Here is a 56288-nt window from a genome sequence, read left to right as displayed (position 1 = left end):
CGGCCCGACCGAGGCCGACGTCGCCGCGGAGGCCGCGCACGCCGACGTGCTCAAGGCGGTCGCGGTCAACGACCTGTCCGACGCGCTGGAGCAGGTGCTCGGTCAGCGCGGCGGCGACCACCTGCTGGGCGAGATCGAGCTGCCGCTGACCCGGGTGCTCGCCGCGATGGAGCGGCGCGGCATCGCCGCGGACCTGGACTTCCTGCACGAGCTGCAGAAGGAGTTCGCCGCCGAGGTCACCGAGGCCGCGCAGGAGGCGTACGCGGTCATCGGCAAGGAGATCAACCTCGGCTCGCCGAAGCAGCTGCAGGCGGTGCTCTTCGACGAACTGGGCCTGCCGAAGACCAAGAAGAACAAGACCGGGTACACCACCGATGCCGAGGCGCTCACCTCGCTGCTGGCCTCCACCGGTCACCCGTTCCTGGAGCACCTGCTCCGGCACCGCGACGTCACCCGGCTGCGCACCGTCATCGACGGGCTGATCCCGATGGTCGACGACGTCGGGCGGATCCACACCACGTACCAGCAGACGATCGCCGCCACCGGCCGGCTGTCCTCGACCGACCCCAACCTGCAGAACATCCCGATCCGCAGCGCCGAGGGTCGCCGGATCCGGCAGGCGTTCGTGGTCGGCCCGGGCTACGAGTCGTTGATGACCGCCGACTACAGCCAGATCGAGATGCGGATCATGGCGCACCTGTCCGAGGACGCCGGCCTGATCGAGGCGTTCACCTCGGGGGAGGACCTGCACTCCTTCGTCGCCTCCCGGGCGTTCGGCATCCCGATCGAGCAGGTCGACCCGGAGATGCGCCGCCGGATCAAGGCGATGAGCTACGGCCTGGCCTACGGGCTGAGCGCCTACGGCCTGGCCCAGCAGCTGCGGATCACCCCGGAGGAGGCGCGCGCGCAGATGCACGCCTACTTCGAGCGGTTCGGGGGCATCCGCGACTACCTCGACGGCGTGGTCGACGACGCCCGGCAGACCGGCTACACCGAGACGACGCTGGGCCGCCGGCGCTACCTGCCCGACCTGACCAGCGACAACCGGCAGCGCCGGGAGATGGCCGAGCGGATGGCGCTGAACGCGCCCATCCAGGGGTCCGCCGCCGACGTCATCAAGGTCGCCATGCTCGGCGTGGAGCGGGCGATCGAGGCCGAGGGGCTGCGCTCGCGGATGCTGCTGCAGGTCCACGACGAACTCGTGCTGGAGGTCGCCCCGGGGGAGCGGGAGCAGCTGGAGGCCCTGGTGCGCCGGGAGATGGCCGGCGCCGCGCAGCTCTCGGTGGCGCTGGAGGTCTCCGTGGGCGTGGGCGCCAGCTGGGACGCCGCCGCCCACTAGGGAGAGGCCTCCTTGCCCCACCGCTCGCAGGCTCGCGGTGGGCCCTGCACGGGAGCCTCAGGACGGGGTGCTTCGTCAGGAGGGGGATGCGGCCAGCGGGAACTCGGCGACCAGGTGCCAGGAGCCGGGTTCCCGGGCGCCGGCGAACAGGCTCACCGTGGTGACCCGCGACCGGATCGGCAGGTGCTCCCCGATCGCCTCCGCGACCGTGCGCAGCCCGGCCTCGTCCCCCAGGCGCCGCTCGGCGACCGACAGGTGCGGGCTGGGGTCCTCGCCGTGCGCACCCCGGTAGGGCAGGTGGTCCGGGAAGGCCTCGACCACCGCGGCCGTGAGCCGGCGGAACGGCTCGTCGTCGGCCGGGGCCAGCCACAGCACCTCCTCGCCGAAGCAGCCGGTGTGGTCCAGCACGCAGTCGAAGGCCGGCTGGTCGGCGACGGCCCGAGCCAGCCCGGTCAGCACGCCGTCGTCGACCTGGTTCGGCGGCATGAAGGGGTAGACGACCGTGACGTGCGCCGGCACCCCCCAGGACGCCGACACGTCGAACTGCCGGCGGTGGTCGCCGACCACCGGGTCGGCCTCGGGCACCAGCACCAGCAGGGCCGTCTCGGCGGCGCCGTCCAGGGCCCGGTGCGCGGCGTCGTCCAGCGTCGGTCCCGCGGTGCTGTCCAGGGTCTGCGCCTGGTCGGTCATCTGGTCGGTCATCTGGTCGGTCAGCTCGTCCATGCCGTCTCCTCCGGTCGGTCGGGCAACTCGCAGACCAGCACGAGCGTGCCCGGGACGAGCGCGCCCCGCGCTGGGGACCACTGGCCCCACGTCTGCGTGCGGCCCGGTGCCCACTCTGGTTCCACCAGGTCCCGCAGCACCAGTCCTGCGGCCACGACCGCCCGGACCCAGTCACCCACGGTGCGGTGGTGCTCCACGTACACGGTCCGCCCCGCGTCGTCGGTCTCCACGTAGGGAGTGCGGTCGAAGTAGGAGGAGACGACCCGCAGGTCCGCCGGGTCGGGCGAGTCCGGCATCGCCCAGCGCATCGGGTGGTTCACCGAGGCGACGAACCGCCCGCCCGGGCGGAGCACCCGGGCGACCTCGCCGAGCACGGCCTGCGCGTCGGCGACGAACGGCAGCCCGCCGAACGCCGAGCAGGCCAGGTCGACGCTGTCGTCGGTCAGCGGCAGCGCACCGGCGTCGGCCTGCAGCAGCGGCACCGGCAACCCGGTCGCCCGGTTCAGCTCCGCGGCCCGGGCGAGCATCCCCCCGGAGACGTCCAGCGCGATCGGGGAGGCGCCGGCGCGGTGCAGCCAGCGGGAGCAGGGCGCCGAGCCGCAGCCGATCTCGAGCACCCGGCGGCCGGTGACGTCGCCCAGCAGGTGCGCGTCGGCCTCCCGGAGCCCCTCGGGGCACCACAGGAAGTCCGCGTCGCCCAGGTCGGTGCCGTGCTCGGCGAGGTACGCCGGCGCGGCCGCGTCCCACCACCCCCGGTTGGCCCGGGCGGACTCGGCCTGGCCGACCGGGCGGCGGGTGACGTCACCGGCCGCGGGGTAGCCGTCCGCGGCCAGCGGGAGGGGGGCGGACACTGGGTCCGGGGCGGGGTCCATGGCGCGCCGATCGTGACACGCCGGAGCGCGGCACACCGGCCGGACCCGTGGTGGACCTGCCCAGCCGCCGTCCGTACCATGGGGAATTGCGCCAGAGGTCTGTGGTGTTGTCCTCCTCACCGGGAGGGCGTCCCCGTCGTCCCTCTCTCGTGAACACGCCCGCGACCAGCAGGTCGCGGTTCCCTGTCCCTACGCACCCCCCGTCCGGAGCACTCGACCACATGACCTCCACCCAGGTCCGTCCCGACAGCACCCCCCAGATCGCGGTCAACGACATCGGCACCGCCGAGGACTTCCTCGCCGCGATCGACCAGACCATCAAGTACTTCAACGACGGCGACATCGTCGAAGGCGTGATCGTCAAGGTCGACCGGGACGAGGTGCTGCTGGACATCGGCTACAAGACCGAGGGCGTCATCCCCTCGCGCGAGCTGTCCATCAAGCACGACGTCGACCCGACCGAGGTCGTCAACGTCGGCGACGAGGTGGAAGCCCTCGTCCTCCAGAAGGAGGACAAGGAAGGCCGCCTCATCCTGTCCAAGAAGCGCGCGCAGTACGAGCGCGCCTGGGGCACGATCGAGGCGAAGAAGGAAGCCGACGAGGTCGTCACCGGCACCGTCATCGAGGTCGTCAAGGGCGGCCTGATCCTCGACATCGGCCTGCGCGGGTTCCTCCCCGCCTCGCTGGTCGAGATGCGTCGCGTCCGTGACCTGCAGCCCTACGTGGGCCGCGAGCTCGAGGCCAAGATCATCGAGCTGGACAAGAACCGCAACAACGTGGTCCTGTCCCGCCGCCAGTGGCTGGAGCAGACCCAGTCCGAGGTGCGCAGCGAGTTCCTCAACAAGCTCGCCAAGGGCCAGGTCCGTACCGGCGTCGTCTCCTCGATCGTCAACTTCGGTGCGTTCGTCGACCTGGGCGGCGTGGACGGTCTGGTGCACGTCTCCGAGCTGTCCTGGAAGCACATCGACCACCCGTCCGAGGTCGTCGAGGTCGGCCAGGAGGTCACCGTCGAGGTCCTCGACGTCGACCTGGACCGTGAGCGGGTCTCGCTGTCGCTGAAGGCGACGCAGGAGGACCCGTGGCGTCAGTTCGCCCGGACCCACCAGATCGGCCAGGTCGTGCCCGGCAAGGTCACCAAGCTGGTGCCGTTCGGTGCGTTCGTCCGGGTCGACGAGGGCATCGAGGGCCTGGTCCACATCTCCGAGCTGGCCGAGCGTCACGTGGAGATCCCGGAGCAGGTCGTCCAGGTGGGCGACGAGATCCTGGTCAAGGTCATCGACATCGACCTGGACCGCCGTCGCATCTCGCTGTCGCTGAAGCAGGCCAACGAGGGCGTCGTCGGCGACGAGGACCAGTTCGACCCGGCCGCCTACGGCATGGCCGCGTCCTACGACGAGCAGGGCAACTACATCTACCCGGAGGGCTTCGACCCCGAGACCGGCGAGTGGCTCGAGGGCTACGACGAGGCCCGCGAGACGTGGGAGAAGCAGTACGCCGAGGCCCAGGCCCGCTTCGAGGCGCACCGCAAGCAGATCGCCGCGGCGAAGGAGGCCGACGCCGAGGCCGCTGCCGGCGGCAGCTACTCCAGCGCCGCCGAGCCCGAGGGCGACGCCGTCTCCACCAGTGGTGGTGGTGGTGGCACCCTCGCCTCCGACGAGGCCCTGGCCGCCCTGCGCGCCAAGCTCGCCGGCGGGGAGTGACCTCGCAGCTCTGCTGAGCAGCACCTGAACAGTGCGCCGCCCACCCTCCGGGGTGGGCGGCGCACTGTCGTCTGTGCCCCACGCGATCGTCGCGGTGACGTGTCCTGTGGGAGGAGCGGGGCCGGGAGGTCCAGTGGGGCCGGGGAGGTCCCGCGATCGAGCGACGGAGCGGCTCAGCGGCAGTCGGGTGTGGCACCTGCGGTGGTGCGATCCGGGGTGTCGCGATGACACGACGGCCCCGTCGACCGAGGTGGTCGACGGGGCCGTCATCGGTGGGCGTGCGGGCCGGTGTCCGGTCGTCCCTGACCGGATCAGCGCGAGGTCTGCCGTGACCTGGCTGCCGTGGGCCGCACGCCGTGCGAGCGGGGTGCCGCTCGGACGGGGGAGGGGCTCAGAGGCTGAGGATGATCGCGAACGCGGTGCGGGGGCGGCCGCCGGCGTTGGCCAGGAAGTCCCAGGTGTGGCGGCCGGAGGCGACGGTGGGCAGCAGGGCGCGCAGGAAGGACGACGTCCGTCGCTGCGGCAGCCGCTCGCGGACCCCCGGCAGGTCGGAGCAGCGCACCCCGCCGGGCATGTCCATCCGGTGACGACCGCGGCGGGAGGTGCCGCGGGCCGACTGCGGGCCGTCGAGCGTGCTGCGGGACATGATCACTGCCTTTCTGCTGTGGCGGGGGAAGTCCACCGGGACGAAAGGTAAGTCCTGTGACTGCTGTGACTCGTGCGACGCGCCGGTCGTCCGGTGCCGTGATCTCCCTGTGACCTCACCGGCACCCCGCGGCTGGGCCTAGGGTCGCCGGTGTGCTGAGGATCGGGCTGACCGGTGGCATCGGATCGGGCAAGAGCACGGTGGCCGCCTTGCTGGCCGAGCGTGGGGCGCGCGTGGTCGACGCCGACCGGCTGGCCCGGGAGGCGGTGGCGCCGGGGACGGCGGGGCTGGCCGAGGTGGTCGCCGCCTTCGGCGACGGTGTGCTGGCCGCCGATGGCTCCCTCGACCGGCCGGCGCTGGCGGCGATCGTGTTCAGCGACCCCGCGGCGCGAGCGCGGCTCGACGGGATCGTCCACCCGCGGGTGCGTTCCCGGGCCGCCGAGCTGGTCGCTGCCGCGCCGGCGGACGCCGTGGTGGTCCAGGACGTCCCCCTGCTGGTGGAGACCGGTCAGGCCGGCTCCTACGACCTCGTGCTCGTCGTGGAGGCGCCGCTGGAGACCCGCGTGTCCCGGTTGGTCGGCCGGGGGCTCGGTGAGGACGACGCCCGGGCGCGGGTCGCCAGCCAGGCCACCGACGAGCAGCGGCGCGCGGTGGCGGACGTGGTGCTGGTCAACGACGGGGATCGGGCGGCACTGGCCGACCAGGTCGCGCGCTTCTGGGTGGAGCGGGTGGCGCCGTCGCTGCGGTGAGCGGTCGGGGCCGATGAGTTCCCGGCGCCGACCGGGTCTGTGCTGCGTCCACCCCGTGCGGGCGCCCGGCCCGCCGACCCGAGAGGACGCGACATGGCGCAGAAGATCGTCCCCAACCTCTGGTTCGACACCCAGGCGGTGGAGGCGGCCCACTACTACATCGACGTGCTCGGTGACGGGCACATCGTGAGCACCGCCCGGTACCCGGAGGGCGCACCCGGGCCGGCCGGTGAGGTGATGGCCGTCGAGTTCGAGGTCGTCGGCATGCGGCTGGTGGGGATCAACGGCGGGCCGGAGTTCCCGTTCACCGAGGCGGTCTCCCTGCAGGTGAACTGCGCCGACCAGGCCGAGGTGGACCGGCTGTGGGACCGGTTCGTCCGGGACGGGGGAGCGGAGGGCCAGTGCGGCTGGCTGCGGGACCGCTACGGGCTCAGCTGGCAGATCGTCCCCGAGGGCACGTCCGAGCTGTTCGCCGACCCGGACCCCGTGCGGGCCCAGCGGGCCGTGCAGGCGATGCTCGGCATGGCCAAGCTGGACGTGGCGGTGCTGCGCGCCGCAGCCGACGGGGTGCCGGTCGGCTGATCACGCTCGGTCCCTCTCACCGGGACGCCCGCACCTCGCATCACTGGACACGGCATCGGCATCGAACGCGGGATCGGGGTCGGAACGCGGAGAGGCCCCAGGTCGCTGACCTGGGGCCTCTCCGGCTGGTGGGCGATACTGGGATCGAACCAGTGACCTCTTCCGTGTCAGGGAAGCGCTCTACCGCTGAGCCAATCGCCCGTTCCGGCCCACTGGCCGGATCCGCCTCCCCCGTCGACACACCACAGGGTGGCGCCGAGGTGGAGACGGGATTTGAACCCGTGTAGACGGCTTTGCAGGCCGTTGCCTCGCCTCTCGGCCACTCCACCGCACGCCGGGCGCCGGTCTACGACCAGCGCCCGGGAGTTCCGAGCGGACGACGGGATTCGAACCCGCGACCCTCACCTTGGCAAGGTGATGCTCTACCACTGAGCCACGTCCGCTTGTTCGTTGCGTACTGCGCTGTGCAACGGGAAGAACTCTAACCGATGCCCTCCAGGGCTCCAAACCCGGGGGGTACCCCGGGTGTCGCGGAGGGTGTCCGCCCAGGTCAGCGGCTCGTTGACCGCCGTCGCGGGGTCACAGGGACGTCGGGTTGTCGGTGCCGCCGCGGAGCAGCTCGGACAGCTCCTCGTCGACCGACGTCGCGTCGCTCTCCGTGCCGACGGGCACCAGCAGCTCGCTCTCCCGCAAGAAGTCGCCCACGACGGTGGCCGACAGCTCGAACAGCGCCTCACCCGAGGGAGCCCGCAGCTGCAGGAAGAGCACGTCCAGTCCGCCCCGGGCCGGCCACAGCCGGACGTCGCCGTCGCCGGCGGGGGCGGTGAGGCCGGCGCGCAGCAGCTCGCGGCTCAGCAGCCACTCGACGCCGTCGTCCTCCGGCTCGTCGAGGAACTCGTCCTCGGTCACGCCGCCGGCGGGCAGCTCCTCGGCGAGGGCGTCGGCGAGGGCGTCGGCGAGGTTGTCGGCCGGGTCGTCCCCGCCGTCGCCGAACCGGATCCGCACGGCGAAGGGGTCGGTGGAGTCGTAGACCAGCGCGGCAGGGACGGCCGTCCAGGACTGCGGGCCGACCAGGTGGAGTGTCGTTCGAGCCGTGCAGCCGGACCTCGGAAAGCGCGCCATGTCCTTCACAACGACCAACGGTGGGGGAGGTGACGCCCCTCCGCGGCGTGTCGTGCCCCATCCGTCCCACCAGTCACACGCGCCCCGTCCGCCCGCCCGGACGGGTGGCCGGCGCCGATCGGTGGGCCGATCGGGCAGTGCCGAGCGGACCCCTCGTGTGACCATGGCCTCGTGAGCCGACCGCTGCGCCACCCGGACGACGGCGCGGCCGACCGTCAGCTGGTCGCACGGGTCGCCGCGGGCGACCGGACGGCGGTCGACGACCTCTACGAGCGGTTCCGGCGGCCGGCGTTCGCCCTCGCGCGCCGGGTGGTGGCCGACGACGTGCTCGCCGAGGACGTGCTGCAGGAGGTCTTCCTCGCCGTCTGGCGGGACCCGGGCACCTTCGACGCGAGCCGGGGCACGGTGGCCTCCTGGCTGCTGTCGGCGGTCCATCACAAGGCGGTCGACGCCGTGCGGCGCGAGGAGTCCCACCGGCGCCGGCAGGCCCGGGCCGTGGACGAGCTCGCCCTGGCGGCGCCGGCCGCCGTCCCCGACGAGGCGGCCGACCGGGTCGCCGCGGCGACGGTGCGCACCGCTCTGCAGGCGTTGCCGGAGTCGCAGCGCGAGGTCCTGGCGCTCGTCTACTACGGCGGCTACACGCAGCGCGAGGTGGCCGCGCTCACCGGCGCGCCGCTGGGCACGGTGAAGACCCGCCTGCTCGCGGGCGTGCGCAGGCTCACGGATGCGCTGGGCGCCGGCGTGCCCGGTGCGACCCCCGCGGACGGGACCGCGCGATGACCCTCCACGGTGCGCCGGGCCACGCTCCCGGCGACGACCACCAGGGGTGGGACGAGCTGGCGGTCGGGTGGGCGCTGCACGCCCTGGAGCCGGAGGACGAGAACCGGTTCGACGCCCACCTGCCCGGGTGCAGGCGCTGTGCCCGGACGGTCGCCGGCACGGAGCAGGTGATGGGGGCGCTCGCTGCCGACCTGTCCGCCGCAGAGTCCTCCGCCGCAGAGCCCTCCGCCGTCGAGCCCTCCGCCGCGCTGCGGGACCGGCTGCGGGTCGCTGTGGAGGCGACCGAGCAGGTGCGCCGCCCCGCTCCGGTACCCGACCGACAGCCGGCACCCCCGGGCGGCCGGCCGGGGGTGCCGGCTGCCCGGGCCGGCGACCTGCCCGGCGCCGGTGAGCTGGAGCTGGAGCTGGTGGCACCGCGTCGCGGTGGCGAGCCCGACCTCCGACCGGCGTGGCGGCGGGTGCTCCCCACCGCTCTCGCCGCGGCGGCCGTGGCGGCGGTGCTGGCGCTGGGAGCGTGGAACGTCGTGCTGGCCGAGGACCGGGACGCCGCCCGGGCGCAGGCCACCCAGCGAGCGGAGGTGCTCGACGAGCTGCTGGTGCCGGGCCGGGCGACCATCGCCCCGCTCACCGGGGAGGACGGCCGGCAGGTCGCCACCGTGGTCGTCCGGGAGGGGCAGGTGCAGGTGCTCTCCACCGGGCTCGCGCCCAACGACCGAACCGACAGCACGTACGTCGCCTGGGGGGTGGCGGAGGGTTCCGCGGTGGCCATCGGGGAGTTCGACGTCGTTTCCCCACAGATGGAGCTGCGGACCGTAGGCTCTGCGGCGACCGGGCTGGACGAGTACGGCGCCTACGCCATCAGCTTCGAGCCCGGCCGGCAGGCTCCGTCGGAACCCACGGAGATCGTCGCGAACGGGCAGGTGACGAGCTGAGCGGTCAGGAGACGGTCGCAGCGCTGGGGGGGCACCTCCCGCGCCGTGACGGCACGCCCGGTGACGGGGACGCGGTCGTGGACCAGGAGCAGCGGGAGCGCGTGGCCGAGCGCCGGGACCGGTTCGCCGGCGACGGCGTGCACAGCCTGCGCGAGCGGGTCGCGGACAGCACGTGGCGGCGGCGGATCGCCGCCCGGCGGGCGTTCGACGCGCCCTACCGGGTGGGCGTGGGGATCGTCGGTGGCCTGGTGGTCGCCGTGGGGATCATCACGATCCCGCTGCCGGGGCCCGGCTGGCTGACCGTCATCGCCGGGCTGTTCGTGCTCGCCTCGGAGTTCACCTGGGCCGAGCGGCTGCTGCAGTTCACCCGCCGCCACGTGGGCCGCTGGACCGACTGGCTGGGCCGGCAGTCGCTGTGGGTGCGCCTGGTCGTCGCCGCGCTGACGGCGGCGTTCGTGGTCGCAGTGCTGGTCGTGACCCTGCACGTGATGGGCGTGCCGGACTGGGTCCCGGGGTGGGTGCCACTCTGGCGCTGAGCGTCTGGCAGAATCATCGGTGTCCGGGCGATTGGCTCAGTGGTAGAGCGCTTCGTTCACACCGAAGAGGTCACTGGTTCGAACCCAGTATCGCCCACCGGACACGGCCCCCGACCTGACCAGGTCGGGGGCCGTCGTCGTCCGCGGGCCGGGTGCGACGATGCCCGGGTGGACCTCCAGGACGAGCAGTTCGGGCCGGACGACCTGTTCCTCCCCCCGCCGTGGCCCGGTCCCGACCGCTACACGCTGCGGGCCGTCGCGGAGCTGGACGTGGCGCTGGGGGCTGGCGTGGCCGTCGACGCCGCCCACGCGGTGGTGTCCGACGGGGCGGCGCGGGCGTTCGGCCCCGGCTGGCAGTCCTGGCTTCCCGAGGCGCTGGCCGCCGAGGGCGCCGCGGACCTGCGCGAGCTCGTCGAGGACGAGCAGCTGCTCGGCCGGGTGCTCGGCCAGCTGCACGAGCGCATGCGGTCGGCGGCGGCGGCGGACGACGACGCGCCGCCGGCGCCGGACCCCGACCTCGTCTGGACGGCGCACTCGCCCCGGCACACCCGGCAGCGGTTCCGCCGGGCCGGGCAGGTGCGCCGGAGGGCCGTGGCCATGGTCCAGCCGCGCCGCCGGGACGTCGCGGGGGAGCGGGCCCGCCGCAGCTGACGGCGCCGGCCGCCGATCGCGGGGACCATGGGAGCCGTGCAACCCGATCGCGCGGCCCGGCTGGCCGGGGCGCTGGTGCGCGACGGCGCCACCTGCATCTGGTGCGGGCGCGCCTTCGCCGGCCTGGTCCGCCCGACCACCGAGCACCTGGTGCCCCGGGTGAAGGGCGGCCCGTCGTGGGCCGAGAACGAGGTCGCCGCCTGCGGCCGGTGCAACGGTGCCCGCGGGCACGCCGGGCCGGTCGACTGGCTGGCGGAGTGCCGCCGGCGCGGCTGGGAGCCGGACGAGGAGCGGCTGGTCCGGGTCCTGGGCTCGCTCGCCGGAGCGATCGCCCGACGGGGCGGGCAGCGCCGGGCGCGTCCCTACCTGGACGCCCAGCTGCGCCGGCTGCGCCGGCAGGGGAGTGCCGCGTAGCGTCCCGGGCATGGGGAACGTCGTGGGCAGCGTGGGTCAGGTGTCGGTGTACCCGGTGAAGTCGCTGGCCGGCCGGACGGTCGCCGAGGCGGAGGTCGACGCGGCCGGGCTGCGCGGTGACCGCGCCTGGTCGGTGGTCGACGCGGACACCGGGGAGCGCGTCACGGTGAAGACCACGCCGCAGCTGCGCGAGGTGGTCGCCACCGGGGACGCCGAGGCCGACACGATCACGCTGACCGAGGTGCTGGGCCGCCCCGTCCGCCTGGCGGCCTCGGCGGCCGGCCCGCAGGTCGACGCCGCCGCCGTGCACCTGGTGTCCCGGGAGGCGATCGACCGCGCCGAGGCCGGGGAGGTCCCGGAGGGCTGCTCGGCCGACGACCCGCGGGCCAACCTGCTGCTGCACCTGCCCGCCGCCGACGAGCGGAGCTGGGTGGGCCGGCGCGTGCGCGTCGGGGAGGCGGTGCTGGACGTCGTCCGCACCCCGAAGCACTGCCTGGGCGTGTACGCCGAGGTGGTCGCGCCCGGCCGGGTCGCCGCCGGCGATCCGGTGGAGCTGGTGGACTGACCTGCGCGTCGGCCCCGCGGGCGGGCGGGCCGTCGCTAGGGTCCGACCCGTGCGGAGCGGTCGGGGGGCGGTGATGGCCGTGCTCGTCGTCCTGCTGGCCGGCTGCGGCGCGGACGACGACGGCACCCCGGTCGCCGGGTCCCCGGTGCCCACCTCCCCGGCCCCGGTCAGCTCCTCCCCGGCACCCGAGCCGCCGGAGACGTTCACCCTGGTCGCCACCGGCGACGTGCTGGTGCACCAGGGCCGTGCCCTCACCCGCGGTGCGCAGCAACCGGACGGTTCCTGGGACTTCTCCGCGGTCTTCGCGCCGGTGGCCCCGGTGCTGCAGGCCGCGGACCTGGCGATCTGCCACCTGGAGACCCCGGTCGCGCCGGCCGGTGGGCCGTACTCGGGCTACCCGGCCTTCGTGGTGCAACCGGAGATCGTCGACGCCTTGGCCGGCGCCGGGTACGACCTGTGCTCCACCGCCTCGAACCACTCGCTGGACGCCGGGTTCGCCGGGCTGGTCCGCACCCTGGGCACCCTGGACGCCGCCGGCATCGCGCACACCGGCACACACCGCACGGCGGGGGAGCCGCCGACCATCGTGGACGCCGGGGGTGTCCGGGTCGGGCACGTGGCCACCACCTTCTCGCTGAACGGGGTGCCGCTGCCGTCCGACGCGCCCTTCGCCGTCGACACCTTCGACCTGCCCGACGTCAGCGGGGTGCTCGCCGACGCGGCCGCCGCGCGGGCGGCGGGCGCGGAGGTCGTGGTGGCCAGCGTGCACTGCTGCGCGGAGTACGACTCCGCGCCGCTCCCCGCCCAGGAGGAGGCGGTGCGCACCCTGCTGGCCTCGCCCGACGTCGACCTGGTGCTCGGCCACCACGCGCACGTCGTCCAGCCCTTCGAGCGGATCGACGGCGAGTGGGTGGCCTACGGCCTGGGCAACCACCTCGCCGAGCACGCCACCCGCGGGTACGACACCGAGGACTCGGTGATCGCCCGGTTCACCTTCACCCGCGGCGACGACGGCCGGTTCACCGTCTCGCAGGCCGAGGCGGTGCCGGTGCGCATCGAGCTGGGCGCCGACGCGGTCACCCTGGTGCCGGCCGACCCGGTGAGCACCGCCCGGATCGTCGCGGTCCTCGACGCCCGCGGCGCCGTCGCCGACGGCCTCCGGGTCGTCCCCGGGTGACCCGGCCGGGGCCGGTGGCGCACTAGTCTCAGAGTCCCGGCCGCCCGGCCGGACCGCGCCGACCCCCAGGAGCCAGAGTGTCCGCCCCGCCCTCCCCGACCGCCGCCACCCCGATCCGGGTCCCGGCCGGGACGACGGCGCTGCAGGCCCTCAAGGACGCCGGGGTCGCGCTCAAGGGTGCCGAGGCCGCCGTCGTCGTCCGGGACGTGGCCACCGGTGACCTCAAGGACCTGGCCTGGGCCCCGGCGACCGAGGCCGAGGTGGAGCCGGTGGTCGCCGCCAGCCCCGAGGGGCGGGCGGTGATCCGGCACTCCGCCGCGCACGTGCTCGCCCAGGCGGTGCAGGACCTCTTCCCGGGCACCCGGCTGGGCATCGGCCCGCCGGTGGAGAACGGCTTCTACTACGACTTCGACCCCGAGCGGCCGTTCACGCCCGAGGACCTGCAGGCGCTGGAGAAGCGGATGCAGGCGATCGTCAAGCAGGGCCAGCACTTCAGCCGCCGGGAGATCAGCGACGACGACGCGCGCACCGAGCTGGCGCACGAGCCGTACAAGCTGGAGCTGATCGGCCTCAAGGGGGGCGCCGGCGAGGAGGCCGCGGAGCAGGCCGCGGAGGGCGCCGACGTCGAGGTGGGCGGCGCGCAGCTGACCATGTACGACAACCTCGACCCCCGCACCGGCGACCGGGTCTGGACCGACCTGTGCCGGGGCCCGCACCTGCCGCGCACCAGCAGCATCCCGGCGTTCTCCCTGACCCGCAGCGCCGCCGCCTACTGGCGGGGGAGCGAGCAGAACCCGCAGCTGCAGCGGGTCTACGGCACCGCCTGGGAGAGCAAGGACGCGCAGAAGGCGTACCTGGAGCAGCTGGCCGAGGCCGAGCGCCGCGACCACCGGCGCCTGGGCGTCGAGCTCGACCTGTTCAGCTTCCCCGACGAGATCGGCTCCGGGCTCGTGGTCTTCCACCCCAAGGGCGGGGTGGTGAAGCGGGAGATGGAGGACTACGTCCGCCGTCGGCACATCGAGGAGGGGTTCGACTACGTCGGCACCCCGCACATCAGCAAGGGCGGGCTGTTCGAGACCTCCGGCCACCTGCCGTACTACGAGGACACCATGTTCCCGGCCATGGACCTGGAGAACTCGAAGTACTACCTCAAGGCCATGAACTGCCCGATGCACAACCTGATCTTCCGGTCGCGCGGGCGGTCCTACCGGGAGCTGCCGCTGCGGTTCTTCGAGTTCGGCTCGGTGTACCGCTACGAGAAGTCCGGCGTCGTGCACGGCCTGACCCGGGTGCGCGGGCTCACCCAGGACGACTCGCACAGCTACGTCACCCCCGAGCAGGCGCCGGGCGAGATCCGGCACCTGCTGGCCTTCGTGCTGGGGCTGCTGCGCGACTTCGGCCTGGACGACTACTACCTGGAGCTGTCCACCCGCGGGGAGTCCGACAAGTTCATCGGCTCCGACGAGGAGTGGGCCGTCGCCACCGCGGTGCTCGAGGACGCGGCGCGGGAGACCGGGCTGGAGCTGGTGCCCGACCCGGGCGGCGCGGCGTTCTACGGGCCGAAGATCTCGGTGCAGGCCCGGGACGCCATCGGCCGCACCTGGCAGATGTCGACCATCCAGTACGACTTCAACCAGCCCGCCCGGTTCGGTCTGGAGTTCAGCGCCGCCGACGGCACCCGGCAGCAGCCGGTGATGATCCACTCGGCGAAGTTCGGCTCGATCGAGCGGTTCTTCGGTGTGCTCACCGAGCACTACGCCGGCGCGTTCCCCGCCTGGCTGGCGCCGGTCCAGGTGGTCGGCATCCCGATCACCGACGAGCAGGTGCCCTACCTGACCGACGTGGCGCGGCAGCTGCGCGCCCGGGGCATCCGGGTGGAGGTCGACGACTCCGACGACCGGATGCAGAAGAAGATCCGGACCGCCAGCAAGCAGAAGATCCCGTTCGTCCTCATCGCCGGGGCCACCGACGCCGAGGCGGGCGCGGTCTCCTTCCGCTACCGCGACGGCTCGCAGCGCAACGGGGTGCCGGTCGCCGAGGCCGTCGAGCAGGTCGTGGCCTGGGTCGCCGCCCGGACCAACACCGATCCCACCGCGGCCGAGGCCCGGGCAGCGGATGCCGGGGCCGCCGAGCCGGCGGCTGCCGGATGAGCGACGCGCAGGAGGAGCTGAAGATCCCCGTCGTCAACGACGACGGGGGTCCATCGGCCGGCTTCGAGCACCTCTGGACGCCGTACCGGATGGCCTACATCCGGGGGGAGAACAAGCCGGTCAGCGACGCGGCCGGCGACTGCCCGTTCGACCGGATCCCCGGCCTGGGCGACGAGGAGGGGCTCGTCGTCGCCCGGGGCGAGACCGTCTACGCGGTGCTCAACCTGTACCCGTACAACGCCGGGCACCTGATGGTCGTCCCGTACCGGCACGTGCCCGACTACACCGACCTGACCGAGGCCGAGGTCGCCGAGTTCGGCGCCTTCACCCAGACGGCGATGCGTGTGGTCCGGTCGGTCAGCGGCGCCCACGGGTTCAACGTCGGGATGAACCAGGGGGCGATCGCCGGCGCCGGCATCGCCGACCACCTGCACCAGCACGTCGTCCCGCGGTGGGGCGGGGACACCAACTTCATGCCGGTGATCGGGCTCACCCGGGTGCTGCCGCAGGTGCTCACCGAGACCCGCCGGCTGCTCGCCGAGGCCTGGCCCCCGGCGGGTCGTGCCGGGACGGGGGCCTGAGTGCTCGGCGTCAACCTGCGCCCGGCCGTCGCCCGGTTCTGGGCGCCGGTGGTGCGCGGGCTCCTGCGGGCCGGGGTCACCGCCGACGCGGTCACCGCCACCGGGACGCTGGGCGCGGTCGCCGCCGCGGTCTTCCTCATCGGCAACGGCTGGCTGTTCTGGGGCGCGGCCACGGTCACCGTCTTCGTCCTGCTCGACATGCTCGACGGGGCGCTGGCCCGGGCCCGGGGCGGTGGGTCGGTGTTCGGCGCCGTGCTGGACTCCACCGGTGACCGAGCGGCCGACGCGGCCATCTTCGCCGGCCTGGCCTGGTGGTTCTCCGGCGCCGGGGACAACCGGCTGCTGGTCCTGCTCGCGCTGATCTGCCTGGTGCTCGGCATCCTCACCTCCTACGTCAAGGCCCGGGCCGAGGGGGTGGGCCTCACCTGCGACGTCGGCGTCGTCGAGCGCACCGAGCGGCTGATCCTGGTCCTGGTCGGCACCGGCTTCACCGGCCTGGGCATCCCCTACGCGGTGCACGTGGCGCTCTGGGTCCTGCTGGTCGGCAGCGCCGTCACCGTGGCCCAGCGGTTCGCCGAGGTGTACCGCCAGTCCCGCGGCCGGGCGTTGCCGGCGACCCCCCGACCGGCGCAGGACCCGACGTCGGCCGCCGACCCCGCACCGTGACCCCCGGTCGCCCACCCGGCGCCGTGCGCCCCGATCGGATGGCCACCCTGCGCGACCGGCTGACCGACGGCGGGTACGCGGCGGGCTGGCGCGCCGTCCGGCTGCTGCCCGCGCCGGTGGCCTCGGCGGCGTTCGGCGCCGGCGGGTCCTGGGCCGCCGCCCGGAAGGGGCGGGGCGTGCGCCAGCTGCGCGCCAACCTGCGGGTCGTCACCGGGCTGGACGGGGCGGAGCTGGACGCGCTCACCCGCCGGGCGATGCGCTCGTACGCCCGGTACTGGCAGGAGGCCTTCCGGCTGCCGGTCATGGGCACCGGGCGGGTGCTCGCCGGCGCCACCGTCGTCGGGCGGGAGCACCTGGAGCGGGCCGGCGCTGAGGGCCGGGGCATCGTGGCGGCCCTGCCGCACAGTGGCAACTGGGACGTGGCCGGGGTGTGGCTGATCGACTGGCTGGGCGGCCCCTTCGTCACGGTCGCCGAGCGGCTGCGGCCGGAGTCGCTCTACCGGCGCTTCGTCGACTACCGGGAGGGGCTGGGCATGCGGATCCTGCCGCTGACCGGCGGCGAGCGGCCGGCGACGGCGGTGCTGCGGGAGTGGCTCGCCGAGGGCGGCACCACCTGCCTGCTGGTCGACCGCGACCTGTCCGGCGACGGCGTGCCGGTCGACTTCTTCGGCCGGCCCACCACCATGCCCGGCGGTCCGGCGCTGCTCGCGGCGCAGACCGGTGCGGCCCTGCTCCCGGCCGTCTGCCAGTTCGACGGCGCCGGCTGGCGCTTCGTGGTCCACCCCGAGGTGCCGGTCGACGGACCCGGCCGGCTGCGCGACCGGGTGACCGCCGCGATGCAGCAGGTCGCCACCGCCTTCGCCGGCACCATCGCCGAGCGGCCCGAGGACTGGCACGTGCTCGGACGCATCTGGCCCGACGTCGGGCCCGACCCGGTCGCCCCCGGGGGCCGCTGATGCGCATCGGCCTGGTGTGCCCCTACTCGTGGGACGTCCCCGGGGGCGTCCAGTACCACGTGCGCGACCTCGCCGAGACGCTGCGCCGGCTGGGGCACCACGTCGAGGTGCTCACCCCCGCCGAGCACGAGGAGAACCTGCCGGCCGAGCACGTGACCTGGGCCGGGCGGGCGGTGCCGGTGCCGTACAACGGCTCGATGGCCAGCGTGTCCTTCGGTCTCGTCTCCGCGGCCCGGGCCCGCCGCTGGCTGCGCGAGGGGCACTTCGACGTCGTCCACGTGCACGAGCCGGCCTCGGTCTCGTTGTCGCTGCTCGTGTGCATCATCGCGCAGGGGCCGATCGTGGCGACCTTCCACGCGGCCACCACCCGCTCCAAGGTGCTCGCCGCCCTCGGTCCGTGGGCCCGCCCCTGGCTGGAGAAGATCAGCGGCCGGATCGCCGTCTCCGACTTCGCCCGCCGCGTCCAGGTCGAGCACCTGGGCGGCGATGCCGTGGTCATCCCCAACGGCGTGCACGTGCCGGCCTTCGCCGAGGGGCCCTCGCTGCCCGGTCACCGCCGCGGGGAGGACGGCCCCACGATCGGCTTCCTGGGTCGCTACGACGAGCCCCGCAAGGGGCTGCCGGTGCTGCTGGCGGCGATGCGGACGGTGGTGGCGACCCATCCCGGCGCCCGGCTGCTGATCGCCGGCCGCGGCGACCCCGACGAGCTCACCGAGCTGGTGGGGGACGACCTCCGCCTGCACGTCACGCTGCTCGGGGAGGTCGACGAGCCGGCCAAGGCGGCCTTCCTCCGGTCCATCGACGTCTACTGCGCGCCGAACCTCATGGGGGAGTCCTTCGGCGTCATCCTGCTCGAGGCGATGGCCGCCGGGGCCCCGGTCGTCGCCAGCGACCTGGACGCCTTCTCCCGGGTCCTCGGCGACGGCGCCGCCGGGGTGCTGGTACGCCGCGGCGACGCCGCCGCGCTGGCTGCGGCGCTGGGCGGGCTGCTGGCCGACCCGGTGCGCCGCAGCGCCCTGGTCGACGCCGGCCGACGGGTCGTCGCGGGCTACGACTGGTCGGTCGTCGCCCGCCGGATCCTGGCCGTCTACGAGACGGTCGCGCCCCCCGGCGGGGCCGCGGTCACCGCCTCCACCGAGGACGACGCCGCCCTGCTCGGGCACGTCGCCGGCGACCTGGGTGAGCGCGTCGCGCCGCCATGGCCCTTCCGCCGCCGGGTCCGCCGCTAGCCTGGGGTCCCATGACCACCGCCACCGAGCTCCTGCTCGCCGTCGCCGTGCTGGTGGTGCTCGCGCTGGCCTGGGCGGCCTGGACGCTGACCCGGCTGCGGCGGCTGGCCGGGCGCGTCCGGCGGGCGCGCGAGGTGCTCGACGCCGCGCTGCTGCGGCGGGCGGAGCTGGCCGCGGCGCTGGCCCGCGAGCGGGCCGACGAGCTCGGACCCGAGCTGGCGACCGCGCTGGCCACGGCCGCGGCCGGGGCCCGTGCCCCCACGGCGGGTGACCGCGAGGCCGCGGAGAACCGGCTGGGCGCGCTGCTCCGCCGGGTGCCGCCGGCGCTCCGCCCGCCGGAGCTGCAGGACACCGGGATGCGGGTCGGGCTGGCCCGCCGCTTCTACAACGACGCCGTGCGCGACACCCTGGTGCTGCGCCGCGGCCGGCCGGCCCGGGTGATGCGGCTGCACGCCGGCCGGCCGCTGCCGCGGTACTTCGACATCGACGACGGCCTGGACGCGGTCCTCACCGGCCCCCCCGCCGGGGTGGCCTCCGGTGCCGGGCGGGCCTGCGGCTGACCCGCCGTAAGCTGGCAGGTCCGCGCCCGACCACCAGTGAGGCCACCACCGTGTCCCTGACCGACCCCCAGCACCAGCCCGGCACCGGCACCGACCGGGTCAAGCGCGGCATGGCCGAGCAGCTCAAGGGCGGCGTCATCATGGACGTCGTCACCCCCGAGCAGGCGAAGATCGCCGAGGACGCCGGCGCCGTCGCCGTCATGGCGCTCGAGCGGGTGCCCGCCGACATCCGCGCCCAGGGCGGCATCGCGCGGATGAGCGACCCGGACATGGTCCAGGGCATCATCGACGCGGTCTCCATCCCGGTGATGGCCAAGGCGCGGATCGGGCACTTCGTGGAGGCGCAGGTCCTGCAGAGCCTCGGCGTCGACTACATCGACGAGTCCGAGGTGCTCACGCCCGCCGACGAGGCGCACCACATCGACAAGCACGCGTTCACCGTGCCGTTCGTCTGCGGCGCCACCGACCTCGGCGAGGCGCTGCGCCGCATCGTCGAGGGCGCGGCGATGATCCGCTCGAAGGGCGAGGCCGGCACCGGGAACGTCGTGGAGGCCACCCGGCACATGCGCGCGCTGCGCACCGGGATCAAGCGGCTGGGCACGCTGGACGAGACCGAGCTGTTCGTCGCGGCCAAGGAGCTGCGCGCCCCGCACGACCTCGTCGTCGAGGTCGCCCGCACCGGGAAGCTGCCGGTCGTCCTGTTCACCGCCGGCGGCATCGCCACCCCCGCCGACGCGGCGATGATGATGCAGCTGGGCGCCGAGGGCGTCTTCGTCGGCTCGGGCATCTTCAAGTCCGGCGACCCGGCGCAGCGCGCGGCGGCGATCGTCCAGGCCACCACGTTCGCCGACGACCCCGACGTCATCGCCAAGGTCTCCCGCGGGCTGGGCGAGCCGATGGTCGGCATCAACGTCAGCACGCTGCCGGAGTCCGAGCGGTACTCCACCCGCGGCTGGTGAGCGCGCCGGTCATCGGTGTGCTCGCCCTGCAGGGCGACGTCCGGGAGCACCTGGCGGCGCTGGCCGCCGCGGGCGCCCGGGCGGTGACCGTCCGCCGCCCCGAGGAGCTGGCCGCCGTCGACGGGCTGGTCCTGCCCGGCGGCGAGTCGACCACGATGGCGAACCTCGCCCAGCGGTTCGGGCTGCTCCAGCCGCTGCGGGACGCCGTCCGGGCCGGGCTGCCCACCTACGGCTCCTGCGCCGGGATGATCCTGCTCGCCGACCGGGTGCTGGACGCCCCGGAGGGACAGCAGACCATCGGCGGGCTGGACGTCACGGTGCGCCGCAACGCCTTCGGCCGGCAGGTCGACTCCTTCGAGGACGAGGTGCAGATCGCCGGCGTCGACGGCGGCCCCGTGCACGCCGTCTTCATCCGCGCGCCGTGGGTCGAGCAGGCCGCCGACGGCGTCGAGGTCCTCGGCCGGGTCGTCGGCGGCCCGGCCGACGGTAAGATCGTCGCCGTCCGCCAGGGATCCCTGGTGGCCACCAGCTTCCACCCCGAGCTCACCGGTGACATCCGGGTGCACGCGTCCTTCGTGGAACTGGTGCGGGCAGCCCGTGCCCGGGACCAGCGTTCCGACGGCGCCATCGCAGGCGCCGGCAGTGGAGGGGGTAAGTCGTGAGCGGCCATTCCAAGTGGGCGACGACCAAGCACAAGAAGGCCGGGATCGACGCCAAGCGCGGCAAGCTCTTCGCCAAGCTGATCAAGAACATCGAGGTGGCCGCCCGCACCGGCGGCGGTGACCCGGCGGGCAACCCGACGCTGTTCGACGCCATCCAGAAGGCGAAGAAGAGCTCGGTGCCCAACGACAACATCGACCGCGCGGTCAAGCGCGGTTCGGGTGCCGAGGCCGGCGGCGTCGACTACCAGGGGATCACCTACGAGGGCTACGCGGCGGCCGGGGTCGCCGTCCTGATCGAGTGCCTCACCGACAACAAGAACCGGTCGGCGATGGAGGTGCGCACCGCGATGACCCGCAACGGTGGCACCATGGCCGACCCGGGTTCGGTGTCCTACCTGTTCTCCCGCAAGGGCGTGGTCGTGGTGCCGGCCGCCGGCCACACCGAGGACGACGTGCTGCTGGCCGTGCTGGACGCCGGGGCCGAGGAGGTCCGCGACCTGGGCGACACCTTCGAGGTGGTCAGCGAGCCCGGTGACATGGTCGCCGTCCGCACCGCGTTGCAGGAGGCCGGCATCGAGTACGACTCCGCCGACATGGGCTTCGTGCCCAGCGTGCAGGTGGAGCTCGACGTCGACGGCGCGGCCAAGGTGTTCAAGCTCATCGACGCCCTCGAGGACCTCGACGACGTGCAGAACGTCTACGCGAACTACGCCGTCTCCGACGAGGTCATGGAGCAGGTCACCGCCGACGCCTGAGGAAGGACCCCGCTGCCCCCGCCACTCGCAGGCTCGCGGCGGGGGCAGCGGGGCCGACGGCTGATGGCGTGTCGCCGCCGTCTCCGGCCCGCGGCCCGGTTAGCGTCCCCATCGAACATCTGTTCGTGCGAAGGTGGGAGTGTGGGCATGCGCGTGCTCGGCATCGACCCGGGCCTCACCCGGTGCGGCTGGGGAGTGGTCGAGGGGCGGCCCGGTGGCCGGCCGACCGCGCTGGGGGTCGGCGTCGTGCGCACGTCCCCCGACCTGGACCTGGAACTCCGGCTGCTGGAGGTGCACACCGCCGTGACCGCACTGCTGCGCGAGCACCGGCCCACGGCCGTGGCCATCGAGCGCGTCTTCACCCAGAACAACAAGGGGACGGCGACCGGCACCGCCCAGGCCGCCGGGGTCGCCGCCCTCGCCGCCGCCCAGGCCGACCTCCCCGTCGCCTGGCACACGCCCAGCGAGGTCAAGGCCGCCATCTCCGGCAACGGCCGCGCCGACAAGGAGCAGGTCACCCTCATGGTCACCCGGGTGCTCGGGCTGGCCAGCCCGCCGAAGCCGGCCGACGCCGCCGATGCGCTGGCGCTGGCGATCTGCCACACCTGGCGCGCGCCCGCTCAGCACCGGCTGCGCACCGCGGCGCTCGCCGGGGGCATCGGCGCGCCGCTGCCCGGCGCCCGCACCGTGCCGCGCTGGACGGGGGTGTCGGCCCGATGATCGCCTCGGTCGACGGCCGGGTCGCGGCCGTCTCGCCCGACGGCGCGGTCGTCGAGGTCGGCGGGGTCGGGCTCTCGGTGCAGTGCACCCCGGGCACGATCGCGCGGCTGCAGGTGGGGGAGCAGGCGCGGCTGTCGACCAGCCTCGTCGTCCGGGAGGACTCGCTCACCCTCTACGGCTTCGCCGACGACGACGAGCGCCAGCTGTTCGAGCTGCTGCAGACCGCCAACGGCGTCGGTCCCCGGCTGGCCCAGGCGGTGCTGGCGATCCACCCGCCCCGCGAGGTGCGCCGGGCCGTGTCGATGGGCGACCTCAAGGCGCTGATGCAGGTCCCGGGCATCGGCAAGAAGGGCGCCGAGCGGCTGGTGCTGGAGCTGCGCGACCGCCTGGGTGCGACCACCGTCGACACCCAGCTCGACGGTGGCCCGCTGCCCGCCGGGCTGGCGCCGGTCACCCCGGTCGCGCCGTGGCGCGACCAGCTGACCGCAGCGCTGGTGGGGCTGGGCTGGTCCGGCCGCGAGGCGGAGACGGCGCTGGCCGCGCTGGAGCCGGTCGCCGAGGAGCAGCAGGCCGCCGGCGGGGTGCAGGTGGCGGTGCTGCTGCGGCAGGCGCTGCAGATCCTGGGCCGCTCGTGACCTCCCCGTTCGACCGGTCGCTGACCGGGGAGGCCGCCGAGGGGTACGGCCGGGACTTCTCGGTCGAGGCCCAGTCGCTGCCGGGGTCGCTGTCGGGTGGCGCCGGTGACGAGGAGCGGGTGGTCGAGTCGGCCCTGCGCCCGCACTCGCTGGCCGACTTCATCGGCCAGCCGAAGGTGGCCCGCCAGCTCGACCTGGTGCTGGAGGGCGCCAAGCGCCGCGGCCGCCCGCCGGACCACGTGCTGTTGTCCGGCCCGCCCGGACTGGGCAAGACCAGCCTCGCGCTCATCATCGGCTCCGAGCTCGGCACGGCGGTGAAGATCACCAGCGGCCCGGCGATCGAGCGGTCGGGTGACCTGGCCGCGATGCTGTCCAACCTCGGCTCCGGTGACGTGCTGTTCATCGACGAGATCCACCGCATCGCCCGCCCGGCCGAGGAACTGCTCTACATGGCGATGGAGGACTTCCGGGTCGACGTCGTGGTCGGCAAGGGGCCCGGCGCGACCGCCATCCCGCTGGAGATCAACCCCTTCACCCTGGTGGGCGCCACCACCCGCGCCGGCCTGCTCACCGGCCCGCTGCGCGACCGGTTCGGCTTCGTCGGGCAGATGGAGTTCTACGAGACCGCCGACCTGCAGCGGGTCCTCGCCCGCAGCGCCGACCTGCTCGGGGTCGAGCTCACCGACGACGGCTCGGGAGAGATCGCCGGCCGCTCGCGGGGCACGCCGCGGATCGCCAACCGGCTGCTGCGCCGGGTCCGGGACTTCGCCGAGGTGCGCGCCGACGGCCGGATCACCCGCGACGTCGCCCGGGCGGCCCTGGCCCTCTACGACGTCGACGAGCTCGGCCTGGACCGGCTGGACCGGGCCGTCCTGGATGCGCTGGTGACCAAGTTCGGTGGCGGCCCGGTGGGGGTGGCCACCCTGGCGGTCGCCGTGGGGGAGGAGCCGCACACCGTCGAGGAGGTCTGCGAGCCCTTCCTGGTGCGTGCCGGACTGCTGGCCCGCACGCCCCGCGGACGGGTGGCCACCGAGGCGGCCTTCTCCCACCTGGGGCACCCGGTGCCGCGTGGGGGTGTTGCGCTCAGTGGGAGCACAGGTGACCGGCCGCCCGACGGGGCGTCGTCACAGACCCTCTTCGACGCCTAGACTCCTCGGCGCTGGCGCGCAACCCGGACCAGTCGGGTCGACGTGCCTCGCCCCGGGGCCACTCCGTGCGGGTGGGAGCGCGCCGGCGCCGATGTACCCGAGCGGCCCTCCCGGGCCGCACCGACCGCGCGACCTGCCGCGGTAGAGAGGCTCACCAGTCGTGGAACAGCTCTTCCCGTTCGTCCTGCTCGCCCTGGCGTTCGTCCTGCTGATCGTGCTGCCGGCCCGGCAGCGCAAGAAGATGCAGGCCAACGCGCAGGCCCTGCAGGAGTCGCTGACGGTCGGCACGCCGGTCATGCTGACCAGCGGCATCCACGGCACGGTCGCCGGCCTCGGTGAGGGGACCATCGACCTCGAGGTCGCCCCCGGCGTCGTCGTCACCGTCGCGCGCCCCGCGGTGATGGAGGTCCGCACGCCGGTCGCTCCGGCCGACGGCGCCCCGAACAGCACCGGCGGGACGGTCGACGGCGACGGCGACCCCACCGACCGCGCCCGCTGACCCGGACCTCCCATGGCTGCCCGCCAGCTCCCTGCGCGCCGCTACTTCGCGGCCTTCCTGCTGATCGTCGCGGGGCTGTACGCGCTGGTCTTCCTCACCGGTGACCAGCGCACGCCCCAGCTCGGCCTGGACCTCCAGGGCGGCACCACCGTCACCCTCACCGCGCGCACGCCCGGCGGCGAGGCACCGGCCCGCGAGGACCTCGAGCTCGCCCGCCGCATCATCGAGCAGCGCGTCAACGGCCTGGGCGTCGCCGAGGCCGAGGTGGTGACCGAGGGCGACAGCAACATCGTCATCTCGGTGCCCGGTGACGACGGCGAGCGCGCCCGCGAGCTGGGCACGACCGCGCAGCTGCGCTTCCGCCCGGTGCTGCAGGCCGAGCCGGTCACCCCGCCCGCCGAGGACGCCGCGCCGACGGAGGAACCGGCCGAGGAGCCGGCTCCCGAGGAGGGCGCCGCGCCGGTCACCCAGGAGGAGGCGGCCGCGGAGTACGCGACCCTCGCCTGCGAGGAGCAGACCACCGACGTCGACCGGCCCGACGACCACATCGCCGCGTGCGGCGAGGACGGCGCCGTGAAGTACCTGCTCGGCCCGTCGGTCCTTGAGGGCACCGACGTCACCGACGCCACCGCCGGCACCCGCGCGGGCACCGGGGAGTGGATCGTCGACCTGTCGCTGAACAACTCCGGCGCCGACGCGTGGGCCACGTACACCACCGCGAACGTCGGCAACAGCGTGGCGATCACCCTGGACGGCCGGGTGGTCTCCGCGCCGACGGTCAACAGTGCCATCGTGGGTGGCAGCACCGAGATCAGCGGCAACTTCACCCAGGCCGAGGCGACCGAGCTCGCCAACCAGCTCAAGTACGGCGCCTTGCCTCTCACCTTCGAGCAGGCGACCGCGCAGTCGATCTCCACCGAGCTGGGGGAGGAGCAGCTGCGTGCCGGGCTCATCGCCGGTGGCATCGGCGTCGCCCTGGTGTTCGTGTACGCGCTGCTCTACTACCGCCTGCTCGGGCTGGTGATGATCGCCAGCCTGGTGCTGTCGGCGGTCGTCGTCTACGGCAGCCTGGTGCTGCTCAGCCGCGAACTGGGCCTGGCGCTCAGCCTGGCCGGCATCGCCGGGTTCATCGTCTCGATCGGCATCACCGCCGACTCGTTCGTCGTGTACTTCGAGCGCCTCAAGGACGAGGTCCGGGAGGGGCGCTCCCTGCGCAGCGCCGTGCCCCGCGCCTGGGTGCGCGCCCGGCGGACCATCCTGTCCGCCGACGCGGTGAGCTTCCTGGCCGCGGCGATCCTCTACTGGCTGGCCATCGGTGACGTGAAGGGCTTCGCCTTCACCCTGGGCCTGTCGACCGTCCTCGACCTCGTCGTGGTCTTCCTCTTCACCCACCCGCTGATGGCGGTGCTGAGCCGGGTCAGGTCCTTCGGCTCCAACCGCTTCTCCGGCCTCGGCCAGGTCGACCGCGGACGCCGGACCGCGCCGGCGACGGCGCGCGAGCCCGAGCTGGTCGGCGCCGGCAGCAGCACGAACGGGAGCACGCGATGACCACCCCACGGGACGACGCCGACCAGGCGCCGGTGCCGGTCGGCTCCGCCGCCGACGAGAACGTCGACGAGTCGGCCGTGGCCACCGAGGCCACCGAGGAGAGCGTCGGGGACCAGGCGCTCGCCGACGCCGGCCTGCCCGCGGAGGGCGGCGCCGCGGCCCGTCCGCACCGGGCGTCGCTGGCCCACCGGCTCTACAACGGCGAGGCCGGCCTGGCCGTCGTCGCCAGGCGCCGGTTCTGGTTCCGGGTCACCGCCGTCGTCGTGCTGCTGTGCGCGCTGGCCATGCTGGTCCGCGGCTTCAACTTCAGCATCGAGTTCGCCGGCGGCAGCAGCCTGCGGGTGCCGGCCACCAGCGAGCAGCTCGCGGACGTCCGTGAGGCCGCCGAGGGAGCCGGGGCCGAGGTGGCCAGCGCCCAGGTGGTGGGCGGTGACTCCGTGCTGCTGCGCACCAGCGAACTGGACAACGACACCGAGCGCGCCGTCGTCGACGCCGTCGCCGGGGCTGCCGGCGTCGAACCGTCCGCGGTCAGTCCGCAGTCGGTGAGCGCCGACTGGGGCAGCGACGTCACCAACCAGGCGCTCATCGCGCTCGCGGTGTTCCTGGTCGCCGTCGTCGCCTTCCTCGCGGTGCGGTTCCAGCCCAAGATGGCCGTCGCGGCGATCGTGGCGCTGCTGCACGACATCCTCGTCACCGCGGGCATCTACGCGCTGGTCGGCTTCGAGGTCTCGCCGTCCACGGTGATCGGGCTGCTCACCATCCTCGGGTTCTCCCTCTACGACACCGTCGTCGTCTTCGACAAGGTCGACGAGAACGTCAAGGACCTGAGCAAGAGCACCAGGTCGACCTTCACCGAGGCCTCGGACCTGGCGGTCAACCAGACGCTGATGCGCTCGATCAACACCTCGGTCATCGCGCTGCTGCCGGTCGCCGGGCTGCTCTTCGTCGGCGCCGGGCTGCTGGGTGCCGGCACCCTCAAGGACCTCGCGCTGGTGCTGTTCGTCGGCCTGGCGGCCGGGACCTACAGCTCGATCTTCCTGGCCACCCCGGTGCTCGCCGAGCTCAAGGAGCGGGAGCCCGAGCAGCAGGCGCTGCGCAAGCGGGTGCTCGCCCGCCGGGCGGCCGAGGCGCGCAGCGGTGGCCAGCCGGCCGGCCCGGTCGCCAGCGCCCGCCGTGGCGGGGCGACCCGGCGGTCCTCGGTGGCCGTCGCGGAGCGGCCGGGGACCGAGCGCACGGAGACCCTGCCGGGCCGGCCGGTGGCCGACGTGCAGGTGGAGTCGCCGTCCTCGGTGCAGGCGGCCCCGCGGCAGCCGGGGACCGGCCGCGGTGGCGCGACGGCCCCGCGTCCGGGGCAGCGCCCGGCGGGCAAGAAGCGCCGGTGACCGCCGGACCTGCCGGGACGCCCGCCGCCGGGACGCAGCTGCCGATCGACGAGCTGGTCGCGTCGGTCGCGGTCACCATCCCGGACTTCCCCGAGCCCGGGGTGTTGTTCCGCGACCTGACGCCGGTGTTCGCCGACGCGGAGGCCTTCCGCCGGGTCGTCGACGCGTTGGCCGAACCGGCCGGGGTGGACCCGCGGGCGGCGGCGCTCGGCAGCAGCGACGGCTCCGGAGGCGCCCCGGACCCGGGCTTCGACGTCGTCGCCGGTGTCGAGGCGCGCGGCTTCCTGCTGGCCGCCGCCGTCGCGGTGCGCACGGGTACCGGGGTGGTCCCGATCCGCAAGGCCGGGAAGCTCCCGCGCGAGCGGGTGTCGGCCGACTACGCACTGGAGTACGGCACCGCGACCCTCGAGCTGCACACCGACTCGATCCGCCGCGGCCAGCGCGTGCTGCTGGTCGACGACGTGCTGGCCACCGGCGGCACGCTGGGGGCGGCCGTCAGCCTGCTGGAGCAGCTGGGGGGCGTGGTCACCGCGGTCTCGGTGGTGATCGAGCTGGGGGTCCTGGGCGGGCGCCAGCGCATCGCGCCGCACCCGGTGCACTCGCTCTGGACGACCTGAGCCGCGGGCGCCGGATGACATGATCGGCGGGTGAGCCCAGCAGCTGAGGAGACCGCGACCCGGTTCCGCTCCGTCTACCGGCACGGTTTCGCGCGGGTCGCCGCGGTCACCCTGCCCGTGACGATCGCCGATCCCGCGGCCAACGCCGCGGCCGTGCTGGCGCAGGCCCGGGAGTGCTCGGCCGAGGGCGTCGCCGTCGCGGTGTTCCCGGAGCTGTGCCTGTCCGGCTACTCGATCGAGGACCTGCTGCTGCAGGACCCGCTGCTGGACGCGGTCGAGGCCGCCCTCGCCGACGTCGTCGCCGGTTCGGCCGATCTGACCCCGGTGCTGGTGGTCGGGGCTCCGCTGCGCCACCGCAACCGGGTCTACAACACCGCGGTCGTCGTGCACCGCGGCCGGGTGCTGGGCGTCGTCCCGAAGTCCTACCTCCCCACCTACCGGGAGTTCTACGAGGCCCGGCAGCTGGCCTCCGGGGTCGACGCCGCCGGTGAGGTGCACACCGTCGCCGGGCAGCCGGTGCCCTTCGGCCCGGACCTGCTGTTCGACGCCGTCGACGTGCCCGGCCTGGTGCTGGCGGTGGAGATCTGCGAGGACATGTGGATCCCGGTCCAGCCCGGGGCCGAGGCGGCGCTGGCCGGGGCCACCGTGCTGGCCAACCTCTCGGGCAGCCCGATCACGGTCGGGCGGGCCGACCAGCGGGCCACCCTGGCGCAGGCGACGTCGATCCGCTGCCTGGCCGCCTACGTGTACGCGGCCGCCGGGCAGGGGGAGTCGACCACCGACCTGTCCTGGGACGGGCAGACGATGGTCTGGGAGAACGGTGTCCTGCTCGCCGAGTCCGACCGCTTCCCCGACGGGCCGCGCCGGTCGGTGGCCGACGTCGACCTGGACCTGCTGCGCGCCGAGCGGGCGCGGATGGGCACCTTCGACGACAACCGGCGCGCGCTGGCCGGCCGGCTGGACCACCGCCGGGTGGAGTTCCGGCTGCAGCCCCCGACCGGGGACCTGGGCCTGCGCCGCCGGCTGGACCGCTTCCCGTTCGTGCCGGCCGACCCCGCGCGGCTGGCCCAGGACTGCTACGAGGCCTACAACATCCAGGTCGTCGGGCTGGAGCGGCGGCTGGCGGCGATCGGCTGGCCGACGGTGGTCATCGGGGTCTCCGGCGGGCTGGACTCCACCCACGCGCTGATCGTCGCCGCCCAGGCGATGGACCGGGCCGGCCGGCCGCGCAGCGACATCCTGGCGTTCACCCTGCCCGGGTTCGCGACCGGCGACGAGAGCAAGGCCAACGCCGTCGCCCTCGCCACGGCGCTGGGGGTGACGTTCGAGGAGATCGACATCCGCCCCGCGGCCACCCGGCTGCTCACCGACATGGGCCACCCCGCCGGCCGCGGCGAGCCGGTCTACGACGTGACCTTCGAGAACGTGCAGGCCGGCCTGCGCACCGACTACCTGTTCCGGCTGGCCAACCAGCGCGGCGGGATCGTGCTCGGCACCGGTGACCTCTCGGAGATCGCGCTGGGCTGGTCGACCTACGGCGTCGGCGACCAGATGTCGCACTACAACGTCAACGGTGGCGTGCCCAAGACGCTCATCCAGCACCTGATCCGCTGGGTGGTGTCCTCCGAGCAGTTCGACGAGCCCGTGCTGCGCACCCTGGAGCGGATCCTGGCCGCCGAGATCAGCCCGGAGCTCGTGCCGGCGGGCGCCGGCGAGCCGGTGCAGAGCACCGAGGCGCAGGTCGGGCCCTACGCGCTGCAGGACTTCACCCTCTTCCACGTGCTGCGCTACGGCATGCGGCCCTCGAAGATCGCGTTCCTCGCGCTGCACGCCTGGGCCGACGCCGAGGCGGGGGAGTGGCCGGCGGGCTTCCCGGCGGACCGGCGGGTGGCCTACCAGCTGGGGGAGATCCGGCACTGGCTGGAGGTCTTCTGCCGGCGGTTCTTCGCCTTCAGCCAGTTCAAGCGCTCGGCGATGCCCAACGGCCCCAAGGTCTCCTCCGGCGGATCGCTCTCGCCGCGCGGCGACTGGCGGGCGCCGTCGGACGCGACGGCCCGGGTGTGGCTGGCGGAGCTGCAGCGCGAGGTCCCCGAGAGCTGAGCCACCCGGCTCCCCGTGCCCGCCCCACCCACTCCGAGGGGCACGCCCGGCCGGACCCGCCCGGGCGCGGCTAGCATGGGATGGGTCCCACCCTCCTCAGCAGGCAGGAGCTCTCGTGGCCGGTGACGTCGCCGCACCGCGGACGTCCGACGCGCCCGCCGTCGAGGCGGAGCCGCCGCGCGCGGCGCTGCCCGAGCGGCCGGTCGTCCGTCGTCCCGACGACGTCGCGCCCGAGCCCGGCGGGGACGCCGAGGCGGTACCCCGCCGGCGCGTCCGCGACCGGCTGGCCCGCCGCATCGTCGCCGGTCAGCGCTCCACCGGGATCCGGCCGGTGCTCGAGCCGCTGGCCGTGCTGCACCGGCAGAGCCATCCGAAGGCCGACCTGCTGCTGCTGCAGCGGGCCTACGACGTCGCCGAGGAGGCGCACGCCCCGCAGAAGCGGAAGAGCGGCGACCCCTACATCACCCACCCGCTGGCGGTCGCCACCGTGCTGGCCGGCCTCGGGATGGACACCACCACCCTGGTGGCCGCGCTGCTGCACGACACCGTCGAGGACACCGGCGTCACGCTGGAGACCATCCGTGCCGACTTCGGGCCCGAGGTCGCCCACCTGGTCGACGGCGTCACCAAGATCGACCGGGTCAAGCTGGGTGACGCGGCGCAGGCCGAGACGATCCGCAAGATGATCGTCGCGATGTCCCGCGACCCGCGGGTGCTGGTGATCAAGCTCGCCGACCGGCTGCACAACATGCGCACCCTGCGGTTCCTCCCGCCGGAGAAGCAGGAGAAGAAGGCGCGCGAGACGCTGGAGATCCTCGCCCCGCTGGCGCACCGGCTGGGCATGAACACCATCAAGTGGGAGCTCGAGGACCTCGCGTTCGCCACGCTGTACCCCAAGCGCTACGACGAGATCGTCCGGCTGGTCGCCGAGCGCGCGCCGTCCCGGGACACCTTCATCGCCGAGGTGACCAGCCAGGTCACCGAGCAGCTCAAGGCGTCCAAGATCGAGGCGACCGTCACCGGCCGGCCCAAGCACTACTACTCGATCTACCAGAAGATGATCGTCCGCGGGCGCGACTTCACCGACATCTGGGACCTGGTCGGCATCCGCATCCTGGTCGAGTCGGTGCGTGACTGCTACGCCGCGCTGGGCATCATGCACGCGCACTGGCAGCCGGTGCCCGGCCGGTTCAAGGACTTCGTGGCGATGCCGAAGTTCAACATGTACCAGTCGCTGCACACCACGGTCATCGGCCCGCAGGGCAAGCCGGTCGAGCTGCAGATCCGCACCCACGAGATGCACCGCACCGCGGAGTACGGCATCGCGGCGCACTGGAAGTACAAGGAGAAGGCGCGCGCCGGCGGCGGCAAGGCGGACCTGGTGCCGACACCCGGCGCGGCGGGCGACGACATGCTGTGGCTGCGCCAGCTGCTGGACTGGCAGCGCGAGGCGCAGGAGCCCGGTGAGTTCCTGGAGACCCTGCGGTACGACCTGGGCCCGCAGGAGGTCTTCGTCTTCACGCCCAAGGGTGACGTCATCAGCCTGCCCGGCGAGGCCACCCCGGTCGACTTCGCCTACGCGGTGCACACCGAGGTCGGCCACCGCTGCATCGGTGCCCGGGTCAACGGCAACCTCGTCTCCCTGGACAGCAAGCTGTCCAACGGCGACGTCGTCGAGGTCTTCACCTCCCGCTCGCCGACCGCCGGCCCGTCCAAGGACTGGCTGTCGTTCGTCGGCTCGTCCCGGGCGCGCACCAAGATCCGGCAGTGGTTCACCAAGGAACGGCGCGAGGACGCCGTCGAGGCCGGCAAGGACGCGCTCACCAAGGCGATGCGCAAGGCCGGCCTGCCCCTGCAGCGGCTGCTCGGCGGAGAGGCGCTGGCCACCCTCGCCGCGGACCTGCACTTCAGCGACGTCAGCGCGCTGTACGCGGCGGTCGGGGAGAACCAGGTCTCCGCGACGTCGATCGTGGAGAAGCTGCTCACCGCGCTGGGCGGCTCCGAGGGCGCCACCGAGGACATCGCCGAGACGGCGATCCCCACCAAGCGCACGGTGGCGCGCACCGCCAGCGGCGACCCGGGCATCGTCGTGCACGGCATGACCGACGTCTGGGCCAAGCTCGCCAAGTGCTGCACGCCGGTGCCCGGCGACGACATCCTGGGCTTCGTCACCCGCGGGGGCGGCGTCAGCGTCCACCGCACCGACTGCACCAACGCCGCGGACCTGCAGAGCAAGCCCGAGCGGCTGGTGGAGGTCGACTGGGCCTCCCAGCCCGGCGCGGTGTTCCTGGTGGCGATCCAGGTCGAGGCGCTGGACCGGCACCGGCTGCTGTCCGACGTCACCCGGGCGCTGGCCGACGAGCGGGTCAACATCCTCTCCGCCTCGGTGCAGACCAGCCGGGACCGGGTGGCGATCAGCCGGTTCACCTTCGAGCTGGCCGACCCCGCCCACCTGGGCGCGGTGCTGCAGACGGTCCGGAACGTGGACGGGGTCTTCGACGTGGAGCGCGTCACCGCCTGATGGACGTCCGGGGGGTCGACCCGCGGGACGTGCGCTGGGAGGTCGACCAGCCGCGGTACCGCGTGCACTTCTGGTGGGGGCGGCCGACCCGGTCAGCGGCACCCCTGGGCAGGCCAGCGAGGAGGTCGAGCTCTCCGGTGCCGACGTCGACGTCGCCACGGTGCTCGCCTGGGCAGCCGATCAGGCCGCCGGCCGCGGCGCCGACCGGATCGAGGTCTTCGCGGTCGTCGACCACGCCGGCGACCGGGGACTGATCCGGCTGATCGGCGGCTGAGCGGCCGGTCAGGCGTCGCGGTCCGGGCGCCGGCCGGGTCGGCGGTCGGGCAGCAGCAGCAGCACGACGACGGCCGCCGTGAGCAGCAGCAGGGGCAGGCCCGGGCGTTCCCAGGACGCCAGCTGGACCACCGCGGCCCACGCCAGGCAGACCACCGCCACGTCCCGTGCCACGTGCCGTCGCATGCCCGCGACGGGGTCGACGCGGACGCGCGACGGCCCGGCCCCCGCGGGAGGGACCGGGCCGTCGCGTGCGGAGTGGTTACTGCTGGACGGTCATCGACTCGATGGTGACCGGCTGGGCCGGGGCGCCGTCGGACGCGCCCCCCTCGATCCCGGCGGCCGCGATCGTGTCCAGCACCTGCAGGCCGGCCTCGTCGATCGTGCCGATCACGGTGTAGTCGGGGGAGAGCTGGCTGTCGGCGTAGACGAGGAAGAACTGGCTGCCGTCGAAGCCGGAGCCGCTGTTCGCCATGGCCACCGTGCCGCGCGGGTAGGTCTCCTCACCGGTGACCTGGGTCGGGAACTGGTAGCTGGGGCCCCCGGTGCCGGTGCCGCTGGGGTCACCGCACTGCAGCACGCTCAGCCCGCCGGAGGTCAGCCGGTGGCAGGGGCTGCCGTCGAAGAACCCCTGCTGGGCCAGGTACACCATGCTGGCCGAGGCGCAGGGGGCGTTCTCCTGCTCCAGGGTCAGCGGGATGTCGCCGACGTTCGTCGTCATCGTGACCGGGACCGTGCCGGTGGTCGGCACCTCGGCCGGCGGCGTGCCGACGTCGGTGGTGGTCTCACCGCGGCTGGCCTCGGTGAAGTCGCAGGTCCCGTCGCTGCCGTCGACGACCGGGGCGATGGTGGCGTTGTCGCTGGCGCTGCCGGCGGTGTCCGCCGTGTCGTCCTCGCCGGTGATCCCGGTGATGATGAAGACGGCGGCCACCACGGCCAGCACGGCGATGACCGTCACGCCGATGAGCACGTTCCGGCGCCGCGTGCGGGCCAGCTCCTCACGGCGCTCCAGCTGACGCTGCAGGTGGCGCTGGGCGGCCTCACGGCGCTGCTTGTTGGTCGGCACTCTTCTCGGGCTCCTCGGGCGTGCGGGGTGCTCGGGGACGGCGGTGGTCACGTGCCCCGGCGGTCTCGGGAGCGCAGTGTAAGGGCCGTTCCTGCCCGTTCCCTGGCAGCACGGCTGGGCGTGATCACAGCCGCGTAACCTGCACGGGTGCTCATCCGCTCGTTCCCCGCCGGCGCGTTCGGCACGAACTGCTACGTGGTGGCGCCCCGCGCGGGGTCGTCGGCGCTGAAGCAGGAGTGCGTCGTCGTCGACCCGGGGATGGACGCCGTCGAGCCGCTGCGCGCGATGCTCGCCGACAACGGCCTGCAGCCGGTCGCCGTCGTGCTGACCCACGGGCACCTGGACCACACGTTCTCGGTCGTGCCGGTGTGCTCCGGCTACGACGTCCCGGCCTACCTGCACGCCGCCGACCACCCGATGCTCGCCGACCCGGTGCGCTGGCACGGGCCGCAGCTGGCGCCGCTGATCGGGGCGGCCGATCTCCCCGAGCCCGACGACGTCCGGGTGCTGGCCGACGGCGCCACCCTCTCGCTGGCCGGGGTCGACCTCACGGTGCGGCACGCGCCGGGGCACACCCAGGGGTCGGTGGTGTTCTCCCTCGACCTGGCCGACGGGCCCGGCCTGCTCGCCGGCGACGTCCTGTTCGCCGGGTCGGTCGGCCGGGTCGACCTGCCCGGCGGCTCGTGGGAGGACATGCTGCGCTCGCTGCGCGACGTCGTCCTGCCGCTGGGCGACGAGACGGTCGTGCTGCCCGGGCACGGGCCGGCGACGACGATCGGGCGCGAGCGCGCCACCAACCCGTACCTCGCCGAGGCCGCCTCGGCACCGAAGGGACCAGGACTGTGAGTGAGCATCGCAGCGAGCGCCAGCGAGCGAGGAGCGGAGCGAACCCAGAAGCGAAGCGAGTGATGACATCGTGAGTGGGCTGACCGCCCCCAAGGGCACGTTCGACACGTTGCCGCCGGCGTCGGCGGAGTTCCTCGCCGTGCGCGACACCCTGACCGCGCCGCTGCGCCGGGCCGGCTACGGGTACATCGAGACGCCGACGTTCGAGGACACCGCCGTCTTCTCCCGCGGGGTGGGGGAGTCCACCGACGTCGTCGCCAAGGAGATGTACACCTTCACCGACCGCGGCGGCCGGTCGCTGACGCTGCGCCCGGAGCTCACCGCCGGGCTGATGCGGTCCTTCATCGAGCACCGGCTGTACTCCGGCGCGCTGCCGGTGAAGCTGTGGGCGGTCGGCTCGGCGTTCCGCTACGAGCGGCCGCAGGCCGGCCGCTACCGGCACTTCACCCAGGTCGACTGCGAGGCCCTCGGCGTCGACGACCCGGCGCTGGACGCCGAGATCGTCGCGCTGGCGGTGCAGGGGTTCCGCGACCTGGGCCTGCGCGACTTCGAGCTGCTGCTGACCTCGCTGGGCGACGCGACCTGCCGGCCGCAGTACCGCGAGCTGCTGGTGGCGTACCTGGCGAAGCTGGACCTGGACGAGGAGACCCGGCACCGGGCGGAGATCAACCCGCTGCGGGTGCTGGACGACAAGCGGCCGGAGGTGCAGGCCCAGCTGGACGACGCCCCGCTGATGGTCGACCACCTCTCCGACACCACGAAGGCCCACTACGACGCCGTCCGGGAGCACCTCACCGACCTCGGCGTGCAGTGGACCGAGGCGCCCCGGCTGGTCCGCGGGCTGGACTACTACACGAAGACCACCTTCGAGTTCGTCCACTCCGGCCTCGGCGCGCAGTCGGCGATCGGCGGGGGCGGGCGCTACGACGGGCTCTCCGCGGCGCTCGGCGGCCCGGACCTGTCGGGCATCGGCTACGCCGTCGGCGTCGACCGCACGCTGCTCGCGGTGCAGGCCGAGGGCCTCGACGTCGGCGCGAGCACCGGGGTGCAGGCCTTCGTCGTCCCGCTGGGCGCGGAGGCCAAGCGCCTCGCCGTCCGGCTGGTCGGGCAGCTGCGCGAGGCCGGCGTGTCGGCCGACACCGTGTACGGCGACCGCGGCCTGAAGGGTGCGATGAAGGCCGCCGACCGCTCCGGCGCCTCGCACGCCGTCGTGCTGGGCGAGCGGGACCTCGCCGAGGGGGTGGCGCAGCTGAAGGACCTGCGCACCCAGGAGCAGGTCGCCGTCCCCCTGGGCGAGCTGTTCGAGCGCGTGCGTGCGACGGTTGGTGGGTGACTGTGACTTCCTCGACCCCGCTGGAGACCCGCCCGCTCGGCCGCACCGGAGCCGACGTGTCCGTCGTCGGGCTGGGCACCTGGCAGCTGGGCGGTGACTGGGGCGAGGTCACCGAGGCCGACGCCGCCGCCGTCCTGGACGCCGCGCTCGACGCCGGGGTGACCCTGCTGGACACCGCCGACGTCTACGGCGACGGGCGCTCCGAGCAGCGCATCCGCCAGGCGCTGGCCGCCCGCGGCGAGCGCCCGTTCGTCGCCACCAAGGCCGGCCGGCGCGCCGACCCGTTCACCGCCGAGCAGTACACCCCGGAGAACCTGCGCGCCTGGATCGACCGTTCGCGGGCGAATCTCGGCGTCGACACCCTCGACCTCGTGCAGCTGCACTGCCCCCCGCCGACCGTCTACTCCGACGAGCGGGTCTACGACACCCTCGACACCCTGGTCGAGGAGCAGGCGATCGCCGCCTACGGCGTCTCGGTGGAGACCGTGACCGAGGGCCTCACGGCGCTGCAGCACCCCGGCGTCCAGTCGATCCAGGTGATCCTGAACATCTTCCGGCGCAAGCCGCTGGAGCAGCTGCTGCCCGCCGCGCAGCGGGCCGAGGTGGGCATCCTCGCCCGGGTGCCGCTGGCCAGCGGCCTGCTGTCGGGGAAGTACTCCACCGACACCACGTTCGCCGCCGACGACCACCGCACCTACAACCGCAACGGCGAGGCCTTCGACGTCGGCGAGACCTTCGCCGGCGTGCCGTTCGAGGTCGGGGTGGCCGCCGCGCGCGAGGTGGCGGAGATCGCCGGCCCGGGCGTCTCCACCGCCGGCTTCGCGCTGCGCTGGGTCATCGACCAGCCCGGCGTCACCACCGTCATCCCGGGCGCCCGCAACGTCCAGCAGGCGCTGGACAACGTCGCGGCCGCCTCGCTCCCGCCGCTGTCCGACAGCCAGCTCACCGACCTCGAGCGCGTGTACGACGAGCGCATCCGCGCCCACGTGCACGACCGCTGGTGACCGTCCCCACCCACCTCAGAAGGGCCTGAAACGTGCTCCGCACCCACGACGCCGGGACGCTCCGCGCCTCCGACGCCGGCTCCACGGTCACCCTCGCCGGCTGGGTCGCCCGCCGCCGCGACCACGGCGGGGTCGTGTTCCTCGACCTGCGCGACGCCTCGGGCTACGCCCAGGTCGTCGTCCGCGAGGAGGAGGCGCACGCCCTGCGCAACGAGTACTGCGTGCTCGTGACCGGGCAGGTGCAGCGACGCCCCGCCGGCAACGAGAACCCCGAGCTCTCCACCGGCGAGATCGAGGTGGTCGCCGCGGAGCTCACCGTGCTGTCGGCCGCGGCGCCGCTGCCGTTCCCGATCGAGACCGCCCAGGCCGCCGGGGACGACGTCCGCTACAAGTACCGCTACCTGGATCTGCGCCGGCAGGGCCCGGCGGCGACGCTGCGGCTGCGCAGCGAGGTCAACCGGATCGCCCGCGGGGTGATGGCCCAGCACGGGTTCACCGAGGTGGAGACCCCGTCACTGACCCGCTCCACCCCCGAGGGTGCCCGCGACTTCGTCGTCCCGGTGCGGCTGCAGCCGGGCCACTGGTACGCCCTGCCGCAGTCGCCGCAGCTGTTCAAGCAGCTGCTGATGGTCGGTGGCCTGGAGCGCTACTACCAGATCGCCCGCTGCTTCCGGGACGAGGACTTCCGGGCCGACCGGCAGCCGGAGTTCACCCAGCTCGACTTCGAGATGAGCTTCGTCGACCGGGACGACGTGCTGGCGGTGGCCGAGCACGTCATCCGGGCGCTGTGGCGGGAGCTGGCCGGCTACGAGGTGCCGGAGATCCCGCGGATGACCTACCGCGAGGCGATGGACCGGTTCGGCTCCGACAAGCCCGACCTGCGCTTCGGCGTGGAGCTGACCGAGCTGACCTCCTACTTCGCCGAGACCCCCTTCCGGGTCTTCCAGGCGCCCTACGTCGGCGCGATCGTGATGCCCGGCGGCGGTTCGCAGCCGCGGCGGGCCTTCGACGCCTGGCAGGACTGGGCGCGCTCGCGGGGCTACAAGGGCCTGGCCTACGTCACCGTCGGCGAGGACGGCGCCCTCGGCGGCCCGGTGGCCAAGAACATCTCCGAGGCCGAGCGGGCCGGGCTGGTCGAGGCCGTCGGCGCCGCACCCGGCGACTGCGTCTTCTTCGCCGCCGGCCCGCGCCGGCAGGCCCAGGAGCTGCTCGGTGCCGCCCGCAACGAGGTGGCCAAGCGGCTGGAGCTGATCGAGCCCGGGTCGTGGTCGTTCCTGTTCGTCGTCGACTTCCCGATGTTCGAGCAGACCGAGGACGGCGACTGGACGTTCATGCACCACCCGTTCACCTCGCCCACCCCGGAGTGGCGGGAGCGCTTCGCCGAGGACAAGGGCGCGGCGCTGTCGGACGCCTACGACCTGGTGTGCAACGGCAACGAGCTGATGAGCGGGTCGGTCCGCATCCACGACGCCGAGCTCCAGGAGCGGGTGTTCCAGACCCTCGGCATGACGCAGGAGGAGGCCCGGGCCCAGTTCGGCTGGTTCCTGGAGGCCTTCGACTACGGCCCGCCGCCGCACGCCGGTGCCGCGATCGGCTGGGACCGGCTCACCGCGCTGCTGGCCGGCGTCGACTCCATCCGCGAGGTCATCGCCTTCCCGAAGACCGGCGCGGGCTTCGACCCGCTGACCGGTGCGCCGACGCCGATCACCGCCGCGCAGCGCAAGGAGGCCGGCATCGACGTCGACCCGGACGCCGAGCCGGCCCCGGGCGAGCCGGGCGCCCCCGGCCCGACCGACCCGTCGAAGAAGGCCTGACCCCTCCTCGCTCGACGCGACGCCGCACGCCGCCGAGTGAGCAGTTGTGGTCGCCGACACGTGCGGACACGCCGTGCCGGACGACCACGACTGCTCACTCGGGGGCTCACCACCTGGCGCCACGGCTGCGCAGCGCGCGGGCCACGCGGTCGACGACCGTCCACGGGCGTGCCAGGTGGACGTCGCCGAACCGCAGCAGCAGCCAGCCGTCCGCAGCCATGAGCGTGTAGCGGTCGATGTCCGCGCGGAACTGGCGCAGCTCGGCGTGCTGGCGGCCTTCGTACTCGACGGCGACGCGCCACCGCCGGTAGCCGAGGTCCGCGTGCACCACCTCTCGCCCGCGTCGGTCCGACAGGGGGACCTGCGGTTCCGGGTCAGGGACGTCGCCCTCGATCAGGTGCACGCGGAGGAGGCTCTCCGGTCGTGAGGCCGACTTCGGCGTGAGCCGCGGTGCCCAGGTCCTCGCGCGGATCACGCCGCGCACCCCGTCCGCCCGGGCCAGCCGTTCCTGCAGCGTCGTGCCGTCGAGGTGTCCGGCTCGCCAGAGGGCGTCACCGACGGCCACGAGCTCCGCACTGGGCAGGTGCGCGGCCAGGTCCAGCCACGTCTGGGCCGCCGACGTCACGGGCAGACCACCGATCAGCGCGCGGTCGGCTGGCAGGAGGTCACGGACGCGTGCGACGACGCGTGCCCGGCGGGGCCGGCGGGCACCTGGTGGGACCACGACGTGGAGCGGCCAGGTGTGCGGCACGGGTGCGCCGAGCAGCGCCGCTGCGGTGAGGTCGCCGAAGGCGGCAGGTGCGGGCAGCGCGGCCGACAGGGCCTCGCACGCCGAACGCACGGTCAGCGCTCGCGCCGCGGACACGTAGACGCCACGGCTGATGCGCCGCCCGTCGTCGCGGAGCTGGGCGCGGGTCAGGCCCGCGCGCTCGGCGTCCGAGCGGGTGTACGTCGTCCTGAGCTCTCGGTCCGGCACTCCGGCACAGTCACCCGGGAATCCGGACTTCGACCGGCCGCAGCGGCATCTGTGGAGAGTGCGTCAGCCTGTGCACACAGCTGCCGGCCCGCCGAGTGAACACTCGTGGCCGTTCAGCTCGACGTGTCCGAGCGTGTCGGCGACCGCAACTGCTCACTCGGCAGCCTGGCCTGACCCTCGACGCATCCTCGAGGGTTGCTGTCCCTGTAACGACCCGGTCGTCAGCCGGCGGAGTCGAGGCGGGCGAGCTGGTCGGGGGTCAGCCGCAGGTCGGCGGCGGCCGCCGAGTCGGTGATCGACTCCGCCCGGGACGCGCCCGGGATGGGGAGGACGACGTCGGCCTGGGCCAGGTGCCAGGCCAGCGTCACCTGGTACACGGAGACCCCGAGCTCGTCGGCGACCGCGGTGAACGCGTCGGCGGTCGACCCCAGCGACTTGGCCGACGACACCCCGCCGAACGGGCTCCACGGGATGAACGCCAGCCCGAGCCCCGCGCAGTGGGCCAGTTCGCCGGCCGAGGAGCGCCAGCCGGGGGAGAACTGGTTCTGCACGCTCACCAGCGCTGGGCCCACGATCTGCCGGGCGCTGTCGATCTGGGCGACGTCGGCGTTGGAGATCCCGGCCAGCCGCACCAGCCCGTCGTCCACCAGTGACCGGAGGGCCCCCATCGACTCCTCCCACGGCGTCGCCGGGTCCGGCCGGTGGAACTGGTACAGCCCGATCGTCTCCATGCCCAGCCGGCGCAGCGAGGCCTCGCACGCCCGGCGGAGGTACGCCGGCGTGCCGTCCAGCTCCCAGTCGCTGCCTCGCCGGGTGTGCCCGCCCTTGGTCGCCACCAGGACGTCGTCGGTGGTGCCGCCGTACGAGCGCAGCGCCCTGGCGACCAGTTCCTCGTTGTGCCCGAACTCCGCCTCGTCGCGGGCGTAGGCGTCGGCGGTGTCGACCAGCGTCACACCGGCGTCGAGCGCGGCGTGCACCACCGCCTCGGCGTCGGCGGGCGAGGGGCGGTCGTCCTTGGTCGACAGGGGCATGGCCCCCAGGCCGATGGCGCTGACGGTGCGGTCGCCGATGCGTCGCTGCTGCATGGGGACCGTCGTGCCCCGCGGGTAGCGTCGCAACCGTGAGTTCGCTGTTCGACCCCGCACCCGACGATGACGGTGGCGCGCCGGTCGACCCGGGTGCGCCGCTGGCGGTGCGCATGCGTCCCCGCTCGCTGGACGAGGTCGTCGGGCAGACGCACCTGCTCGGGCCCCGCGCGCCGCTGCGCCGGCTGGTGGAGGCCGACGAGCCGATGTCCCTGGTGCTCTACGGGCCGCCGGGAACCGGCAAGACGACGTTGGCGCACGTGATCAGCCTGGCCACCAAGCGGCAGTTCGTGCAGCTGTCCGCGCTGGACTCCGGGGTGAAGGAGGTCCGCGCGGTCATCAGCTCGGCCAAGCGCGAGCTGACCATGGCCGGCCGGCGCACGGTGCTGTTCATCGACGAGGTGCACCGCTTCTCCAAGACCCAGCAAGACTCCCTGCTGTCTGCGGTGGAGGACCGGATCGTGAGCCTGATCGCGGCCACCACCGAGAACCCCTTCTTCTCCGTGGTCAGCCCGCTGCTCTCCCGCAGCCTGGTCCTCGCGCTCCAGCCGCTGGACGACGACGACGTGCGCACGCTGCTGCGCCGCGCGCTGACCAGCGACCGGGGGCTGGACGGCGCGGTGACGCTGAGCGCCGAGGCCGAGGAGCACCTGGTCCGGATCGCCGGTGGCGACGGCCGCAAGGCGCTGACCGCGCTGGAGTCCGGCGCGGGCGCGGCGCTCGCCGCCGGCGGCACCGAGATCGACCTGCCCACCCTGGAGACCGCGGTGGCCCAGGCGGCGGTGCGCTACGACCGGGCCGGCGACCAGCACTACGACGTCGCCAGCGCGCTGATCAAGTCGATCCGCGGGTCCGACGTCGACGCGGCGATGCACTACCTGGCGCGGATGGTGGAGGCGGGTGAGGACCCGCGCTTCATCGCCCGCCGGCTGGTCATCTCCGCCAGCGAGGACATCGGGATGGCCGATCCCACCGCACTGCAGACCGCGGTCGCCGCAGCCGACGCGGTGGCCTTCATCGGGATGCCGGAGGGTCACTTCCCGCTGGCCCAGGCCGTCGCCCACCTGGCCACCGCGCCGAAGTCCAACGCGCTGACCGTGGCGATCGGGGAGTCCGTCGCGGACGTCCGCGCCGGGCTGGCCGGCCCGGTGCCACCGGGCCTGCGCGATGCCCACTACGCGGGGGCGAAGAAGCTCGGCCACGGGAAGACCTACTCCTACCCGCACGCCCACCCCGACGGCGTGGTGCCGCAGCAGTACCCGCCCGACGCACTGGTGGGCCGCGACTACTACCGGCCGACCGCGCGCGGGGTGGAGGCGCAGATCGGCGCGCGGCTGGTCAAGCTGCGGGCGATCATCAGGCGACAGCCCCGGGAGCATCGCAGCGAGGAACGAGCGAGGAGCGGACCGGGGCGCGGAGCCTGATCCGGGTGCTCGTCCGGCGGCGGGGCTGACCGGCGCCGGGCACAGCTAGGGTTGCTCGACCGGTGGCCCGACCACCGCGCACGCAGAAGACGACGAAGGGGACCCACCACGTGTCCGCAGGAGAGATCGCCGGGCTGATCGCAGCCATCGCGGTGGCGTTGCTGGTGCTCATCGTGGCCGTGCCACTGATGAAGCTGGGGCGCACGCTCGACGAGACCACGCTGACCATCCGGCAGGTCCGGGAGCAGAGCCAGCCGATCCTCAGCCAGGCGTCGACGACGGTCACCCACGTCAACGCCAACCTCGAGCGGGTCGACGACATCACCGGCAACGCCGCCAACGTCTCGAGCAACGTGGCGGCGCTGACCAGCGTCTTCGCCGCGACCCTGGGCAGCCCGCTGATCAAGGTCGCCGCGTTCAGCTACGGCGTCCGCAGCGCCGCGCGGAAGAAGCGCGAGGGGCAGGCGCTCGCCGACGCCCAGCGCACCGCCAAGGACGAGCGGCGGGCCCGCCGCGCCGCCCGGAAGGCCGCCTGATGCGCCGGCTGTTCTGGCTCACCATGGGCGTGACCATCGGCGTCCTCGTCGTCCGCAAGCTGTCCCAGACGGCGGAGAAGCTCACCCCGCAGTCGATGGCCGGCAACCTCGCCGACGGGCTGCGCGAGCTGGCCGACGCGATCGGCGACTTCGGGGCCGACGTCCGGGCCGCGATGGCCGAGCGCGAGGAGGAGCTGCGCGCGGGCACCGGCCTGGACGCCCCGCTGCCCGACAGCTCCCAGGTCGAGCTGCCCACCCGCCGCGGCGCGCACGCCGCGGACAGCTGAGCCCCACCCTCCCCGCTGCCTGAGCAGGCAGCACCCGCTGGCTGGAGAACCGAGACCCACCGCATGCAGACCGCCGAGATCCGCCGCCGCTTCCTGGAGCACTTCGAGCAGCGGGGCCACACCGTCGTCCCGAGCGCCTCGCTGGTGTCGCCCGACCCCTCGTTGCTCTTCACCGTGGCCGGGATGGTGCCGTTCATCCCGTACCTGACCGGCCGTGAGCCCGCCCCCTACCCGCGGGCCACCAGCGTGCAGAAGTGCGTCCGCACCCTCGACATCGAGGAGGTGGGCAAGACCACCCGGCACGGCACGTTCTTCCAGATGAACGGCAACTTCTCCTTCGGCGACTACTTCAAGGCCGAGGCCATCCAGTTCGCCTGGGAGCTGGTGACCGGGGACGTCGCCACCGGCGGCCTGGGCCTGGACCCCGAGCGGATCTGGCCGACGGTGTACCTGGACGACGACGAGGCCTTCGCGGCCTGGCGCGCCTACGTTCCGGAGGAGCGGATCCAGCGGCGCGGCATGGACGACAACTACTGGTCGACCGGCGCGCCCGGCCCGGCGGGTCCGTGCTCGGAGATCCACTACGACCGCGGTCCGGAGTTCGGTCCCGGTGGCGGTCCAGAGGCCGACCCGACCGGCGACCGGTACCTGGAGATCTGGAACCTGGTTTTCATGCAGTACGAGCGGGGCCCGGGGGAGGGCAAGGACTTCCCGATCCTGGGCGACCTGCCGAAGAAGAACATCGACACCGGGATGGGCCTGGAGCGGGTGGCCTACCTGCTGCAGGGCGTCGACAACATGTACGAGATCGACGAGGTCGCGCCGGTGCTGCGCCGGGCCGCGGACCTGGCGGGGGTGCGCTACGGCGCCGACCACGAGGCGGACGTCCGGCTGCGGGTGGTCGCCGACCACGTGCGCAGCGGGCTGATGCTCATCGGTGACGGCGTCACCCCCGGCAACGAGGGGCGCGGCTACATCCTCCGCCGGTTGCTGCGCCGCGCGGTCCGGTCGATGAAGCTGCTCGGCGTCGACGAGGCGACCCTGCCGGAGCTGCTGCCGGTCTCCCGCGACGCGATGAGCGCCAGCTACCCCGAGCTCGCCGGTGACTTCGCCCGGATCTCCGGCGTCGCCTACGCCGAGGAGGAGGCGTTCCGGCGCACCCTCACCGCCGGGACGGCGCTGTTCGACACCGCGGTCGGCCAGGCGAAGAAGGCCGGCACCCCGGCGCTCTCGGGTGAGCAGGCGTTCTCGCTGCACGACACCTACGGCTTCCCGATCGACGTCACCCTGGAGATGGCCGCCGAGCAGGGCGTCACCGTCGACGAGGCCGGGTTCCGCGCCCTGATGAAGGAGCAGCGCGACCGGGCTCGCGCCGATGCCCGGGCCAAGCGCACCGGCTCGGTCGACGTGCTGGCCTACCGCCGGCTGCTCAGCGAGTTCGGCCCGACCGACTGGCGGGCCTACGACACCCTGCACACCGACTCCCGGGTGCTGGGCGTGGTCGACGAGTCCGACGACGCGACCAGCGGCGACGCCGAGCCGGTCGTCGGTGCGGGGGGCATCACCCGGGTGGTGCTGGACCGCACCCCGTTCTACGCGGAGTCCGGCGGTCAGGTCGCCGACGCCGGCGAGCTGAGCTGGGACGGCGGTCGCGCCGAGGTCATCGACGTGCAGCGCCCGGTCAAGGGCCTGGTGGCCCACCAGGTGCGGGTGCTCGAGGGCGAGCTGCGCGCCGGCACCGAGCTCACCGCCCAGGTCGACCGCGAGTGGCGGCTGTCGGCCTGCCAGGCGCACTCGGGCACGCACGTGCTGCACGCCGCCCTGCGCCAGGTGCTCGGCCCGCAGGCCCTGCAGTCCGGCTCCTACAACCGCCCCGGGTACCTGCGGCTGGACTTCGCCTGGCAGGGCGCGCTCACCCCGCAGCAGCGCCTGGACATCGAGGACGTCGCCAACGCCGCCGTCCGCGCCGACCACGGGGTGCGCGCGCTGTACATGACGCTCCCGGAGGCGCGGGAGTTCGGCGCGCTGGCGCTGTTCGGGGAGACCTACGGCGAGCAGGTGCGCGTGGTCGAGATCGGCGGCGAGTGGTCCCGCGAGCTCTGCGGCGGCACCCACGTGCGCGGCAGCGCGCAGATCGGCACCCTGGCGCTGACCGGCGAGAGCTCGGTCGGGTCCGGCGCCCGCCGGGTCGAGGCGGCGGTCGGCCTGGAGGGCTTCCGCTACCTGGCCCGCGAGCGGGACCTGGTGCGCCAGCTCGCCGACCTGCTCAAGACCCCGCAGGACGGGATCGCCGACCGGGTCAGCGGGATGCTGTCCCGGCTGCGCGACGCCGACAAGGAGCTCGCCGACCTGCGCGCCCAGCAGACGCTGGCCGCCGCCGGCGACCTGGCCGGTGCGGCGACCGACGTCGGCGGCGTCGCGGTCGTCACCGGGGCACCGGCCGGCCTCTCCGGTGGTGACCTGCGCAGCCTGGCCCTCGACGTCCGGGGCCGGCTCGGGGAGAAGCCCGCCGCGGTGGTGCTCGCCTCCGCCGCCGCCGGCAAGGTCGCCCTCATCGCCGCGGTGAACCCCGCCGCGCAGCAGCGGGGCCTGTCGGCCAACGACCTGCTCAAGGCCGCGGCCGGGCCGGTCGGTGGCCGCGGTGGCGGCAAGCCGGACGTCGCCCAGGGGGGTGGCACCGACCCCTCGGGCATCCCCGCGGCCCTGGCCGCCGCCCAGCAAGCGGTCGGGGCGGCCACCTCGTGAGCGCGGCGTCCGACGGGCCCGGCACCGGGCCGGGGGAGGAGCCGGTCCCCCAGGCCGGTCGTCCGCCGGTGCCCGGCCGGGCGCCGACGGACGACGGCCGGTACGGCCAGCAGGACGCCGAGCAGGGCGGGGAGGGGTGGCACCGCACCGAGCGGGTGCCCTTCCCCCTGCCGGGCCTGCACCAGCACCTGCCGGAGCAGGCCCCGGAGACCGGCCGCCTGCAGCTCGGCGGCTACCCGCCCCGGGTGCCGGGAGCGATCCGCCGTCCCGACGCGGCCCCGGGCGACCGCCGCACCGACGGGCCGGACGAGGACGGCGACCGGCGGAGCCGGTCGTGAGCGGGCCGGACCGGTCCGGCCCGGCCTGGGCACCCGGGCGGCGGATGGGCATCGACGTCGGGACCGTCCGCGTCGGCGTCGCCCTCTCCGATGCCACCGGCACCCTCGCCAGCCCGCTGGAGACCGTGCAGCGGACCAAGGACCAACGGGATCTGGACCACCTGGCCGGGCTAGTTGTGACACACGAGGTGGTCGAGGTGGTTGTGGGATTGCCCAAACATCTGTCGGGTGCGTCGGGGTCCTCGGCAAGAGATGCCAGCGCCTACGCTCGGGATCTGGCCAGCCGCATCGGGGACGTCCCGGTGCACCTCGTCGACGAAAGGCTCTCCACCGTGACCGCCGCCACTCACCTGCGCGCCGGGGGCATCGACAGCCGCCGGCAGCGGTCGGTGATCGACCAGGCTGCCGCGGTCGTGATCCTGCAGAGCCACCTCGACGGGCGACCTCGTACTGGCCCCGACTCCGGGAGGCCCACCTCGTGACCGACCCGACCCCGCCGCGTCCGCGCGGCAGACACTCCGAGCTCGACGCGGTCGAGGGCGCCGGGCGCCCCGCAGCCGAACTGCTCGCCGCCTGGGGCGGCACCACCACGCAGCTCTCCGAGGACGCCGGCGAGGCCCGGGGCGACGGGGCCCGGGGTGACCTGCCCAGCGCCGGCCGCCCCGGCCGCCGCCGCCACGTGGCCGAGTCCGACACCGGCGCCCTGCCCGGCTCGCGGGTGCTGCGCGGCGGTGCGGCGGCGGCCGCGACCCCGGCCGGCTGGGCCCGCGGTGCGGGTGCGGTGCCCGCAGCGCGGGCCGCGGCCGACGCCGCCCTGCGCACCACCGAGCTCGCCGTCCCGCCGCTGGCCCCGGGGCAGGTCCTCCCGGGCCGGGGGGTGCCCGCCGGGCGCAGGCCCGCCGACGACCTCCGGCAGCCGACGTCGACGCACGTCCCGGCGGCGCCCGCCGACGACCAGGACGACCGGTTCACCGTGGGCGACACCGACCCGAGCTGGCGCGCCGGGCGCCGCCTGGTGCCGGACGTGCCGCCGCCGGCGGGCGGCCTCGGCGTCCTGGTGGGCAGCCGGACCACCGGTGCGAGCGTGGCGCCGGCCCCGAGCACCGGCGAGATCGCCACCGAGGTGCACCCCGTGGTCTGGGCCGACGACCGCGGGGCGGACGAGTTCGACGCCGACGACGACACCGCCTGGACCCGCGACGACGTCGTCCGGGCAGAGCACGCCTGGGCCGAGGACCGCCACCACGGCGACGAGCCGGACGGCCCGGACGGCCAGCAGGGCGCCGGTCACCAGCACGTCGACCAGGACCTCGGCGACCAGGACTTCGACGACCACCACCTCGACGACCACCACCTCGACGACCAGCACTTCGACGACCGCCACCTCGGCGAGGACCCCGGCCACCCCGACGACGACGTCCCGCACGACCGGACCGGTGGTCTGGACGTCCTGGGCGCCGGTGGCGGCGGTCGCGGTCGGCGCGGGGGTTCCAGTGGCGGCCACGGTGGCGGGGCGTCCCGGAGCAGCCGGCGCCGGCCGGTGACGATCGTGCTGTCCCTGCTGGTGCTGGGCGGCCTCGTCGCGGGCATCGTGTTCGGCGGGCAGGCGCTGTGGCGCACGCTCAACCCGGCGTCGGAGGACTACACCGGCCAGGGCACCGGCTCGGTCGAGGTCCGCGTCAACGAGGGCGACTCGCTGCGGGCCATCGCCCGTTCGCTGGTGTCCGCCGACGTCATCGCCTCCACCGGGCCGTTCCTGGAGGCAGCCGAGGCGAACGACTCGGCCACCGGCATCCAGCCCGGCGTCTACGCGATGCGGCAGCAGATGTCCGGCGCGTCCGCGCTGGACCTGATGCTGCACCCCGAGACCCGGATGGTCACCAAGGTGACCCTGCGGGAGGGCCTGACCGTCAGCCAGACGCTCAACCGGCTGGCCGAGGCCACCGGCATCCCGCTGGCGGAGTGGGAGGCGGCGGCGGCCGACCCGGCAGCGCTCGGACTGCCCGCCTACGCCGGCGGCATGCTCGAGGGCTTCCTGTTCCCGGCCACCTACGACGTGACCCCCGACGACACCCCGGCTTCGGTGCTGTCGGCGATGATCACCCGTGCCGACCAGGTGCTCACCGAGCTCGGCGTGCCCGTCGAGCAGCGGCTGGAGGTCGTGACCAGGGCCAGCATCGTGCAGGCCGAGGCCGGCAACGTCACCGACATGGGCATGGTGGCGCAGGTGCTGGAGAACCGGCTGCGCGACGGCATGCCGCTGCAGCTGGACACCACGGTCAACTACGCCAACGGCAAGAGCGGCATCACCACGACGCCGCAGGACCGGGCCAACCCCTCGCCGTACAACACCTACGTGCACACCGGGCTGCCGCCGGGCGCGATCAGCAACCCGGGCGAGGACGCCATCAAGGCGGTGCTCGACCCGACACCGGGGGAGTGGCGCTACTTCGTGGTGGTCGACCCCGACACCGGCGAGACCCGCTTCGCGGTGACCGGCCAGGAGCACCAGCAGAACGTCGTCCTGTTCCAGCAGTGGCTGCAGGACAACCCGGGCAACTGAGCGGCGGGCCGGGGGCGGGCGGGCGTGCCGCCGTCCTCGGCCGGCCGGTCAGCCACTCCCTCTCCCCGTTGCTGCACCGGACCGCCTACACGGCGCTGGGGCTGGACGGCTGGACCTACGACGCCCTCGACATCGGCGCGGAGGACCTGCCGGTGCTGCTGGCCGGGCTCGGCCCCGAGTGGCGCGGCTTCTCGGTGACCATGCCGTGCAAGCAGGCGGCGGTCGAGGTCGCCGACGAGGTGGACCGGCTGCCCCGGTTGCTCAACGCGGCCAACACGCTGGTGCGCACCGACCGCGGCTGGCGGGCCGAGAACACCGACGTCCAGGGCGTCGGGATGGCACTGCAGCTGGGTGGGGTCGAGCAGGTCGAGCACGCGGCGGTGCTGGGCGCCGGCGGGACCGCGGCGGCCGCGGTCACCGCGCTGGCGTCGCTCGGCGCTCGGCGGATCGACGTCGTCGTCCGCGAGCCGGCCCGCGCCGGCGACCTGCTGCGCGTGATCGACGAGCTGGGGATCACCTCCGACGTCCAGCGCCTGGACCGCACCGGCACGCTCACCGCGCCGGTCGTGGTGAGCACCGTGCCCGTCGCCGGGCAGCCGGCGGTGGCCGACCTGGCCTGGTGGCGCGGGCAGACCGTGCTCGACGTGCTCTACGCCGGCTGGCCCACCCCGCTGGCCCAGCGCGTGCAGGAGGCCGGGGGCGCCACCATCAGCGGCCTGGAGGTGCTGTTCTGGCAGGCGACCGCGCAGGTCGAGCTGATGACCGGGCTCCCGGCGCCGATCGCGGCGATGCGCGCCGCGCTGGACGCCTGACCCGACGCCGTTGACCGTGGTGCTGACCGGTGCCGGCGCCGTGCTCGGCCTGCTGCTCGGGCCCTGGCTGGCCGCGGTGACCGTGCGGCTGGCCCGGCGCGATCCCACCGCCCGGCCGAGTCCCCGCCGGGTCGTGCTGACCGGCCTGCTCGCTGCGGCCGCGCTGGCGGCGGCGCCCGCGCTGGCCGGGGTGCGGCCAGCCGCCGTCGCGCTGGCGTGGTTCGGCGGCGCCGCCGTCGTCCTGGGCGGGGTCGACCTGGCCAGCCACCGGCTGCCGGACCGGGTCACCTTCCCGGCGGCGCTGGTCGTCACCGCCGCTCTGGCGGTGGACGGTGCGGTCACCGGCACCTGGCCGGCGGTGGGCCGGGCGGTGCTCGCCGCGGCGGTGGCCTGGGCGGTGCTCACCGGCGTCCGGCTGCTCGACCCCCGCTCGTTCGGCGGCGGGGACGTCAAGCTGCTCGGGCTGCTCGGCCTGCTGCTGGGCTGGGCCGGGTGGGGAGCGCTGCTGACCGGGCTGTTCGCCGGGCTGCTGATCGGGGCGCTCGGGTCGCTGGTGCTGATCGCCACCGGCCGTGCGCGCTGGCGCACGGCGGTCCCCTTCGGCCCGCCGCTGCTGCTCGGCGGGTACGTCGCGCTCGCCCTCGCCGGGCCGTTGCCCGGTGCCTGAGCAGACCCGTCGGTGGCTGCTGGCAGACTCTCGTGCATGTTGCGCTGGCTGACCGCCGGTGAGTCGCACGGCCAGCAGCTCACCGCCATCCTCGAAGGCCTCCCCGCCGGCGTGCGGGTGCAGACCACCGACCTCGACACCCAGCTCGCCCGCCGCCGCCTGGGCCACGGGCGCAGCGCGCGGATGAGCTTCGAGGAGGACGTCGTCACCCTCACCGGTGGCGTCCGGCACGGCGTCACCCAGGGCGGGCCGATCGCCGTCCAGATCGGCAACACCGAGTGGCCCAAGTGGTCCACCGTGATGTCCGCCGACCCGGTCGACCCGGAGGTGCTCGAGGGGCAGGCGCGCAACGCCCCGCTCACCCGGCCCCGCCCCGGCCACGCCGACCTGGCCGGGCTGCAGAAGTACGGCTTCGACGACGTGCGCCCCGTGCTGGAGCGCGCCAGCGCCCGCGAGACCGCGGCCCGGGTCGCGCTCGGCACGGTGGCCCGGCAGTTCCTGCAGCAGGTGCTCGGGGTCCAGGTGGTCAGCCACGTCGTCGGCATCGGGCCGGTCACCGTGCCCGACGGCGTCCTGCCCGGCCCGGAGGACAACCCGCGGATCGACGAGGACCCGGTGCGCTGCGCCGACCCGGACACCAGCGGCCTGATGGTCGCCGAGGTCGACGACGCCCGGAAGTCCGGCGACACCCTCGGCGGGGTCATCGAGGTGGTCGTGCACGGTCTGCCGCCCGGCCTGGGCAGCCACGTGCACTGGGACCGCCGGCTGGACTCCCGGCTGGCCGGTGCCCTGATGGGCGTGCAGTCGGTGAAGGCCGTCGAGGTCGGCGACGGGCTGGAGACCGCCCGCCGCCGCGGCTCGGTCGCCCACGACGAGATCGAGCTGGTGGACGGCGCGCTGCAGCGGCGCACCGACCGTGCCGGCGGCATCGAGGGGGGCATGACCAACGGCGAGGTGCTGCGCGTGCGCGCGGCCATGAAGCCGATCAGCACCGTGCCCCGCGCCCTGGACACCGTCGACGTCACCACCCGGGAGGCGGCGGTCGCGATCAACCAGCGCTCCGACGCCTGCGCCGTCCCGCGCGGCAGCGTGGTGATGGAGGCGATGGTCGCCCTGGTGCTGGCCGACGCGGTGCTGGAGAAGTTCGGCGGCGACTCGGTGCCCGAGACCCGCCGCAACGTGCAGGGCTACCTCGACGCGCTGCCGATCCGGTGACCGGCCCGCGGCTGGTGCTCGTCGGCCCGCCGGCGTCGGGCAAGACCACGGTGGGCACGGCGGTGGCCGACGCGCTCGGCCTGTCCTTCCGCGACACCGACGCCGACGTCGAGGCGCAGACCGGCAGCACGATCGCCGACCTGTTCGTGCAGGAGGGTGAGGCCCACTTCCGGGCCCTGGAGGAGCAGGCGGTCGCCCGGGCCCTGGCCGAGCACCGCGGCGTGCTGGCGCTCGGCGGCGGCGCGGTGACCAGCGCCGCCAGCCGGGCCCTGCTCGTGGCCCACGGCCGGGCCGGTGAGGCGGTCGTCTGGCTCGACGTCGACGTCCCCACCGCGGCCCGCCGGGTGGGGCTGTCCCGGGACCGGCCGCTGCTGGCGGTCAACCCACGCGCCATGCTGCGCACCATGCTCGAGGCACGCGCCCCGCTCTACGCCGAGGTCGCCACCGCGACCGTCTCCACCAGCAACCGGGAGGTCGACGCCGTCGTGGCCGAGGTGCTGGCCTGCGTCCCCCAGGAGGACTCGTGACCGCGCAGCGGATCACCGTGGCCGGCGACCGGCCCTACGACGTCGTCATCGGGCCCGGCGTGCAGGCCGAGCTCGCGCTGCTGCTGGCCGGCACCCCCCGGGCGGTCGTGGTGCACAGCCGGGCGCTGGCCGCCGCGGCCGGCGCCGCGGTCGAGACGCTGCAGGAGGCCGGGGTCGCCGCCGAGGCGGTCGCGGTCCCCGACGGCGAGGCGGCCAAGACCGCCGAGGTCGCCGCCGGGGCGTGGGAGGAGTTCGGCCAGCTCGGGCTCACCCGGTCCGACGCCGTCGTCGGCGTGGGTGGCGGCGCGGTCACCGACCTGGCCGGGTTCCTCGCCGCCACGTGGCTGCGGGGCGTCCGGGTGGTCCAGGTGCCGACCAGCCTGCTGGGCATGGTCGACGCCGCGGTCGGCGGCAAGACCGGCATCAACACCCGGGCCGGCAAGAACCTGGTCGGGGCGTTCCACCCGCCCGCCGGTGTGCTCGCCGACACCGATGCCCTCGCCGGCCTGCCCGAGGCGGAGTTCCGCGCCGGCCTGGCCGAGGTGGTCAAGTGCGGCTTCATCGCCGACGGGCGGGTGCTGGAGCTGCTCGAGGCCGACCCCACCGGCCGGGCCGACACGGTGGAGTTGATCGCCCGGGCCGTGCAGGTGAAGGCCGAGGCGGTGGGGGAGGACCTGTACGACACCGGCCGCCGTGAGTTCCTCAACTACGGGCACACCCTGGCCCACGCCATCGAGCGGGTGGAGGACTTCGGCTGGCGGCACGGCGAGGCGGTCGCCGTCGGCCTGGTGTTCGCCGCGGAGCTCGCCGGCCAGGCCGGGTTGCTGTCGGCCGCCGACGTCGCCCGGCACCGCGACCTGATCGCCGCGCTGGGGCTGCCCACCACCTACCGCGGCGACTGGCAGCAGCTGCAAGCGGTGATGCGGGTGGACAAGAAGGCCCGGGGCGCCTCGCTGCGCTTCGTCGTCCTCGACGGCCTGGGCAACCCGCGCATCCTGACCGACCCCGACCAGGCCTGGCTGGACGCCGCCTGGACAGCCGTGTCGTCCGCCCACCCCGCCGCCCCGTCGAACGGAGACCCCACATGACCGTGCAGGTGCTCAACGGCGCCAACCTCGGCCGGCTCGGCACCCGGGAGCCGGAGGTCTACGGGACCACGACGTACGCCGAGCTGGTGCAGCTGATCGAGGCCGCGGCGGCCGAGCTGGGGCTGGAGGTCGCCGTCCGGCAGACCGACTCCGAGGCAGAGCTGCTCGGCTGGGTGCACGCGGCCACCGACGCCGGCGACCCGATCGTGGTCAACCCCGGCGGCTGGTCGCACACCTCCGTGGTGCTGCACGACGCCCTGGCCGCGGTCGCGACCCCCGTGGTCGAGGTGCACATCAGCAACGTCCACCGGCGCGAGGAGTTCCGGCACCACTCCTACGTCTCGCGCGTCGCCGACGGCGTGATCGCCGGGCTCGGCGTGCAGGGCTACGAGCTGGCGCTGCGGTACCTGGCCGCCCGGGGTGCCGCGAAGGGCGTGCGATGACCCGGGACACCGCTCGTGAAGCCGGGCGGCGGGAGCGGCTGCGCGCCGTCGCCGCCGCGCAGGGCCTGGACGCCGTCCTGGTCACCAACCTGCTCAACGTGCGCTACCTGACCGGCTTCACCGGCTCCAACGGTGCGCTGCTGCTGCGCACCGATCCGTCGCCCGCCCAGCCCGACCTGCTCGGCACCGACGGCCGGTACACCACCCAGGCGCAGGCCCAGGTTCCCGACGTCGAGCTCCTGGTCGACCGGGGCACCGTGGCGGCGCTGGCCGCCCGGGCCGCGGGCCGGATCGGGTACGAGTCGCACGAGATGACCGTCGACGGGCTGCGCTCGCTCGAGCGGGTGGTCGGTGACGCCGAGCTGATCAGCATCCGCCGCGCCGTCGAGGCCCTGCGCGCGGTCAAGGACGACGGCGAGATCGAGTCGCTGCGCCGGGCGTGCGCCGTCGCCGACCGGGCGCTGGCCGAGCTGGCCGCCGAGGGAGCCCTGCGGCCGGGGCGCACCGAGCTGGAGGTCGGCCGAGAGCTGGACGCGCGGATGCTGGCGCTCGGCGCGGAGTCGTCCAGCTTCGAGACGATCGTGGCCACCGGCGCCAACTCGGCCATCCCGCACCACCGCCCCGACGCCACCGTGCTGCGCGACGGCGACTTCCTGAAGCTCGACTTCGGCGCCACCGTCGACGGGTACCACTCGGACATGACCCGCACGGTCGTGCTGGGGCACGCCGCCGACTGGCAGCGTGAGGTGTACGAGCTGGTCGCCGCCTCGCAGGCGGCCGGCCGGGCGGCCCTGGCGGTCGGTGCGCAGGTCGTCGCGGTCGACGCCGCGTCCCGCGACGTCATCGTGGCCGCCGGGCACGGCGACCACTTCACCCACGGCCTGGGGCACGGGGTGGGACTGGAGATCCACGAGGCACCGGGGATCTCGGCGCTGGGCGCAGGTACCCTGGCCGCTGGCATGGCCGTCACCGTGGAGCCGGGCGTGTACCTGCCCGGGCACGGCGGTGTCCGGATCGAGGACACCCTCATCGTCACGGACGACGAGCCCGAGTTGTTGACCCTCACGAGCAAGGAACTGCTGGTTCTCTAGATGGCTACCACCAACGACCTCAAGAACGGCATCGTCCTCAACCTGGACGGCCAGCTCTGGACCGTCACCGACTTCCAGCACGTCAAGCCGGGCAAGGGTGGCGCGTTCGTGCGCACGACCCTGAAGAACGTGCTGTCGGGCAAGGTCGTCGACAAGACCTTCAACGCCGGCACCAAGGTCGAGACGGCGACCGTCGACAAGCGCTCGATGACCTTCCTCTACAAGGAGGGCACCGACTTCGTCTTCATGGACGGCGACACCTTCGAGCAGATCTACGTCCCCGAGGCCACGGTCGGCAGCGGCGCGGACTACCTGCTGGACAACACCGAGGTCACCGTGGCCGTGCACGACGAGACCCCGCTGTACGTCGAGCTGCCGGTGACCATGGAGCTCGTGGTGCAGCACACCGACCCGGGCCTGCAGGGCGACCGCTCGACCGGTGGCACCAAGCCGGCGACGCTGGAGACCGGTGCCGAGATCCAGGTGCCGCTGTTCATCAGCACCGGCGAGAAGCTGAAGGTCGACACCCGCGACGGGCGCTACCTCGGCCGGGTCAGCTGACCTCGTGGCCGCCCGTTCCAAGGCGCGCAAGCGCGCGGTCGACGTCCTCTACGAGGCCGACCTGCGCAGCAGCGACCCGCTTGCGGTGCTCCGCGACCGGGTCGGCGACGACTCCCCGCCGGTGCCCGACCACGCCGTCCGGCTCGTGGAGGGCGTGGTCGAGCAGCAGGCGCGGATCGACGAGCTGATCGAGCGGCACGCCCAGGGCTGGTCGCTGGACCGGCTGCCCGACGTCGACCGCGCCATCCTGCGGATGGCCACCTACGAGCTGCTGTGGGTCGACGACGTCCCCGACGCCGTGGTGATCGACGAGGCGGTGACGTTGGCCAAGGCGCTGTCCACCGACGACTCCCCGGCCTACGTCAACGGCGTCCTCGGCGGCATCGTCAAGGCCGAGATCCCCACCTGACGAACGAGCGCTGGACGCCGACGGCCCACTCTGCAGCGCAGAGTGGGCCGTTCGCGTTCAGGGGCTCGATCGGGAGCGTCCTCAGCGGGGGGTGCGCCGCCGGTCGCCGCCCCAGCTGGGCTCGTCGTCGTCCTCGGTGGCGTAGCCGACGCCGTCCGGGCCGGGGGAGAGGACGCCCCACTCGATGAGCCGGGTGGTCAGCTCGTCGGGGCTCATGTCGTAGATGATCGCCAGCGACTTGAGGTCCTCGGCGCGGATGGACAGCACCTTGCCGTTGTAGTCGTGGCGCTGCGCCTGGATGGTCGAGGCGTAGCGGGCCAGCGGCCCGGCCTCGTCGGCCGGCAGCGAGCCGAGCGACTCCAGGTTCAGCACGATCTTGGTGCTCTTGGTGACGGCGCTGCTCGGCCGCGGGTCGGGCAGCAGCTCGGACACCGGGACGCCGTAGAACACGGCGAGCTCGGACAGCCGCTGGACGGTGACCGCCCGGTCGCCCCGCTCGTACGAGCCGACGACGACGGCCTTCCAGCGTCCGTGCGACTTGTCCTCCACGCCCTGCAGCGACAGGCCCTGCTGGTTGCGGATCGCTCGCAGGCGGGCGCCAAGCGCCCGCGAGTAGTCGGTGCTCATCGTCTCTGCTCACTGACTGTCGTCGGATGGGAGCCCTGCTGGTGACGCAGAGTACCGAGCCTGCGTCCGGAGCGACAGTCGG

The 56288-nt window shown here is 74.3% G+C and carries 59 protein-coding genes and 4 tRNA genes (1 of these 63 running past the window's edge); 51 read left to right on the top strand and 12 right to left on the bottom strand.

Translation table 11 applies throughout. The annotated features are described in order from the left end of the window. On the top strand, positions 1-1339 hold the final stretch of the coding sequence (polA, locus tag ACI79Y_RS05210; protein ID WP_457157445.1) for a DNA polymerase I. It extends 1403 nt beyond the left edge of the window; 1339 of the gene's 2742 nt are visible here — the last part of the coding sequence; its start codon lies off the left edge, out of view; the stop codon is at positions 1337-1339. Between the two features lie 75 nt (positions 1340-1414). On the opposite strand, the gene ACI79Y_RS05205 is transcribed toward polA, so the two are convergent. Beyond that, positions 1415-2062, bottom strand: a complete 648-nt coding sequence (locus tag ACI79Y_RS05205; protein ID WP_457157444.1) for a 2'-5' RNA ligase family protein — start codon at positions 2060-2062, stop codon at positions 1415-1417. Further along, complete coding sequence (locus tag ACI79Y_RS05200; protein ID WP_457157443.1) at positions 2050-2913, bottom strand: class I SAM-dependent methyltransferase; 864 nt, start codon at positions 2911-2913, stop codon at positions 2050-2052. Before ACI79Y_RS05200 ends, ACI79Y_RS05205 begins: the two co-directional genes overlap by 13 nt. Positions 2914-3155: 242 nt before the next feature. On the opposite strand from ACI79Y_RS05200, the gene rpsA reads away from it, so the two are divergent. Beyond that, positions 3156-4634: a 30S ribosomal protein S1 gene (gene rpsA / locus ACI79Y_RS05195; RefSeq protein WP_457157442.1), complete on the top strand. Its 1479-nt coding sequence runs from the start codon at positions 3156-3158 to the stop codon at positions 4632-4634. Positions 4635-5025: 391 nt separating this feature from the next. On the opposite strand, the gene ACI79Y_RS05190 is transcribed toward rpsA, so the two are convergent. Next, complete coding sequence (locus ACI79Y_RS05190) at positions 5026-5280, bottom strand: hypothetical protein (protein ID WP_457157441.1); 255 nt, start codon at positions 5278-5280, stop codon at positions 5026-5028. Positions 5281-5432: 152 nt separating this feature from the next. On the opposite strand from ACI79Y_RS05190, the gene coaE reads away from it, so the two are divergent. Together coaE and ACI79Y_RS05180 are read left to right on the top strand one after the other, a co-directional pair. After that, positions 5433-6029, top strand: coding sequence for a dephospho-CoA kinase (gene coaE, locus ACI79Y_RS05185; RefSeq protein WP_457157440.1), 597 nt, complete (start codon positions 5433-5435; stop codon positions 6027-6029). A gap of 93 nt (positions 6030-6122) precedes the next feature. Beyond that, positions 6123-6611, top strand: a complete 489-nt coding sequence (locus ACI79Y_RS05180; RefSeq protein WP_457157439.1) for a VOC family protein — start codon at positions 6123-6125, stop codon at positions 6609-6611. Positions 6612-6737: 126 nt separating this feature from the next. Here the strand turns inward: ACI79Y_RS05180 and ACI79Y_RS05175 are convergent. The 4 genes from ACI79Y_RS05175 to ACI79Y_RS05160 all read right to left on the bottom strand — a co-directional run bounded on the left by ACI79Y_RS05175 (position 6738) and on the right by ACI79Y_RS05160 (position 7733). Next, positions 6738-6812, bottom strand: a tRNA-Val gene (locus ACI79Y_RS05175). Positions 6813-6869: 57 nt separating this feature from the next. After that, positions 6870-6940 (bottom strand) — tRNA-Cys (locus tag ACI79Y_RS05170). A gap of 42 nt (positions 6941-6982) precedes the next feature. Then, a tRNA-Gly gene (locus ACI79Y_RS05165) sits at positions 6983-7054 on the bottom strand. A 136-nt stretch (positions 7055-7190) separates the two neighbouring features. Next, a complete protein-coding gene (locus ACI79Y_RS05160) occupies positions 7191-7733 on the bottom strand; it encodes an SsgA family sporulation/cell division regulator (RefSeq protein ID WP_457157494.1) in 543 nt (180 codons plus the stop codon). Positions 7734-7904: 171 nt separating this feature from the next. Here ACI79Y_RS05160 and ACI79Y_RS05155 point away from each other — a divergent pair, with 171 nt between their 5' ends. From ACI79Y_RS05155 to ACI79Y_RS05025, 27 genes are all read left to right on the top strand, one after another. Then, positions 7905-8513 (top strand): sigma-70 family RNA polymerase sigma factor, encoded by a 609-nt coding sequence (locus tag ACI79Y_RS05155; RefSeq protein WP_457157438.1) that lies wholly within the window; start codon positions 7905-7907, stop codon positions 8511-8513. Further along, positions 8510-9445 carry an anti-sigma factor domain-containing protein gene (locus ACI79Y_RS05150; protein WP_457157437.1) on the top strand — a complete coding sequence of 312 codons (936 nt, stop codon included), beginning with the start codon at positions 8510-8512 and terminating at the stop codon, positions 9443-9445. The genes ACI79Y_RS05155 and ACI79Y_RS05150 overlap by 4 nt, the downstream gene beginning before the upstream one ends. A 77-nt stretch (positions 9446-9522) precedes the next feature. Continuing rightward, positions 9523-9981 (top strand): TIGR02611 family protein, encoded by a 459-nt coding sequence (locus ACI79Y_RS05145; RefSeq protein WP_457157436.1) that lies wholly within the window; start codon positions 9523-9525, stop codon positions 9979-9981. Between the two features lie 25 nt (positions 9982-10006). Further along, positions 10007-10078: transfer RNA gene (locus ACI79Y_RS05140), tRNA-Val, on the top strand. Between the two features lie 71 nt (positions 10079-10149). Further along, positions 10150-10632, top strand: a complete 483-nt coding sequence (locus tag ACI79Y_RS05135) for a hypothetical protein (protein WP_457157435.1) — start codon at positions 10150-10152, stop codon at positions 10630-10632. A gap of 27 nt (positions 10633-10659) precedes the next feature. Continuing rightward, positions 10660-11046, top strand: a complete 387-nt coding sequence (locus tag ACI79Y_RS05130; protein ID WP_457157434.1) for an HNH endonuclease — start codon at positions 10660-10662, stop codon at positions 11044-11046. A 10-nt stretch (positions 11047-11056) separates the two neighbouring features. Then, the gene (locus ACI79Y_RS05125) at positions 11057-11611 is read left to right on the top strand and encodes an MOSC N-terminal beta barrel domain-containing protein (RefSeq protein ID WP_457157433.1); all 555 of its coding nucleotides are present in this window, start codon (positions 11057-11059) and stop codon (positions 11609-11611) included. Positions 11612-11660: 49 nt separating this feature from the next. Beyond that, on the top strand, positions 11661-12788 hold the full coding sequence (locus tag ACI79Y_RS05120) for a CapA family protein (RefSeq protein ID WP_457157432.1): 1128 nt from the start codon (positions 11661-11663) through the stop codon (positions 12786-12788). 77 nt (positions 12789-12865) lie between these two features. Next, entirely contained in the window at positions 12866-14938 is a 2073-nt protein-coding gene (thrS, locus tag ACI79Y_RS05115) for a threonine--tRNA ligase (protein WP_457157431.1), read from the top strand. Further along, the gene (locus tag ACI79Y_RS05110; RefSeq protein WP_457157430.1) at positions 14935-15519 is read left to right on the top strand and encodes an HIT family protein; all 585 of its coding nucleotides are present in this window, start codon (positions 14935-14937) and stop codon (positions 15517-15519) included. Before thrS ends, ACI79Y_RS05110 begins: the two co-directional genes overlap by 4 nt. Next, complete coding sequence (gene pgsA, locus ACI79Y_RS05105; protein WP_457157429.1) at positions 15520-16185, top strand: phosphatidylinositol phosphate synthase; 666 nt, start codon at positions 15520-15522, stop codon at positions 16183-16185. 38 nt (positions 16186-16223) lie between these two features. Beyond that, positions 16224-17141, top strand: a complete 918-nt coding sequence (locus ACI79Y_RS05100) for a phosphatidylinositol mannoside acyltransferase (RefSeq protein ID WP_457157428.1) — start codon at positions 16224-16226, stop codon at positions 17139-17141. Continuing rightward, positions 17141-18370, top strand: coding sequence for a glycosyltransferase family 4 protein (locus ACI79Y_RS05095; protein WP_457157427.1), 1230 nt, complete (start codon positions 17141-17143; stop codon positions 18368-18370). The genes ACI79Y_RS05100 and ACI79Y_RS05095 overlap by 1 nt, the downstream gene beginning before the upstream one ends. Positions 18371-18381: 11 nt before the next feature. Then, entirely contained in the window at positions 18382-18930 is a 549-nt protein-coding gene (locus ACI79Y_RS05090; protein WP_457157426.1) for a hypothetical protein, read from the top strand. 50 nt (positions 18931-18980) lie between these two features. Continuing rightward, positions 18981-19889 (top strand): pyridoxal 5'-phosphate synthase lyase subunit PdxS, encoded by a 909-nt coding sequence (pdxS, locus tag ACI79Y_RS05085; RefSeq protein WP_457157425.1) that lies wholly within the window; start codon positions 18981-18983, stop codon positions 19887-19889. Continuing rightward, positions 19886-20551, top strand: a complete 666-nt coding sequence (gene pdxT / locus ACI79Y_RS05080) for a pyridoxal 5'-phosphate synthase glutaminase subunit PdxT (protein ID WP_457157424.1) — start codon at positions 19886-19888, stop codon at positions 20549-20551. Before pdxS ends, pdxT begins: the two co-directional genes overlap by 4 nt. Next, complete coding sequence (locus ACI79Y_RS05075; protein ID WP_457084421.1) at positions 20548-21306, top strand: YebC/PmpR family DNA-binding transcriptional regulator; 759 nt, start codon at positions 20548-20550, stop codon at positions 21304-21306. Before pdxT ends, ACI79Y_RS05075 begins: the two co-directional genes overlap by 4 nt. A 147-nt stretch (positions 21307-21453) precedes the next feature. Next, positions 21454-22026 carry a crossover junction endodeoxyribonuclease RuvC gene (gene ruvC / locus ACI79Y_RS05070; RefSeq protein WP_457157423.1) on the top strand — a complete coding sequence of 191 codons (573 nt, stop codon included), beginning with the start codon at positions 21454-21456 and terminating at the stop codon, positions 22024-22026. Then, on the top strand, positions 22023-22661 hold the full coding sequence (gene ruvA / locus ACI79Y_RS05065; RefSeq protein ID WP_457157422.1) for a Holliday junction branch migration protein RuvA: 639 nt from the start codon (positions 22023-22025) through the stop codon (positions 22659-22661). The genes ruvC and ruvA overlap by 4 nt, the downstream gene beginning before the upstream one ends. Beyond that, positions 22658-23809: a Holliday junction branch migration DNA helicase RuvB gene (gene ruvB / locus ACI79Y_RS05060; protein WP_457157421.1), complete on the top strand. Its 1152-nt coding sequence runs from the start codon at positions 22658-22660 to the stop codon at positions 23807-23809. Before ruvA ends, ruvB begins: the two co-directional genes overlap by 4 nt. Before the next feature lie 160 nt (positions 23810-23969). After that, a complete protein-coding gene (gene yajC, locus ACI79Y_RS05055) occupies positions 23970-24308 on the top strand; it encodes a preprotein translocase subunit YajC (RefSeq protein ID WP_457157420.1) in 339 nt (112 codons plus the stop codon). A gap of 12 nt (positions 24309-24320) precedes the next feature. Continuing rightward, positions 24321-25856, top strand: coding sequence for a protein translocase subunit SecD (gene secD, locus ACI79Y_RS05050; RefSeq protein ID WP_457157419.1), 1536 nt, complete (start codon positions 24321-24323; stop codon positions 25854-25856). Then, a complete protein-coding gene (gene secF / locus ACI79Y_RS05045; protein ID WP_457157418.1) occupies positions 25853-27238 on the top strand; it encodes a protein translocase subunit SecF in 1386 nt (461 codons plus the stop codon). The genes secD and secF overlap by 4 nt, the downstream gene beginning before the upstream one ends. Then, positions 27235-27855 carry an adenine phosphoribosyltransferase gene (locus ACI79Y_RS05040; protein WP_457157417.1) on the top strand — a complete coding sequence of 207 codons (621 nt, stop codon included), beginning with the start codon at positions 27235-27237 and terminating at the stop codon, positions 27853-27855. Before secF ends, ACI79Y_RS05040 begins: the two co-directional genes overlap by 4 nt. 30 nt (positions 27856-27885) lie before the next feature. Further along, on the top strand, positions 27886-29955 hold the full coding sequence (locus tag ACI79Y_RS05035) for an NAD(+) synthase (protein ID WP_457157416.1): 2070 nt from the start codon (positions 27886-27888) through the stop codon (positions 29953-29955). A gap of 115 nt (positions 29956-30070) precedes the next feature. Continuing rightward, positions 30071-32476 carry a RelA/SpoT family protein gene (locus ACI79Y_RS05030; RefSeq protein ID WP_457157415.1) on the top strand — a complete coding sequence of 802 codons (2406 nt, stop codon included), beginning with the start codon at positions 30071-30073 and terminating at the stop codon, positions 32474-32476. Positions 32477-32549: 73 nt separating this feature from the next. Then, a complete protein-coding gene (locus ACI79Y_RS05025; protein WP_457157414.1) occupies positions 32550-32750 on the top strand; it encodes a hypothetical protein in 201 nt (66 codons plus the stop codon). 8 nt (positions 32751-32758) lie between these two features. Here ACI79Y_RS05025 and ACI79Y_RS05020 read toward each other — a convergent pair whose 3' ends face one another. Continuing rightward, the gene (locus ACI79Y_RS05020; protein ID WP_457157413.1) at positions 32759-32923 is read right to left on the bottom strand and encodes a hypothetical protein; all 165 of its coding nucleotides are present in this window, start codon (positions 32921-32923) and stop codon (positions 32759-32761) included. A gap of 88 nt (positions 32924-33011) precedes the next feature. Further along, complete coding sequence (locus ACI79Y_RS05015) at positions 33012-33815, bottom strand: peptidylprolyl isomerase (RefSeq protein WP_457157412.1); 804 nt, start codon at positions 33813-33815, stop codon at positions 33012-33014. 147 nt (positions 33816-33962) lie between these two features. Here ACI79Y_RS05015 and ACI79Y_RS05010 point away from each other — a divergent pair, with 147 nt between their 5' ends. The 4 genes from ACI79Y_RS05010 (at position 33963) to aspS (ending at position 38812) form a co-directional block, all read left to right on the top strand. After that, positions 33963-34661, top strand: coding sequence for an MBL fold metallo-hydrolase (locus tag ACI79Y_RS05010; protein ID WP_457157411.1), 699 nt, complete (start codon positions 33963-33965; stop codon positions 34659-34661). A 70-nt stretch (positions 34662-34731) separates the two neighbouring features. Beyond that, positions 34732-35994 carry a histidine--tRNA ligase gene (gene hisS, locus ACI79Y_RS05005; RefSeq protein ID WP_457157410.1) on the top strand — a complete coding sequence of 421 codons (1263 nt, stop codon included), beginning with the start codon at positions 34732-34734 and terminating at the stop codon, positions 35992-35994. A 2-nt stretch (positions 35995-35996) separates the two neighbouring features. Beyond that, positions 35997-36998 carry an aldo/keto reductase gene (locus ACI79Y_RS05000; RefSeq protein ID WP_457157409.1) on the top strand — a complete coding sequence of 334 codons (1002 nt, stop codon included), beginning with the start codon at positions 35997-35999 and terminating at the stop codon, positions 36996-36998. 32 nt (positions 36999-37030) lie between these two features. Further along, positions 37031-38812, top strand: coding sequence for an aspartate--tRNA ligase (gene aspS, locus ACI79Y_RS04995; RefSeq protein WP_457157408.1), 1782 nt, complete (start codon positions 37031-37033; stop codon positions 38810-38812). A gap of 106 nt (positions 38813-38918) precedes the next feature. Here the strand turns inward: aspS and ACI79Y_RS04990 are convergent, their stop codons facing one another. Further along, positions 38919-39788, bottom strand: a complete 870-nt coding sequence (locus tag ACI79Y_RS04990) for a hypothetical protein (RefSeq protein WP_457157407.1) — start codon at positions 39786-39788, stop codon at positions 38919-38921. Between the two features lie 221 nt (positions 39789-40009). After that, the gene (locus ACI79Y_RS04985) at positions 40010-40873 is read right to left on the bottom strand and encodes an aldo/keto reductase (RefSeq protein ID WP_457157406.1); all 864 of its coding nucleotides are present in this window, start codon (positions 40871-40873) and stop codon (positions 40010-40012) included. A 35-nt stretch (positions 40874-40908) separates the two neighbouring features. Between ACI79Y_RS04985 and ACI79Y_RS04980 the strand changes: the two genes are divergently transcribed. The 16 genes from ACI79Y_RS04980 (at position 40909) to nusB (ending at position 55579) form a co-directional block, all read left to right on the top strand. Next, the gene (locus ACI79Y_RS04980) at positions 40909-42297 is read left to right on the top strand and encodes a replication-associated recombination protein A (protein WP_457157405.1); all 1389 of its coding nucleotides are present in this window, start codon (positions 40909-40911) and stop codon (positions 42295-42297) included. Between the two features lie 110 nt (positions 42298-42407). Further along, positions 42408-42833 carry a DUF948 domain-containing protein gene (locus ACI79Y_RS04975; protein WP_457084378.1) on the top strand — a complete coding sequence of 142 codons (426 nt, stop codon included), beginning with the start codon at positions 42408-42410 and terminating at the stop codon, positions 42831-42833. After that, positions 42833-43120, top strand: a complete 288-nt coding sequence (locus tag ACI79Y_RS04970) for a hypothetical protein (protein ID WP_457084376.1) — start codon at positions 42833-42835, stop codon at positions 43118-43120. The genes ACI79Y_RS04975 and ACI79Y_RS04970 overlap by 1 nt, the downstream gene beginning before the upstream one ends. Positions 43121-43183: 63 nt before the next feature. Beyond that, positions 43184-45865, top strand: coding sequence for an alanine--tRNA ligase (gene alaS, locus ACI79Y_RS04965; RefSeq protein ID WP_457157404.1), 2682 nt, complete (start codon positions 43184-43186; stop codon positions 45863-45865). Continuing rightward, complete coding sequence (locus tag ACI79Y_RS04960; RefSeq protein ID WP_457157403.1) at positions 45862-46203, top strand: hypothetical protein; 342 nt, start codon at positions 45862-45864, stop codon at positions 46201-46203. Before alaS ends, ACI79Y_RS04960 begins: the two co-directional genes overlap by 4 nt. A gap of 44 nt (positions 46204-46247) precedes the next feature. Then, positions 46248-46685, top strand: coding sequence for a Holliday junction resolvase RuvX (ruvX, locus tag ACI79Y_RS04955; protein WP_457157402.1), 438 nt, complete (start codon positions 46248-46250; stop codon positions 46683-46685). Further along, positions 46682-48766 carry an endolytic transglycosylase MltG gene (mltG, locus tag ACI79Y_RS04950; protein WP_457157401.1) on the top strand — a complete coding sequence of 695 codons (2085 nt, stop codon included), beginning with the start codon at positions 46682-46684 and terminating at the stop codon, positions 48764-48766. The genes ruvX and mltG overlap by 4 nt, the downstream gene beginning before the upstream one ends. After that, positions 48739-49578: a shikimate dehydrogenase gene (locus ACI79Y_RS04945; RefSeq protein WP_457157400.1), complete on the top strand. Its 840-nt coding sequence runs from the start codon at positions 48739-48741 to the stop codon at positions 49576-49578. Before mltG ends, ACI79Y_RS04945 begins: the two co-directional genes overlap by 28 nt. A gap of 16 nt (positions 49579-49594) precedes the next feature. Then, positions 49595-50245 (top strand): prepilin peptidase, encoded by a 651-nt coding sequence (locus tag ACI79Y_RS04940; RefSeq protein WP_457157493.1) that lies wholly within the window; start codon positions 49595-49597, stop codon positions 50243-50245. Between the two features lie 36 nt (positions 50246-50281). Beyond that, entirely contained in the window at positions 50282-51460 is a 1179-nt protein-coding gene (gene aroC / locus ACI79Y_RS04935) for a chorismate synthase (RefSeq protein ID WP_457157399.1), read from the top strand. Next, the gene (locus ACI79Y_RS04930) at positions 51457-51987 is read left to right on the top strand and encodes a shikimate kinase (protein WP_457157398.1); all 531 of its coding nucleotides are present in this window, start codon (positions 51457-51459) and stop codon (positions 51985-51987) included. Before aroC ends, ACI79Y_RS04930 begins: the two co-directional genes overlap by 4 nt. Continuing rightward, positions 51984-53075 carry a 3-dehydroquinate synthase gene (aroB, locus tag ACI79Y_RS04925; protein ID WP_457157397.1) on the top strand — a complete coding sequence of 364 codons (1092 nt, stop codon included), beginning with the start codon at positions 51984-51986 and terminating at the stop codon, positions 53073-53075. Before ACI79Y_RS04930 ends, aroB begins: the two co-directional genes overlap by 4 nt. Then, on the top strand, positions 53072-53518 hold the full coding sequence (gene aroQ, locus ACI79Y_RS04920; RefSeq protein WP_457157396.1) for a type II 3-dehydroquinate dehydratase: 447 nt from the start codon (positions 53072-53074) through the stop codon (positions 53516-53518). Before aroB ends, aroQ begins: the two co-directional genes overlap by 4 nt. Next, positions 53515-54609, top strand: a complete 1095-nt coding sequence (locus tag ACI79Y_RS04915; RefSeq protein ID WP_457157395.1) for a M24 family metallopeptidase — start codon at positions 53515-53517, stop codon at positions 54607-54609. Before aroQ ends, ACI79Y_RS04915 begins: the two co-directional genes overlap by 4 nt. Further along, the gene (efp, locus tag ACI79Y_RS04910; protein ID WP_457074837.1) at positions 54610-55170 is read left to right on the top strand and encodes an elongation factor P; all 561 of its coding nucleotides are present in this window, start codon (positions 54610-54612) and stop codon (positions 55168-55170) included. A gap of 4 nt (positions 55171-55174) precedes the next feature. Beyond that, positions 55175-55579 (top strand): transcription antitermination factor NusB, encoded by a 405-nt coding sequence (gene nusB, locus ACI79Y_RS04905; protein ID WP_457140202.1) that lies wholly within the window; start codon positions 55175-55177, stop codon positions 55577-55579. Positions 55580-55660: 81 nt separating this feature from the next. On the opposite strand, the gene bldD is transcribed toward nusB, so the two are convergent. After that, positions 55661-56206 (bottom strand): transcriptional regulator BldD, encoded by a 546-nt coding sequence (gene bldD / locus ACI79Y_RS04900; RefSeq protein WP_457084345.1) that lies wholly within the window; start codon positions 56204-56206, stop codon positions 55661-55663. Between the last annotated feature and the right edge of the window lie 82 nt (positions 56207-56288).

This window comes from Modestobacter sp. SYSU DS0875 (assembly GCF_054050915.1).
Note: the sequence above shows the minus strand (reverse complement) of the source record. Positions and strands in the feature narration are given on the sequence as shown.

Coding starts and splice junctions, on each gene's coding strand:
- aroQ (WP_457157396.1), top strand. CDS start 53,072: ATGACCGTGCAGGTGCTCAACGGCGCCAACCTCGGCCGGCTCGGCACC.
- aroC (WP_457157399.1), top strand. CDS start 50,282: ATGTTGCGCTGGCTGACCGCCGGTGAGTCGCACGGCCAGCAGCTCACC.
- ACI79Y_RS05130 (WP_457157434.1), top strand. CDS start 10,660: ATGGGAGCCGTGCAACCCGATCGCGCGGCCCGGCTGGCCGGGGCGCTG.
- ACI79Y_RS04915 (WP_457157395.1), top strand. CDS start 53,515: ATGACCCGGGACACCGCTCGTGAAGCCGGGCGGCGGGAGCGGCTGCGC.
- ruvA (WP_457157422.1), top strand. CDS start 22,023: ATGATCGCCTCGGTCGACGGCCGGGTCGCGGCCGTCTCGCCCGACGGC.
- ACI79Y_RS05095 (WP_457157427.1), top strand. CDS start 17,141: ATGCGCATCGGCCTGGTGTGCCCCTACTCGTGGGACGTCCCCGGGGGC.
- ACI79Y_RS05150 (WP_457157437.1), top strand. CDS start 8,510: ATGACCCTCCACGGTGCGCCGGGCCACGCTCCCGGCGACGACCACCAG.
- ACI79Y_RS05100 (WP_457157428.1), top strand. CDS start 16,224: ATGGCCACCCTGCGCGACCGGCTGACCGACGGCGGGTACGCGGCGGGC.
- efp (WP_457074837.1), top strand. CDS start 54,610: ATGGCTACCACCAACGACCTCAAGAACGGCATCGTCCTCAACCTGGAC.
- ACI79Y_RS05205 (WP_457157444.1), bottom strand. CDS start 2,062: ATGGACGAGCTGACCGACCAGATGACCGACCAGATGACCGACCAGGCG.
- bldD (WP_457084345.1), bottom strand. CDS start 56,206: ATGAGCACCGACTACTCGCGGGCGCTTGGCGCCCGCCTGCGAGCGATC.
- secF (WP_457157418.1), top strand. CDS start 25,853: ATGACCACCCCACGGGACGACGCCGACCAGGCGCCGGTGCCGGTCGGC.
- ACI79Y_RS05090 (WP_457157426.1), top strand. CDS start 18,382: ATGACCACCGCCACCGAGCTCCTGCTCGCCGTCGCCGTGCTGGTGGTG.
- rpsA (WP_457157442.1), top strand. CDS start 3,156: ATGACCTCCACCCAGGTCCGTCCCGACAGCACCCCCCAGATCGCGGTC.
- ACI79Y_RS05110 (WP_457157430.1), top strand. CDS start 14,935: ATGAGCGACGCGCAGGAGGAGCTGAAGATCCCCGTCGTCAACGACGAC.
- ACI79Y_RS05160 (WP_457157494.1), bottom strand. CDS start 7,733: ATGGCGCGCTTTCCGAGGTCCGGCTGCACGGCTCGAACGACACTCCAC.
- ACI79Y_RS04985 (WP_457157406.1), bottom strand. CDS start 40,873: ATGCAGCAGCGACGCATCGGCGACCGCACCGTCAGCGCCATCGGCCTG.
- secD (WP_457157419.1), top strand. CDS start 24,321: ATGGCTGCCCGCCAGCTCCCTGCGCGCCGCTACTTCGCGGCCTTCCTG.
- ruvX (WP_457157402.1), top strand. CDS start 46,248: ATGGGCATCGACGTCGGGACCGTCCGCGTCGGCGTCGCCCTCTCCGAT.
- ACI79Y_RS05190 (WP_457157441.1), bottom strand. CDS start 5,280: ATGTCCCGCAGCACGCTCGACGGCCCGCAGTCGGCCCGCGGCACCTCC.
- ACI79Y_RS04970 (WP_457084376.1), top strand. CDS start 42,833: ATGCGCCGGCTGTTCTGGCTCACCATGGGCGTGACCATCGGCGTCCTC.
- alaS (WP_457157404.1), top strand. CDS start 43,184: ATGCAGACCGCCGAGATCCGCCGCCGCTTCCTGGAGCACTTCGAGCAG.
- ruvC (WP_457157423.1), top strand. CDS start 21,454: ATGCGCGTGCTCGGCATCGACCCGGGCCTCACCCGGTGCGGCTGGGGA.
- ACI79Y_RS05125 (WP_457157433.1), top strand. CDS start 11,057: ATGGGGAACGTCGTGGGCAGCGTGGGTCAGGTGTCGGTGTACCCGGTG.
- ACI79Y_RS05180 (WP_457157439.1), top strand. CDS start 6,123: ATGGCGCAGAAGATCGTCCCCAACCTCTGGTTCGACACCCAGGCGGTG.